48 protein-coding genes (2 of these 48 running past the window's edge) are annotated in these 57,671 nt (G+C 63.4%); 28 read left to right on the top strand and 20 right to left on the bottom strand.

The annotated features are described in order from the left end of the window. The 3 genes from L6639_RS07640 to L6639_RS07630 form a co-directional block, all read right to left on the bottom strand. Nucleotides 1-375, bottom strand: partial view of a Na+/H+ antiporter gene (locus tag L6639_RS07640; protein ID WP_237860390.1) — the 5' end (the start) only. Its footprint begins 1,236 nt before the window's first position; the window shows 375 of its 1,611 coding nt (coding positions 1-375); the start codon lies at nt 373-375; its stop codon lies off the left edge, out of view. Nucleotides 376-420: 45 nt separating this feature from the next. Further along, a complete protein-coding gene (bla, locus tag L6639_RS07635; protein ID WP_237860388.1) occupies nt 421-1,278 on the bottom strand; it encodes a class A beta-lactamase in 858 nt (285 codons plus the stop codon). Nucleotides 1,279-1,473: 195 nt separating this feature from the next. Beyond that, nucleotides 1,474-1,848: a nuclear transport factor 2 family protein gene (locus L6639_RS07630; protein WP_237860387.1), complete on the bottom strand. Its 375-nt coding sequence runs from the start codon at nt 1,846-1,848 to the stop codon at nt 1,474-1,476. 95 nt (nt 1,849-1,943) lie between these two features. Here L6639_RS07630 and L6639_RS07625 point away from each other — a divergent pair, with 95 nt between their 5' ends. Both L6639_RS07625 and L6639_RS07620 read left to right on the top strand, forming a co-directional pair. Then, nucleotides 1,944-2,372 carry a GFA family protein gene (locus L6639_RS07625; RefSeq protein WP_237861303.1) on the top strand — a complete coding sequence of 143 codons (429 nt, stop codon included), beginning with the start codon at nt 1,944-1,946 and terminating at the stop codon, nt 2,370-2,372. A gap of 198 nt (nt 2,373-2,570) precedes the next feature. After that, on the top strand, nt 2,571-4,367 hold the full coding sequence (locus L6639_RS07620) for a caspase family protein (RefSeq protein ID WP_237860385.1): 1,797 nt from the start codon (nt 2,571-2,573) through the stop codon (nt 4,365-4,367). A gap of 267 nt (nt 4,368-4,634) precedes the next feature. On the opposite strand, the gene L6639_RS07615 is transcribed toward L6639_RS07620, so the two are convergent. Together L6639_RS07615 and L6639_RS07610 are read right to left on the bottom strand one after the other, a co-directional pair. Beyond that, entirely contained in the window at nt 4,635-5,318 is a 684-nt protein-coding gene (locus L6639_RS07615; RefSeq protein WP_237860384.1) for a DUF1345 domain-containing protein, read from the bottom strand. Nucleotides 5,319-5,396: 78 nt separating this feature from the next. Then, complete coding sequence (locus L6639_RS07610; protein ID WP_237860382.1) at nt 5,397-6,320, bottom strand: polyprenyl synthetase family protein; 924 nt, start codon at nt 6,318-6,320, stop codon at nt 5,397-5,399. Between the two features lie 161 nt (nt 6,321-6,481). Here L6639_RS07610 and mtgA point away from each other — a divergent pair, with 161 nt between their 5' ends. The 3 genes from mtgA to L6639_RS07595 all read left to right on the top strand — a co-directional run bounded on the left by mtgA (nt 6,482) and on the right by L6639_RS07595 (nt 8,301). Then, a complete protein-coding gene (mtgA, locus tag L6639_RS07605; protein WP_237860380.1) occupies nt 6,482-7,156 on the top strand; it encodes a monofunctional biosynthetic peptidoglycan transglycosylase in 675 nt (224 codons plus the stop codon). A gap of 170 nt (nt 7,157-7,326) precedes the next feature. Continuing rightward, the gene (gene rpmF / locus L6639_RS07600) at nt 7,327-7,509 is read left to right on the top strand and encodes a 50S ribosomal protein L32 (protein WP_007598106.1); all 183 of its coding nucleotides are present in this window, start codon (nt 7,327-7,329) and stop codon (nt 7,507-7,509) included. 153 nt (nt 7,510-7,662) lie between these two features. Then, a complete protein-coding gene (locus tag L6639_RS07595; RefSeq protein WP_237861302.1) occupies nt 7,663-8,301 on the top strand; it encodes a hypothetical protein in 639 nt (212 codons plus the stop codon). 6 nt (nt 8,302-8,307) lie between these two features. Here L6639_RS07595 and L6639_RS07590 read toward each other — a convergent pair whose 3' ends face one another. After that, nucleotides 8,308-8,568, bottom strand: a complete 261-nt coding sequence (locus tag L6639_RS07590; RefSeq protein WP_237861301.1) for a hypothetical protein — start codon at nt 8,566-8,568, stop codon at nt 8,308-8,310. Between the two features lie 219 nt (nt 8,569-8,787). Here L6639_RS07590 and L6639_RS07585 point away from each other — a divergent pair, with 219 nt between their 5' ends. Continuing rightward, nucleotides 8,788-10,482 (top strand): bifunctional diguanylate cyclase/phosphodiesterase, encoded by a 1,695-nt coding sequence (locus tag L6639_RS07585; protein WP_237860378.1) that lies wholly within the window; start codon nt 8,788-8,790, stop codon nt 10,480-10,482. Between the two features lie 127 nt (nt 10,483-10,609). Here the strand turns inward: L6639_RS07585 and L6639_RS07580 are convergent, their stop codons facing one another. From L6639_RS07580 to L6639_RS07565, 4 genes are all read right to left on the bottom strand, one after another. Continuing rightward, on the bottom strand, nt 10,610-13,477 hold the full coding sequence (locus tag L6639_RS07580; RefSeq protein ID WP_237860377.1) for a PAS-domain containing protein: 2,868 nt from the start codon (nt 13,475-13,477) through the stop codon (nt 10,610-10,612). 178 nt (nt 13,478-13,655) lie between these two features. Next, complete coding sequence (locus L6639_RS07575; protein ID WP_237860375.1) at nt 13,656-14,531, bottom strand: acyl-CoA acyltransferase; 876 nt, start codon at nt 14,529-14,531, stop codon at nt 13,656-13,658. 36 nt (nt 14,532-14,567) lie between these two features. Beyond that, nucleotides 14,568-15,548 (bottom strand): amino acid--[acyl-carrier-protein] ligase, encoded by a 981-nt coding sequence (locus tag L6639_RS07570; protein ID WP_237860373.1) that lies wholly within the window; start codon nt 15,546-15,548, stop codon nt 14,568-14,570. 39 nt (nt 15,549-15,587) lie between these two features. Further along, nucleotides 15,588-16,805 (bottom strand): acyl-CoA dehydrogenase family protein, encoded by a 1,218-nt coding sequence (locus L6639_RS07565; RefSeq protein WP_237860371.1) that lies wholly within the window; start codon nt 16,803-16,805, stop codon nt 15,588-15,590. Nucleotides 16,806-17,164: 359 nt separating this feature from the next. Between L6639_RS07565 and L6639_RS07560 the strand changes: the two genes are divergently transcribed. From L6639_RS07560 to mtnA, 3 genes are all read left to right on the top strand, one after another. Continuing rightward, nucleotides 17,165-17,437 carry a phosphopantetheine-binding protein gene (locus tag L6639_RS07560; RefSeq protein ID WP_237860369.1) on the top strand — a complete coding sequence of 91 codons (273 nt, stop codon included), beginning with the start codon at nt 17,165-17,167 and terminating at the stop codon, nt 17,435-17,437. Nucleotides 17,438-17,598: 161 nt separating this feature from the next. Then, nucleotides 17,599-18,474 carry an S-methyl-5'-thioadenosine phosphorylase gene (locus tag L6639_RS07555; RefSeq protein WP_237860366.1) on the top strand — a complete coding sequence of 292 codons (876 nt, stop codon included), beginning with the start codon at nt 17,599-17,601 and terminating at the stop codon, nt 18,472-18,474. 30 nt (nt 18,475-18,504) lie between these two features. Beyond that, entirely contained in the window at nt 18,505-19,614 is a 1,110-nt protein-coding gene (mtnA, locus tag L6639_RS07550; protein WP_237860363.1) for an S-methyl-5-thioribose-1-phosphate isomerase, read from the top strand. 120 nt (nt 19,615-19,734) lie between these two features. Here mtnA and L6639_RS07545 read toward each other — a convergent pair whose 3' ends face one another. Then, nucleotides 19,735-20,370 carry an HAD-IA family hydrolase gene (locus L6639_RS07545; RefSeq protein ID WP_237860361.1) on the bottom strand — a complete coding sequence of 212 codons (636 nt, stop codon included), beginning with the start codon at nt 20,368-20,370 and terminating at the stop codon, nt 19,735-19,737. Nucleotides 20,371-20,455: 85 nt separating this feature from the next. Between L6639_RS07545 and L6639_RS07540 the strand changes: the two genes are divergently transcribed. Both L6639_RS07540 and L6639_RS07535 read left to right on the top strand, forming a co-directional pair. Then, entirely contained in the window at nt 20,456-21,214 is a 759-nt protein-coding gene (locus L6639_RS07540) for a S1 family peptidase (RefSeq protein ID WP_237860359.1), read from the top strand. A gap of 122 nt (nt 21,215-21,336) precedes the next feature. After that, entirely contained in the window at nt 21,337-22,839 is a 1,503-nt protein-coding gene (locus L6639_RS07535) for a flavin-containing monooxygenase (protein ID WP_237860357.1), read from the top strand. A gap of 210 nt (nt 22,840-23,049) precedes the next feature. Here L6639_RS07535 and L6639_RS07530 read toward each other — a convergent pair whose 3' ends face one another. Together L6639_RS07530 and L6639_RS07525 are read right to left on the bottom strand one after the other, a co-directional pair. After that, nucleotides 23,050-23,976 carry a response regulator gene (locus L6639_RS07530; RefSeq protein ID WP_237860355.1) on the bottom strand — a complete coding sequence of 309 codons (927 nt, stop codon included), beginning with the start codon at nt 23,974-23,976 and terminating at the stop codon, nt 23,050-23,052. Beyond that, nucleotides 23,960-27,331 (bottom strand): hybrid sensor histidine kinase/response regulator, encoded by a 3,372-nt coding sequence (locus L6639_RS07525; protein WP_237860353.1) that lies wholly within the window; start codon nt 27,329-27,331, stop codon nt 23,960-23,962. The genes L6639_RS07530 and L6639_RS07525 overlap by 17 nt, the downstream gene beginning before the upstream one ends. A gap of 167 nt (nt 27,332-27,498) precedes the next feature. Here L6639_RS07525 and urtA point away from each other — a divergent pair, with 167 nt between their 5' ends. From urtA to L6639_RS07480, 9 genes are all read left to right on the top strand, one after another. Continuing rightward, on the top strand, nt 27,499-28,758 hold the full coding sequence (gene urtA / locus L6639_RS07520; RefSeq protein ID WP_237860351.1) for an urea ABC transporter substrate-binding protein: 1,260 nt from the start codon (nt 27,499-27,501) through the stop codon (nt 28,756-28,758). A 148-nt stretch (nt 28,759-28,906) separates the two neighbouring features. Next, entirely contained in the window at nt 28,907-29,833 is a 927-nt protein-coding gene (gene urtB, locus L6639_RS07515) for an urea ABC transporter permease subunit UrtB (protein ID WP_237860348.1), read from the top strand. A gap of 18 nt (nt 29,834-29,851) precedes the next feature. Beyond that, on the top strand, nt 29,852-30,994 hold the full coding sequence (gene urtC, locus L6639_RS07510) for an urea ABC transporter permease subunit UrtC (RefSeq protein ID WP_237860345.1): 1,143 nt from the start codon (nt 29,852-29,854) through the stop codon (nt 30,992-30,994). A 65-nt stretch (nt 30,995-31,059) separates the two neighbouring features. Beyond that, nucleotides 31,060-31,815 (top strand): urea ABC transporter ATP-binding protein UrtD, encoded by a 756-nt coding sequence (urtD, locus tag L6639_RS07505; RefSeq protein ID WP_237860344.1) that lies wholly within the window; start codon nt 31,060-31,062, stop codon nt 31,813-31,815. A gap of 12 nt (nt 31,816-31,827) precedes the next feature. Continuing rightward, the gene (gene urtE, locus L6639_RS07500) at nt 31,828-32,517 is read left to right on the top strand and encodes an urea ABC transporter ATP-binding subunit UrtE (protein WP_237860342.1); all 690 of its coding nucleotides are present in this window, start codon (nt 31,828-31,830) and stop codon (nt 32,515-32,517) included. Between the two features lie 27 nt (nt 32,518-32,544). Further along, nucleotides 32,545-33,774, top strand: coding sequence for a formamidase (gene fmdA, locus L6639_RS07495; protein WP_237860340.1), 1,230 nt, complete (start codon nt 32,545-32,547; stop codon nt 33,772-33,774). 87 nt (nt 33,775-33,861) lie between these two features. Beyond that, entirely contained in the window at nt 33,862-34,239 is a 378-nt protein-coding gene (locus L6639_RS07490; protein WP_237860338.1) for an FmdB family zinc ribbon protein, read from the top strand. A gap of 99 nt (nt 34,240-34,338) precedes the next feature. Beyond that, nucleotides 34,339-35,379 carry an aliphatic amidase gene (locus tag L6639_RS07485; protein WP_237860336.1) on the top strand — a complete coding sequence of 347 codons (1,041 nt, stop codon included), beginning with the start codon at nt 34,339-34,341 and terminating at the stop codon, nt 35,377-35,379. Between the two features lie 242 nt (nt 35,380-35,621). Continuing rightward, nucleotides 35,622-38,747: an autotransporter outer membrane beta-barrel domain-containing protein gene (locus L6639_RS07480; protein WP_377818593.1), complete on the top strand. Its 3,126-nt coding sequence runs from the start codon at nt 35,622-35,624 to the stop codon at nt 38,745-38,747. Nucleotides 38,748-38,751: 4 nt separating this feature from the next. Here the strand turns inward: L6639_RS07480 and L6639_RS07475 are convergent, their stop codons facing one another. The 5 genes from L6639_RS07475 to L6639_RS07455 form a co-directional block, all read right to left on the bottom strand. Next, nucleotides 38,752-39,582 (bottom strand): MlaD family protein, encoded by an 831-nt coding sequence (locus L6639_RS07475; protein ID WP_237860334.1) that lies wholly within the window; start codon nt 39,580-39,582, stop codon nt 38,752-38,754. Between the two features lie 141 nt (nt 39,583-39,723). Further along, complete coding sequence (locus tag L6639_RS07470) at nt 39,724-41,943, bottom strand: acetate--CoA ligase family protein (RefSeq protein ID WP_237860331.1); 2,220 nt, start codon at nt 41,941-41,943, stop codon at nt 39,724-39,726. Between the two features lie 133 nt (nt 41,944-42,076). Further along, the gene (locus L6639_RS07465; RefSeq protein ID WP_237860328.1) at nt 42,077-43,069 is read right to left on the bottom strand and encodes a glycosyltransferase family 2 protein; all 993 of its coding nucleotides are present in this window, start codon (nt 43,067-43,069) and stop codon (nt 42,077-42,079) included. Between the two features lie 156 nt (nt 43,070-43,225). After that, nucleotides 43,226-43,795 carry a class GN sortase gene (locus L6639_RS07460; RefSeq protein WP_237860324.1) on the bottom strand — a complete coding sequence of 190 codons (570 nt, stop codon included), beginning with the start codon at nt 43,793-43,795 and terminating at the stop codon, nt 43,226-43,228. A 100-nt stretch (nt 43,796-43,895) separates the two neighbouring features. Continuing rightward, nucleotides 43,896-46,181, bottom strand: a complete 2,286-nt coding sequence (locus L6639_RS07455) for a marine proteobacterial sortase target protein (protein ID WP_237860321.1) — start codon at nt 46,179-46,181, stop codon at nt 43,896-43,898. A 187-nt stretch (nt 46,182-46,368) separates the two neighbouring features. On the opposite strand from L6639_RS07455, the gene L6639_RS07450 reads away from it, so the two are divergent. Continuing rightward, nucleotides 46,369-47,139, top strand: a complete 771-nt coding sequence (locus L6639_RS07450; protein ID WP_237860318.1) for a helix-turn-helix domain-containing protein — start codon at nt 46,369-46,371, stop codon at nt 47,137-47,139. 57 nt (nt 47,140-47,196) lie between these two features. After that, nucleotides 47,197-48,735 (top strand): hypothetical protein, encoded by a 1,539-nt coding sequence (locus L6639_RS07445; protein WP_237860314.1) that lies wholly within the window; start codon nt 47,197-47,199, stop codon nt 48,733-48,735. A gap of 97 nt (nt 48,736-48,832) precedes the next feature. Here L6639_RS07445 and L6639_RS07440 read toward each other — a convergent pair whose 3' ends face one another. Then, entirely contained in the window at nt 48,833-50,053 is a 1,221-nt protein-coding gene (locus tag L6639_RS07440) for an ABC transporter substrate-binding protein (protein WP_237860311.1), read from the bottom strand. Nucleotides 50,054-50,140: 87 nt separating this feature from the next. Further along, nucleotides 50,141-51,691: an acyl-CoA synthetase gene (locus L6639_RS07435; protein WP_237860308.1), complete on the bottom strand. Its 1,551-nt coding sequence runs from the start codon at nt 51,689-51,691 to the stop codon at nt 50,141-50,143. Between the two features lie 265 nt (nt 51,692-51,956). Here L6639_RS07435 and L6639_RS07430 point away from each other — a divergent pair, with 265 nt between their 5' ends. From L6639_RS07430 to L6639_RS07405, 6 genes are all read left to right on the top strand, one after another. Then, a complete protein-coding gene (locus tag L6639_RS07430; RefSeq protein WP_237860305.1) occupies nt 51,957-53,093 on the top strand; it encodes an acyl-CoA dehydrogenase family protein in 1,137 nt (378 codons plus the stop codon). A gap of 118 nt (nt 53,094-53,211) precedes the next feature. Then, nucleotides 53,212-54,378 (top strand): acyl-CoA dehydrogenase family protein, encoded by a 1,167-nt coding sequence (locus L6639_RS07425; RefSeq protein ID WP_237860302.1) that lies wholly within the window; start codon nt 53,212-53,214, stop codon nt 54,376-54,378. After that, nucleotides 54,375-55,031, top strand: a complete 657-nt coding sequence (locus L6639_RS07420) for a glutathione S-transferase family protein (RefSeq protein WP_237860300.1) — start codon at nt 54,375-54,377, stop codon at nt 55,029-55,031. Before L6639_RS07425 ends, L6639_RS07420 begins: the two co-directional genes overlap by 4 nt. Nucleotides 55,032-55,206: 175 nt before the next feature. Further along, nucleotides 55,207-56,010 carry an AraC family transcriptional regulator gene (locus L6639_RS07415; protein WP_237860298.1) on the top strand — a complete coding sequence of 268 codons (804 nt, stop codon included), beginning with the start codon at nt 55,207-55,209 and terminating at the stop codon, nt 56,008-56,010. 198 nt (nt 56,011-56,208) lie between these two features. Next, entirely contained in the window at nt 56,209-57,075 is an 867-nt protein-coding gene (locus L6639_RS07410) for a beta-keto acid cleavage family enzyme (RefSeq protein ID WP_237860296.1), read from the top strand. Between the two features lie 114 nt (nt 57,076-57,189). Further along, nucleotides 57,190-57,671: the 5' end (the start) of an acyl-CoA carboxylase subunit beta gene (locus L6639_RS07405; RefSeq protein ID WP_237860294.1), read on the top strand. It continues 1,135 nt past the right edge of the window; the window shows 482 of its 1,617 coding nt (coding positions 1-482); its start codon is at nt 57,190-57,192; its stop codon lies beyond the right edge, outside the window.

Genomic DNA, 57,671 nt, shown 5'->3' with positions numbered 1-57,671 from the left:
GGGCGGCGCAACGATGGCGCCCAGCAGGAAGCCGATGCTCCAGGGCAGGCCGATCACGTAATGGGTGGCGGCTGCAACAAGCGCCGCAGTGAAGATCACCGCCCCGACCGCGAGCAGCACAATGGGGCGCAGATTGGTCCTGAACTCGCGCCAGCTCATCGCCACGCTCGCCGAGTAGATCAGCGGCGGCAGCACCATCAGCAGCACCAGTTCCGGCGGCAGTTCCACCGGCGGCATGCCCGGCACGAAAGCAAGCCCGACGCCCGACAGCATCAACAGGATGGCAGGCGCCAGGTTGAAGCGCCGTGCCACCAGCGCGGTGCCGGCCAGCACCGCGAGCAGGATGAGAAAGGTCTGGAATTTCGCTGCGATCATGACCTGTCTTGGCCGGAAGCGGCCAGCAGGTCAATGCAGGGTGGTCTACGCTAGTCGTTCGGCCACTCTGCGCCCGATGCTGGCGAACACCGCCTCGAGCTGGGCCGCATTTGGTGTGCCGCCCTGGGTGTAGGCCGCGATCAGGATCGGCGCATCGCCTTTCGGCCAGGCGACGGCGATATCGCCCGATGCGTCCTTGCCATTGTTGCCGGTCTTGTCGCCGATCTTCCAGGCTGCCGGCAGGCCGCCGCGCAGGCGGTTCGCGCCGGTCTTGCAACCGACCAGCCACTCGGTGAGCTGGGCGCGTGAAGCGGGCGACAGTGCCTCGCCCGTGACCAGCCGTTTGAGATTGCCCGCCATCGCCGCCGGCGTCGTGGTGTCCCTGACATCGCCGGGCGGCGAGCGGTTGAGCTCGGGCTCGTTGTGGTCGAGCCGCGAGGTGGTGTCGCCGATCGAGCGCCAGAAAGCCGTGAGCGCGGCTGGTCCGCCGATGCGCGCGAGCAGCAGATTGGCGCAGGTGTTGTCGCTGAGCTCGACGGCCGCCTTGCACATGTCGGCGACCGACATCGCGCCGGCCGAGAGGTTCTGTTTTGCGACCGGTGCGTAGTCCAGGAGATCGGCCTTGCCGTAAGGGATCACGGTGGCGAGCTTCTCCTCGCCGCGATCGACCCGCGCCAGCACGCAGGCGGCGAGCGAGGCCTTGAATGTCGAGCACATCACGAAGCGCTCGTCTGCCCGCCAGGCGAGCTTGGCGCCGGTCGCGAGGTTCTCCGCATAGACCCCGATCTTTCCGCCGCTCTCGCGCTCATAGGATTCGAGTTCGGGCGGCGCGTCGGCGGCAAAGGCGGGCGCAGCGGCCATCCAGCACAGCGAGGCGAGCAGGGAACGGCGATCGAGAAGCATGTGAGACTTTCGGGGCAGGTGGGGAGAGGAGCGACTTAGCGTATGTGCTATCCGCGCCGTCATTGCGAGCGTAGCGAAGCAATCCAGAGCGTCTCCGCGGAGGGATTCTGGATTGCTTCGCTACGCTCGCAATGACGTGTGGCGAGAGTTGGGCTCGTAATGACGGCGGCTTCTATCCGACGGCCGGCGAACGCCTCACTCCTTCAGATCATACCTGTACGATTTCGATACGATCTGCCAGCCGTCGGCGAGCTTCATCGCCACCAGATAGTCCGTGAAGAACCGTGGCGGCAGCTGGCATTTGACCTTGATGAAGGCGGTCTTGTCGTCCGAGCGGTCGATGGTGATGATGAAGTCCTCGCGCGGCTTGCCTTCCGCCTTGGCGGAGGGGCGCTTGCGCACCCAGGCGAGCCAATCAGGCACGGTCAGGATCTTCAGCTCGCCCTTTTCCACCCAGCGCAGATCGGCTGAGGGGTGGAAGACATCGCCGAGCTTGTCGGCATCCCCCTCGTAAAGCGCGTCGAAATAGGATTGCACGACCGTTTCGACGCTCGACCGATTTGGGCTCATGGGTCATCCCCTTGAATGATGGTTGGGCACGAATTTAGTCGTACACGTCAAATTGCGCTATGGCTGTCTTCTGCCATTTGCACGAGGGCGCCATCGTGACGGGATCGCAATATCGGAACGCTCGGATCCTTGCTGGCGAATGCTATTGCCGCGCGGTGCGCTACGAGGTGGCGGATGCGTTCTCCTACGCGCTGATTTGTCACTGCTCGAACTGCCGCCGCACCACCGGTTCCGCCTTCAAGCCGTTCGCCGGCATCGAATACGGCCAGCTCCGCCTGGTCAGGGGCGAGGACATCAGGATCATCTACGGCGACGACACCACCCATGACGCGCACTGCGCCCGCTGCGGCTCGTTGCTTTATTCTCGCGTCCGCGAAGGAAAATGGGCCCATGTCGCCATGGGAACCCTGGTCGATACCCCCTCGATCCGTCCGAGTGCCCATATTTTCGTGGGCTCCAAGGCGCCGTGGCACGAGATCACGGACAATCTGCCGCAGTATCGGGGGCACGTCGGGGATGGCTAAAGCGTTTTCGAGCGAAGTGGATACCGGCTTATGCGGATATGGCGGCGAACCGCCAACGCACTGGCGCGACTAACGAAAGGGGCGCCTCGGCCGGTTGCTCGCGCCGGCTTGGTGACCTCCATCACAAGCGCAGGCGGCGGATCTTGCTAAGTCTGTCTCGGGGGTGTGAGCTACCCCGAATTTTTTGGAAGTGGTGTCATGCGCAATTTGTTCAGGCTTTGCCCATTGCTCCTTGCCGCCGTGCTGCTGTTCGGCGCCGATCCTGCCTTTGCCGGAAAGCGTGTCGCGCTGGTGCTGGCCAACTCGGCCTATCAGAACGCGCCCTCGCTCGCCAATCCCGTCAACGACGGTGCGGTGATGGCCAAGACGCTGAAGGATGCCGGCTTCGATGTCGTCGATTCCCGCCACGACCTGACTGCGCTCGATACGCGGCGCGTGCTGCGCGACTTCGCCGATGCGACCCGTAATGCCGACATCGCCGTGGTCTACTATGCCGGCCATGGCATCGAGGTCGACGGCTCCAACTATCTGATTCCTGTCGATGCCAAGCTTGAGCGCGACACCGACGTCTATGACGAGGCGCTCTCGCTCGATCGCGTGCTGGTCGCGGTCGAGCCGGCGAAGCAGCTTCGTTTGGTGATCCTCGATGCCTGCCGCGACAATCCGTTTGGCAAGACCATGAAGCGCACCCTGGCCTCGCGCGGCATCGGCCGAGGTCTGGCCCAGGTCGAGCCGGCCAGCACCAACACGCTGATCGCCTATTCGGCCAAGGCCGGCTTCACCGCACAGGATGGCGACGGTGCCAACAGCCCCTTCACCATCGCCTTGTCGAAGCATCTGACGACGCCGGGCCTCGACGTCCGCCGCGCCTTCGGCTTCGTGCGCGACGATGTGCTCAAGGCGACCGGCAACAAGCAGGAGCCGTTCGTCTACGGCTCGCTCGGCGGCGAGGACGTGCCGCTGGTGCCGGTCAAGGCCGCGCCGGCAGCCGCATCCGCGCCCGCGATCAATCCGCAGGCCGACATGCGCCGCGACTATGAGCTTGCGCTCCAGGTCGGTAACAAGCCGGCATGGGAGGCCTTCCTGGCCCAGCACCCGGACGGCTTCTACGCGAACCTTGCCAAGCTTCAGATCGACAAGATCCAGGCCGAGCAGGTTCATGCTGCCGCAATCGAGAAGGCGAAGCAGGCCGAGGCCGAGCGTGACCGTCTCGCCGCGATTGGCGCGCAGACGGACGCGCAAGCCAAGGCGGCGGCTGACGCGAAGGCGGCCGAGCAGGCCCAGCTCGTTGCGCAGAAGGCGAAGGAGCAGGCGCAGCAGCAGGCCGCGGCCGCCGAGCAGCAGCGCGTCAATCTCGCCGCCGCGACGCCGGGCGCTGCGCCGGCGAGCACCGCAGGCCCTGCCGGGACCAATGTCGCTTCGCTGACGCCTGCCGATCTCAGCCGCTCGGTGCAGACCGAACTCGGCCGCGTCGGCTGTTTCTCCGGACAGGCTGACGGCGTCTGGAATCCGTCCTCGCAGCGGTCGCTGTCGCAGTTCAACCGCTATGCCGGCACCAAGCTCGACGTGAAGGTGGCGAGCACCGATGCGCTCGATACGGTCAAGTCAAAGCAGTCGCGCGTCTGCCCGCTGGTCTGCGATCACGGCTTCAAGGCCGATGGCGAGAAATGCACCAAGATCGTCTGCGACGATGGCTATGTGCTGAATGACGACAATCAATGCGAGAAGCAGCGCGCCGCCAAGCCGGGCAAACCTGCAACTGACAAGCCTGCAACCGCAAAGCGCGACGACAGCGATGATCGTCCCGCACGGCAGCGTCGTCAGTCCGGCGGTGCCGGCGGCGTCGCTGCGGCTGGCGCCGGTCGCGCTACGGGCGGTGGCGGTCAGATCTTTTGCAACGATCTGCTCTGCCGTCCGGTCAGGCCCGGCTGCCATCTCGTCTATCGCGGCGGCGGCGGCCCTCACAATGATGCCAATGCCGAGGTCTGTAACTGATCTGCCGCAAGACGTTCGTGACGGCTAAAGCGCGATGCGATTGGGATGAATCGATGCGCGCCAAGAACTCGAGTCAGCTCTCCCGCAGGGAGAGGTCGGATCGCATCGTAAGATGCGATCCGGGTGAGGGGTTACAGTCTCACTGTGCGCCGCGGCCCCTCACCCGGATTGCACAGGCGCGCAATTGCGCGCCTGTGCAATCCGACCTCTCCCCGTTGGGGAGAGGTGAAACACGGGACCGCCGACCAAACCTAATTTCATCGCGCTTTAGTTCGCGATCGCGCTCGCTGCGATGTTCACCGTCAGCGCCAGCAGGGCCGTGTTGTAGATGAAAGACACGATGCCATGCGCCGTGGCGGTGCGCCGGATGGTCTTGTCGGTGATGCCGACGTCGGAGACCTGCGCAGTCATGCCGATCACGAACGAGAAATAGACGAAGTCCCAATAGTCGGCGTGGTCTTCCTTGTCGCCGCTCGGAAACTGCAATCCGCCCACCGGAGCGCGATAATAGTCATGCGCGTAGTGCAGCGCGAAGGTGGTGTGTACGGCCGCCCAGGACAGCACAATCGTGGTGATTGCGATGGTCAGCTCTGTGGCGCCGCGATGGACGCCGAGCTCGGCGACGATCGCAGCGATGCTCGCGAACGCGCCGATCGCCGTCACCAGCAGGATGACGAAGCGGCCGTCGTCCTGCATCGCGGCGCCGCGGCGGATGTGCTGGTGGTCGTTGCACAGCATCATCGTGTAGACCAGCACGAGATAGACCGCGATCAGCGCATCCCAGCCGAACAGCAGCCGCGTCACCAGCCGGTACGAACCGGGAATGAGCAGGCAGACGAGGACGCCGACGGCAAGCGAGATGAAGGTCCGCGGTCGCGCGTAGATCAGCCGCATCGGCCGCGACATCTGCCGGAAGCGGGCGAGGACGGGATCTTCTTTGTCAGTGGCCATGATCGGTGATGGCTCTCTCGCTACCGCCGCAGCGGCGGTCTGCTCCCTCGCCCCGCTTGCGGGGAGAGGCGAAGATCGTCAGTTCTTCCGCTCGGCGACGAAGTGCGCGGCGGCTTGCAGCACGGTGGCGCGGTCGCCGAAGATCGAGATGGCGCTGTCGGCGCGGGCCAGCAGATCGCGCACGCGCTGCTTGGCGCCGTCGATGCCGAGCTGGGTCACGAAGGTGGTCTTGCCGAGCGCGGCATCGGCGCCGGCCGGCTTGCCGAGCGCGGCCGCATCGCCTTCGACGTCGAGCAGATCGTCGGCGATCTGGAAGGCTTCACCGAGTGCGCGGCCGTAATCGTCGAGCGCCTGATATTCCTGCACCGAAGCCTGGCCGAGCAGCGCGCCGGCGATGCAGCCATAGCGGAGCAGCGCGCCGGTCTTCATCTGCTGAATACGGGCGACGTCGATCGGCTCGTTGCCGCCAAAGCGGCCTTCGCCGGCGAGGTCGAGAATCTGGCCGCCGACCATGCCGCCGATGCCCGCGCAACGCGCCAGCGCGCGCGTCAGCAGCAGTCGCACATTGGCGTCGCGATGCACCTCGTCGCGGGTGATGATGTCGAAGGCGATCGTCAGCAAGCCGTCGCCGGCGAGGATCGCGGTCGCGTCATCGGTCTGCTTGTGCAGGGTGGGCCGGCCGCGGCGCAGGTCCGAATTGTCCATCGCCGGCAGATCGTCATGGATCAGCGAATAGCAATGGATGCATTCCAGCGCTGCGCCCACGAGCAACGCGGCCTCGCGGGGAACGCCGAACACGGCCGCACTTTCGACCACCAGGAACGGCCGCAGGCGCTTGCCGCCGTTGAGGCTCGAATAGCGCATGGCGTCCATCAGCCGCTTGGGGCGGGCGATCTCATCGTGCAGGATGTCGTCCGACAGCAAACGCCCGAGCAAGGCTTCGGTGTCATCAGCGGTCTTGTCCAGACGCTTGGCGAAATCGGACGGGGACGTGCCGGTCATCAAGAAAGGCTCCAGAACTAAAAATTCGGCGGACAATCCTTTATGCGCCCGTTCCAGTCAATCGTTTGGAAGGCCTAAAAAGTGCTGGAAAAGGCCCGAATTATCACAGACTTAATGCCGGGATCCGTGACCGCGTTTCATTTCCCGCCGGAAAGGCCGAATTGCGCATCGTCAAAATCCTGCTGGTAGCGCTCGCGATCGTGGCTCTCGCGCCCTATGTGGTCGCGCCGTTCTACCGCACCGGTCACCCGGTTTCGACGCTGATGGCCTGGCGCTCGCTGACGGGCGCGCCGATGCATCGCGAATGGATCGATCTGGCCGAGATGTCGCCTTACCTGCCGCGCTCGGTGGTGGCGGCCGAGGATGCCCATTTCTGCAAGCATCACGGCATCGATTGGGGCGCGCTGCGCGAGGCGATCAACGATGCGCAGGAGGACGGCACCGCCTTCCGCGGCGCCTCCACGATCACCCAGCAGGTGGCGAAAAACCTGTTCCTCTGGCAGGGGCGGGATTTCGTCCGCAAGGCGCTGGAGTTTCCGCTGGCGCTCTGGATCGATTTCGTCCTGCCCAAGCACCGGATCCTGGAAATTTACCTGAACATCGCCGAGCTCGGGCCCCAGGGCCAGTTCGGGGCGGAGACCGGCAGCGCCTATGCTTTCGGCAAGTCGGCCGCAAACCTCTCCCCCCGGGAGGCGGCCCTTCTGGCCTCGATCCTGCCGAATCCGGTCAAACGCAGCGCCAGGGCCCCGGGGCCGGGCGTCAGGCGGCTGGCCGGGACCTATGTGGCCAGGGCGCAGGCGTCTTCGCTTTTGACCTGCTGGCGGGAAAATCGCTGATTTCGGGCCCTTTTCGGGCGTATTTTCCGCTCCTGAACCCTAGCTTTACGGCCAGCCTTCCTCTATAAGCCCGGCCTTGATCGGCATTCAGCTCGCCTCGTATTGCGGGTGCTGAGCCGTCCCCTCGCGGACGATGCCCGGATGAACACCAATCCCTAGAGGATATTGAAATGGCCGTTCCGAGACGTAAAACTTCGCCGTCGCGCCGTGGCATGCGCCGCTCGGCAGACGCCATCAAGAAGCCGACCTATGTGGAAGACAAGGACTCCGGTGAGCTCCGTCGTCCGCACCATCTCGACCTCAAGACCGGCATGTACAAGGGCCGTCAGGTCCTGAAGAAGAAAGAGTCCTAAGGACTCTTCTCAGGCAGGGTTATCCTCAATCAGGATGACGTGACCCGCCTGATTTCGGCCGAACCATGAGATATGACAGTGACGGCGGCGGAGCGGATGCTTCGCCGCCGCGTTGTCCTGCCCGGACATCTTGATCGAGAAGGCGCATTGCCGATGGTCGGTTTCCCGCTGCTTCTGATTCCGCTTGCGGTCTACAACATCATCGCCTTCCTGATGCCCAGCGTGTCCTTCTCGGACGTGCTGTTCAAAGTGCCGATGATCACGGGCGTGGCCTGGCCGGTCACGCTGTCCGATCTGCTGCTGGCGCTCGGCGTGCTGCTGCTGCTACTCGAAGTGGTCAAGGGCGCGCGGCCCGGCGCGAAATTCCTCATGGATCATCTGCTGTCGCTGATCATCTTCGGCGCCGCCGCGGCCGAATTCGTGATGTGGCCGAAATTCGGCAACTCGACCTTTTTTCTTCTGGTGCTGCTTTCGATGGCCGATTTCCTCGGCGGTATAGCGCAACGCACACGCCGCCGCATTGCCTATGTTGCCACGGAGACGGTGACAGTGCCGCGCAAGGCCAAGCGTCAGGCCGAGGCGCCGCCGCCAGCATCAACGTTCGAGCCGAAGCTCGATCCCGCGCCGGCACCGCGGCCTGAGCCACCCGCACCCTCGGCGCAATCGGTGGCCGAATCCGTCTTGATGGATCATCCCGCGCCGAAGCCTGTGATCGCGCCATCGCCGGAAATACCCTCACCGCATTTGCAGCCGGGCAACGGCACGCCGTCCTCGCCCGAAGAACCGCGCTGAGCGGCGCTACGCCACCTGACGCGTTCGTGAGCTGACGCTGGGAAGCAGGAGCTTGCTGCCATAGGCCGTGCGGGCGTCCTCGGACGAACCGCGGCGCAGCCGGCTTGCTTGGGGCAGGTGCTCGGCATTGGCGATCAGCTGGGTGACAAAACTCGGATCGGGGCGCGTCAGCTTCACCTTGCGGACAAGCTGTAAAACCGGCGTGAGTGGGACCAGCGCGGTACTCGCTTCCCGCGTTGTTTCTTCGATCTGATCCCAATTCACCATCGCAACACCGCTGATCCGGTTGAACTGGCCCGTTTTGGGACGCAGGCGCCGGTGCATATGATGGTCTCGCAAGGGCTATGCCGGCCGAGCCTATTCCGTTCCGTTGGCGTCGGAAACGTGGTTTCCAAATTGTTTATGAACTTTGCCTAGGGTCGGAGACGAATCTGGCCGTATCCTGTGCCGGCTCAGGACTCCCCGCTGTCCCGAAACGAGGCGCTTTTGACCCCCGCATTGCCGCAAGCCTCCGAAATCCTCGCCGCCCTCGGCCAGGCCGTGTTCGTCTGGGATCTCGCCAGCGACGCGATCGTCTGGGGTGAGCAGGTCGGCGCCATCTTCCCCGGCATTCCCGCCGAGCGGCTTGCGACCGGCGCCGAGTTCGCCAAGCTGATCGAGCCTGCGCAAGGCTTGCGGACCGCCGCGCTGGCGCAAACGTCCGCCGTGCACGGCGCCGACGGCACGCCCTACCGGGTCGAATATGGCGTGCGCATGAGCGCTTCCGATCCGGTGGTCTGGATCGAGGAGACCGGCCGCTGGTTCGCCGGCGCCGACGGTCGCCCGACGCGCGCGATCGGCTCCGTCCGTATCAACAACGAGCGGCATGCCCGCGACGAGGAATTGGCGAGGCTTGCCCGGCTCGATCCACTGACGGGCGAGCTCAACCGTTCGCATCTGATCGCGGCGCTGGCCGAAGCAATCGAGGAGACGAGCCGTTTCCGCTCGACCGCAGCCTTCATGCTGGTCGGTATCGATCATCTTGCCCGCGTCAACGACGCCTTCGGCTTCGATGTGGCCGATGCCGTGATTCTCGATGTCGCCCGGCGGATCCGCACGCGCCTGCGCGGCGGCGACGTGCTCGGCCGCTTCTCGGGCAACAAGTTCGGCCTGATCCTGAAGAACTGCACCGTCGACGACATGAACGTCGCCGCCGAGCGCTTCCTCGTCGGCGTCCGCGACGAGGTGGTGCCGACCAAGTCCGGCCCGGTCTCGGTCACCGTCTCGATCGGCGCCGTCAGCCTGCCGCGCTATGCCCGCAACACCGACGAGGCGATCAATCGCGCCCATGAGACGCTCGACGCCGCCAAGCGTCGCCGCGCCGGTGCGTTCGCGGCCTGGCGCCCGGATGCGACCCGCGATGCGCAGCGCCGCGTCAACATCCGCGTCACCGATGAGATCGTCACCGCGCTGAACGAGCGCCGCATCAAGCTCGCTTACGAGCCGGTCGTGTCGGCCGCCACGCGCGAGGGCGCATTCCACGAATGCCTGGTGCGGATGGACCAGGGCGACGGCCAGGTGCTGCTCGCACCCGACATCGTGCCGGTCGCCGAGCGGCTCGGCCTGATCCGCCTGGTCGACCACCGCGTGCTCGAGCTCGTGGTCGCCGAGCTTGCGGCCGCGCCCGATGTCAGGCTCAGCCTGAACATCTCGCCCGATACCACGATGGATCCCGACTGGTGGGCCGGAATCGAATCGCTGATGCGCGCGCATCCCGGCGTTGCCGAGCGGCTGATCGTGGAGATCACCGAGACGGTTGCGATCCAGGATATCGACGACGTCCGCGCCTTCGTCAGCCGGCTCAAGAATTTCGGCAGCCGCATCGCCATCGACGATTTCGGCGCCGGCTACACCTCGTTCCGCAACTTACGCAAGCTCGGCGTGGATATCGTGAAGATCGATGGCGCCTTCGTGCAGAACATCATCCATTCCGCCGACGACCGCGCCTTCGTGCAGACCCTGATCGACCTTGCCCGCCGCCTCGACATCAAGACCGTGGCCGAATGGGTGCAGGACGAGGAGGCCGCCGCCATGTTGCGCGACTGGGGTTGCGATTACATCCAGGGCCGCCTGATCGGCCTCGCCTCAGCCGACCGTCCCTGGAGCGCGCCGCCGGACAGCGCGCTGCCCGCGGCCAGCTGAGGTCTCGCAGGGTCGGCAAAGGCGCCCTTGCGCCGTGCCCACGATCTCAGAGATTTTCTCCTGTGAAATCAACACCCGTTCTACTGTGCATGGGGTTGTTTTCGCGAAGGTTCGCGAGGGAGGGGGCTCACGCCACGCGGCGAACCGCGTTCAGCGTCTCGATGGTCAGCGCCACCTCGGCCGCCGGGCACGGCTTGCCGAAATAATAGCCCTGCACCGCGGTGCAGCCGCATTCGCGGACGAAGTCGAGCTGTTCGATCGTCTCGACGCCTTCCGCCGTGGTCTCGACACCGAGCACGGAGCCGAGGCTCGCGATGGTGCGGACGATGGCGACGCTCTCCGGGCTTTCGCCGAGCGTGCCGACGAAGGAGCGGTCGATCTTGATGCGGTCGAACGGAAACTTGCGCAAATAGCTGAGCGAGGAATAGCCGACACCGAAATCATCCAGGCTGACGCGTACGCCGAGCGCGCGGAGCTGGTGCAGCATCTCGATCGTGGCTTCGCTGTCGTCGAGCAGCGCCGTCTCGGTGACCTCGAGCTCCAGTCGCTGCGGCGGCAGGCCGGCTTCCGCAAGCGCGCTCGTCACCATCGACACCAATCCGCGCGAGTGGAATTGCACGGGGGAGAGGTTCACCGCGACCGTGACGTCAGGCCATGAGGCGGCTGTGGCGCAGGCGGTGCGCAGCACCCATTCGCCGATCGGAACGATCAGGCCGTTCTCCTCGGCGATCGGAATGAACTCAGCCGGCGAGATGAAGCCGCGCGAGGGATGTTTCCAGCGCAGCAGCGCCTCGAAGCCGGTGAGCTCGGTGGTGTCGAGCCGCACCTGCGGCTGGAACACCAGGTGGAATTGGTTGCCCTCCAGCGCGCCGCGCAGATCGTGCTCGAGCGCGTGCCGGCTGCGCGCCTCTTCCTCCATCCGGGGTTCGAACAGCTGAAAGGCGCCGCGTCCCTTGGCCTTGGCCTGGTACAGCGCGAGATCGGCGCATTTCATCAGCTCGTCGGCATCGAGGCCGTGATCGGGCGCAATCGCGATGCCGACGGAGGCGCCGACATGGATCGACTGGCTTTCCAGTGGCGGCGGGTGGCCGATGATCTCGACCAGACGCCGTGCCAGCCGCTCCGCCGATTGCGGCTGCGGCCCGCGCTGGAGTACGGCGAACTCGTCGCCGCCGAGGCGGGCGACGGTGTCGTGCTCGCCGACATTCTCCTTCAGCCGCGCCGCGACCCAGCGCAGCAGCCGGTCGCCGGCGGCGTGGCCAAGCCGGTCGTTGACGGTCTTGAAATTGTCGAGGTCGAAGCACAGCACCGCCATGGACCCGCCGGCGATCGCGACCTGGTTCAGCCCTTCGCCCATCTTCTCGCGGAACAGCGTGCGGTTCGGCAGATCCGTCAGGGAGTCGTGCCGTGCCATGTGCGCGACGCGCGCCTGGGCCTTGTGGCGCTCGGTGACGTCCTCATAGGTGACGACCCAGCCACCGTGCTCCATCCGCTTGTGGTTGAGCTTGATGATGCGGCCGTCGCTCAGATGGCGGTGCAGCGTGTGCTCGCCCTCGCGCAGCCGCTCGACATAGTCGGCGTAGAGCTTGGCGGCGGTCGTGTTCGGATGGATGCCGAGATCGCAGCTGTGCTCCATGATCTCGCGCATCGAGATGCCCGGCTTCACGATGTCGGGCGACAGGCCGTACATCTCGATATAGCGGCGGTTGCAGACGATCACGTGCAGGCTCGCATCGAGCATGCACAGGCCCTGGCTCATGTTGTTCAGCGCGGCGTCGAAGCGACGATATTGCTCGCTGAGTTCCTCGACCGCGTGTTCGCGCTCGGTGATGTCCTCATAGGTGGCGACGAAGCCGCCCTCGGGCAACGCGCAATAGCGCACCGAGATGATCGTGTCGTTGGTCATGCGCCGGCGCATCGGCGAGGAATCGTTGTTTTCGATCCGGGCGCGCGCGGCCTCCAGGATCTGCTGCGGGCTGTATTCGGATGCGAAGGCGCCGTTCGCGATCGACCGTTCGATCAGCTCGGAGAGATGCGTGCCCGGCTTGCTCTCCTCCGGCGACAACCGGTAGATCTTCTGATAGGTGGAGTTGCAGACGCGCAGGCGCATGTCGCTGTCGTAGAATGCGAGCCCATGCGCCATGTTCTCGAGCGCGGCATCGAGCATGAGGTTTTGCTGTTTCAGCATCTCCTCATATTGCAGCCGCTCGTTAACATCCTCATGCAGCGTCACCCAACCGCCGTCGGGCATGAACCGCGACACGGCCTGTATCTTCCGGCCGTCGTGGCGCGTGACCAAGACGGTCTTTGGGTTGCGGGTCAGGACATCGTTGATCCGTGCATCGCGGAATTCGTCTCCCGACATGCCCGTTCGGTTTCCGCGCGCGAGCCAAAGGTCGATCGCCTCGGTGTGCGTGATACCTGGTTTCAGGACGTTGGGGTCGAGGTCGTAGAGTTGCAGGAAACGTTCGTTGCAGACGACGAGGCGGCTATCGGCGTCAAACATGATGAGGCCGTGAGACATGTTCGCGAGCGCGTGCTCGCTGCGCTCGGTCTGAAGGCGCAACTCGGCTTCGAGGCGGGCGAGGCGGCTGACATCGTCGCAGATCGTCATCCAGCCGCCGCCGGGGAGCGGCTTCAGTTCGAGCGTGATGACAAGGCCGCTTGCCAGCGTCTGCCGGGTCTGGAACGGCTCGCCAGCCGCGATCAAGGCGATCCGCGAAGCATAGAGCGCGTCGAGCTCATCCGCCGGGATATTGCCGCGCGCCACGCTGTGGGCGAGGACATCGCGGTAACTCGTTCCGAGCCGGACGATGTCGGGCGACATGTCGAACAGCTCGATATACCGGCGATTGACCAGCAAGATCCGGTTGTCGGCATCGTAGACGCAGACGCCCTGTTCCATGCCGTCGAGCGCAAGCTGGCTCAGCGACAGCAGGCCCTGTTGGCCTTGCTCGCGGCGTGCACCGAGCTCGTTGTCGCGGGTCGAAATCATGGGATCAGCGGGATCTCGGTGGCAATAGACTTAACGCAACGTAATTCAGCCTCTGACCGTAACGAAGAGGCGGGAAAATTCCCTTAAGCGCCGTAGTTTACGGAGGGTGACTACTGATGCAGAGAGTGAGGATCTCAGACCGCACGACAAATCGTGGTGTCGCAAGCGCGTAGTGCGCCTACGGCCCGTACAGCACGAGTTCCGTGTCGGTGAGATCGGCCAGCCGCGGGCGATGCGGGCCCTTGAAATATTTGCGGCCACGGCGCTCGGTATAAATACCGACGAGGCCGGGGATGGGCTCGTTGGAATCGACGATCACCGAGACCTTGCCGAGCCGCAGCAGCAGCCGGCCGATGCGGCCGGCGCAGGCTGCGTATTCGGCGGCGCTGCGGCAATAGATCAGCTGCATCACCGGCGGTGCGATGAAACCGCGGCGGATGCGCACCGGTTGCAGGATGAATGGGAACACGCCCTTCGGCGTGCGGCAGACCAAGCTGAGGCAATTGTAGCGCGCATGCCGTGTCAACAGCTCGGTCTCGGTTTCGGAGAGCCCCTCGATCGCCTTGGTATGCTGGGAGATGACCTCGATCTTGCTCCAGCGCGGCGCGCGCGACAGTGCGGGCACCGAGATGAAGATGCCGCGGCAATAGGCGCGAAAGCCCTGCGTCTCGACGATCGGCCAGGTCCACGGCGCCGGGCTGATGTTGAGATAGGTGACGTGCTTGTGCCGCTGCGCGATCTTCGTCAGCAGCGGCGCGTAATTGCGATAGGCCGGCTCGACATACCAGCTCGACAGGTTGCAATGGATGGCGGTCTCATCGCCATCCTTGCGCGCGGTGTAGATCAGCAGCAGCACGCCGACCGGTTCGCCGTCATTGTCGAGCATGTAGCCGAAGCGCGGATAGCCGTCCGGCACCGGCCGGAAGGCCTGCCGGCGCAGGCCCTGGATCCAGTAATTGCGCGAGCGGCCGACGAAGCCGCGCGTCAGCAAGTCCGCGATGCCTTCGACATCGGACTCGGTGATTTCGCGACATCGGACCTTGGTATGGATCACGCTCGTCTTGCCCGTAGAAATGATCAGCCTCTTGCCTTATCGCCAGCCTTCGCCGTGAGCATTCGCCGCGATTTCCGGCTGCAGGCCCAGCATCTCCCGCACCTTGGCGGGCCAGGCGGAAAGATCGGTGCCGTGGGTGTGAAACATGGCGACGGCCAGGCGATCCATGCCGAAGGCGACGCAGCCGGTGTGGGCGGGCTCGCCATTGGCGTCCTGGATCCCCCAGGTCGTGCCGAAATGTTCGCGGTGATAGTTGAAGCTCATGCAGGCAGTCGGCTGCTCTTCCGACCGCAGCGGGATCAGGAGCTCGAACTTGAGCTGCTGCTGCTTCTGGCTCACAGCCTTCATCTGGCCGACGCGGCCGAAGAAGGGATCGCTGGCATAGTCGACACGGAAGGAGAGGCCGAGATCGGTCGCGATCTTCTGCGCGCGCACCATCCAGCGCTCGCGAAAATCGGCGACATCATCGGGCGTGCCGATGCAGACATATTCGCGCATCCGGAACGATTGCAGCCGATCGAGATGCTTTGACGGCTCGCGGCGGAAGCAATCGGCTGCGACGTCGAAGCGCAGGCCACCCTTCGGCAGCTGGCCGCGGCTCGCCGCGATCGGGTAGACGGGATAGCAAGCGGCGGGCGACAGCACGAGGTCCGCGGGCGAGAGCGACGAAGTCCAATCGCCGCCGGTATCGAAGCGGCTCACCGCAGCGTTGATCTCGCGTTCGGTGCCGTGCAGGCCGCAGACGCAACCGAGCAGGTTCGGAAAGCTCTTGAGGTAGCCGGACTTTTCCAGCTGGGCGCGGCTCATCACCGGCGGAAAGCGCATCACCTCGGTGCCGGCTTCGCGATGGCTGGTGATCAGCGCGGCGAGCTTCTCGACGATGCCCTCATAGAGCGCAGTGCGCGCATAGACGCCGTCCGAGCCCATGCGGTGGAACAGCTTGTCGGCGAGATGATCGAGCGGATCGACGATCTGAGGCGCGGTCTCGGGCGAATCGGGGAGGACGGCAATGTTCATGGGATGGTGTCCTGCTATCTGAAAATTGTTCTTGTTGATTTAGTCGCGAAGGCTTGTCGGAATGCCGCTCATCAAGGTAGCGGTGGCGGCGTTGGCCAGGATACGGTCGTTGTTGATCATGATCGGCGACGACAGCACGTCGCGCAGATGGCGGCCCATGGTGAACTCGCCGTCGTTGCGGTAGCCGGCGAGGCCCGCAGTGCGCATCGCATGCATCACGGTCTCGACCGCGAGCTCGGAGGCCTGCACCTTCAACAACGTGATCGAAGACTGGAAGTCGAGTGAGCTGAGCGCGCGCTCGTCATGCTCGGCGCGAGCAAAAGCGTCGAGGTTGGCAGCGATCAAGGCCCGCAGCTTGGCCAGAGACATCTTTGCAGCGGTGAAGTGCGCTGCGGCCGGCGGCATTTGGCCACCGGAGTTGCGAGCGGCCTTGCGGACGAAGGCCTGCGCACGCGTGACCGAGGCGGCTGCAATGCCGGCCCAGGTTGACGACCAGCACAAATGCGCAAACGGCGTCATGGTCTGTGCGTGAATCTTGTCATAAGCTTCCGGGAAGACGCGATCGGCGGGGCAGTCGACCTTGAGCTCGAAACCGGTCGAGCAGGTGCCGCGCATGCCCAGCGTTTCCCAGCCCTGCGTCTGCTTCAGCGAATAATCGTCCTTGGCTAACGCCAGCAGCACCTGGTCGGAGGCGGCGGCCTCGGTGGCACGGCGGGCGATGGTGACGAGGCCGTCGGCCTGAGCGCCGTAGGAGATCACGGTGGCGTCGCGTACCAGCGAGACGGTGTCGCCGGCGTGGTCGACCGCGGCCGCGCTGGCGCGAATGTTGCCGCCGTTCTGGCCTTCGGTGGTGGAAGAGGCGAGCAGCCACTGGTCGCGGGCGACCCGGCGCATCATGGTTTCCATCCAGGGGATACCGTGGCCGTGCCTGATGATGCAGGCGACCTTGGTCTGATGCATGGCGTAGATCATCGCAGTCGAGGCGCAGGCGCGCCCGAGCGTGTAGCAGATGTCGGTGACGTCGTGGATCGAGGCGCCGAAGCCGCCGAACTCGACCGGGATCATGACGCCGAGCAGCCTTTGCTCACGCGCGGCTTCGAAAGCCTTGTGGGGGAAGCTGGCGTCGCGATCGACGCCGTCGGCCTCAGCCGCGGCCACGCTGGCGGTGCGCGCCGCGCGCTCGATCAAGGAGGGGCCGTGCTCGAGAGGGCTCGGCTGCGCTTCATCGAAAGTCTGGACTGCTTCACGCACGTTCATACTCGTCCGCCTCCGCTTCGTCGTTCGGGATCGCCGGCATCATTCGCGATGCCGTTGAAGGAGATCCCCCGACCATCTTTGCTTGTGAGACGAGGCTACGGATTTAATTCAAATTCGTCGATGAAATAGAGGGTAAACGAACTGCAATTCGGGACGAACAGTTAAGGTCCGGTTGTTTGCAACGTCTGATTTTCGATGATCACGTTAGGGTTCTGGAAGAAGGGCGAATTCCAGACAATCTGAGTCATCGTTTACTAAGAAACGCGAAGTAATGGTCACGCCCATTGTGAGATCGGCCCGTCGCGCCCATCGTACCGGGCGACGGCTCGATCGATTTTGGACAGACGGGAATTTTAACCATGCAGGCCTTCGACACCGACGTGCGTAACCGCATTATCAAGCTGGTGAAGGGCATTCTCGAGCAGAACTCGCTCAGCGCTGACGTCACGCCGTCGACGAAGCTCGTCGATGCCGGCCTGACCTCGATGGATATGGTCAATCTGATGCTGGGCGTCGAAGCGGAGTTCGATTTCACCATTCCGCAGACCGAGATCACGCCGGAGAACTTCCAGTCCGTCGAGACACTGGAACGCATGGTCGCGGCGCAGTTGCAGCCCGCAAACGCGGCTTGATCATACCCCGGGGTCGTCTGGCGTTTGCCACGACGACACCGAGTGAGGGGCAAGCGCCTCACGACACCGGCATCCGCCTCCCCACTACCCCCCGTTCCAAATCCGCCGCAAAACTGGCATAGCTTAACCATGTCGCACGTGGCGGACAGGGGTGAGCAGGCATGACGCAGGCGGTATTGGGCATCATCGGCGGCTCCGGCATCTACGATCTGCCGGGTCTCGAGGGCGCGCACGAAGAGGTGATCAGGAGTCCCTGGGGAGAGCAGTCGGCTCCGGTGCGGCGCGGGACCATCGCCGGCCTGCCGATCGTATTTCTTCCGCGGCACGACAAGGGTCACCGTCTCTCGCCTTCCGACATTAACTACCGCGCCAACATCGACGTGTTGAAGCGCGCCGGTGTCACCGATCTGATCTCACTCTCGGCGTGCGGTTCCTTCAAGGAGGAGATGCCGCCCGGCACCTTCGTTCTGGTCGACCAGTTTGTCGACCGTACCCACAAGCGCGAGAGCTCGTTCTTCGGCAAGGGTTGCGTTGCGCATGTCTCGATGGCGCATCCGGTATCGCCGCGGCTGCGGATTCATCTCGCCGCGGCGGCCGAGGCCGAGGGCATCGCGGTCGCGCGCGGCGGCACTTATGTCTGCATGGAGGGGCCGCAATTCTCCACTTATGCGGAGAGCATGACTTACAAGACGCTGGGCTATTCCGTGATCGGCATGACCAACATGCCTGAAGCAAAGCTCGCTCGCGAGGCCGAGATTTGTTACGCGACCGTGGCGATGGTGACGGATTTCGATTGCTGGCATCCCGATCACGACGCCGTCACCGTGCAGGACATCATCCGCGTGCTGACGTCCAACGCCGACAAGGCCAAGGCGCTGGTGGCGCGGCTGGCCAAGGAGTTTCCGCGCGAGCATGAGCCGTGTCCAATCGGATCGGACCGCGCGCTCGACACCGCGCTGATCACCGCGCCCGAGGCACGCGATCCCGAGCTTTTGAAGAAGCTCGATGCGGTGGCCGGGCGCATCCTGCGCGGTTAAGACGCAAGAATAACGAAAGGGCAGAACGCCATGAAGGTCGACGGCAAGCATTTCCGCAGTATCTGGCGTGAGCGCGACGGCTGGTCGGTCGGTGCAATCGATCAGCGGCGGTTGCCGCATGAGTTCGTCGTTGCGCGCTTAGTATCGTGCGAGGACGCGGCGGTCGCGATCAGCGACATGTTGGTGCGCGGCGCGCCGCTGATCGGCGCTACCGCCGCTTACGGCATGGCGTTGGCGATGCGCGAGGACGCCTCCGACGCGGGCTTGAAACGGGCCTATGAGACGCTAGTCGTGGCACGACCGACAGCGATCAACCTGAAATGGGCGCTGGACGAGATGCGCGCGACGCTCGCGCCGATCGATCCGCTCGAACGTGCGGAAGCGGCCTATGCGCGCGCCGATGAGATCGTCGAACAGGACGTCGAGATCAATCGTGGCATCGCCGGCAACGGCCTGAAGCTGATCGAAGCGATCGTGGCCAAGAAGAAGCCGGGCGAGACCGTCAACGTGCTGACCCATTGCAATGCCGGTTGGCTTGCCACCGTCGACTGGGGCACGGCGACCGCGCCGATCTATCTCGCGCATGAGCGCGGCATCAAGATCCATGTCTGGGTCGACGAGACCCGCCCGCGCAACCAGGGCGCCTCGCTGACGGCGTGGGAGCTCGGCCATCACGGCGTTCCGCACACCGTAATTCCCGACAACACCGGCGGCCATCTGATGCAGCACGGCATGGTCGATCTCGCTATCGTCGGCACCGACCGCGTCGCTGCCAATGGCGACGTCTGCAACAAGATCGGCACCTATCTGAAGGCGCTCGCGGCGCAAGACAACAACGTTCCGTTCTATGTCGCGCTGCCGTCACCGACGATCGATTTTGCGGTCGACGACGGCATCAGGGACATTCCGATCGAGCAGCGCAGTGGCACGGAGGTCACCGACATGACCGGCCGTACCGCCGACGGTCGGCTGGAGACCGTGCGCATCGTGCCAGAAGGATCGCCTGTCGCGAACTACGCCTTCGACGTGACCCCGGCGCGGCTCGTGACGGGCCTGATCACCGAGCGTGGCGTGTTGAGGCCCGATCGCGCCTCGCTGGCGGCGGCATTTCCGGAACGCATCGCCGTCGCCGCAGAGTAGGCACTATTCAGGCGATGTCTCGCCGCACCCGTCATTGCGAGCGCAGCGAAGCAATCCAGAATCTTTCCGCGGAGATAGTCTGGATTGCTTCGCTGCGCTCGCAATGACGAGGTTGATAGACTACCCGAGCTTCATCCCCGTCGCGGCCTCGAGCTCCGCGATCGCCTGCGCGCCACTAGCCACCTTGATCGTGGTCATGCCCATCTCGCGCGCGGGCTTCAGGTTGACGCCGAGATCGTCGAGATAGACGCATCTCTTTGGGTCGACCTTCAGCGTCTCGACCATCAGCTGGTAGATGCGCGGATCAGGCTTGCGCAGTCCGATCTTGGCGGATTCGATGACATGATCGAACAGCACCATCACCTCCGCGACGTAGAGCGAACGCCCGGTCATGCTGCCGATGGCATTGGCCGGAAGGTTGTTGGTGATGCAGCCGGTCTTGAACTTGGCCTTGATGGACTTTAGCGCCTTGACCATCTCGGGGCGCAGATCGCCCTGGAGCAGCGGCAGCACGTCGCGGCCGCGCACTTCGGCGCCGAGCGCCCGTGATTCTGCGGCAAACAATTGATCGAATGTCTCGATGTCGACCTCGGCGCGCTCGAACTTGGCCCAGGCATTTTCCAAATGGTTGGCGGCGTTGGTGCGCCGGATAATGTCGGCGGGCAGTCCACGCTCCGTCTCGAACCGCGAAAACGCCTCGAATGGCGAGCTCGTCAGCACGCCGCCAAAATCAAAGATCACCGCCTCGATCGCCACTATCCTGCCCTCGTCAATTGCTTTCCAAGACGGCTAGCATGCGCTATCGGCAAGGACCAGTCCTGCCGATGTCAGAGCCTGTTCCATGAAGAAGCTTGCCACTCTCGCCATAGCCACGCTGCTGCTTACGACGCCAGCTCATGCGATCGTCGGCGGCGGCACACCGCAGACGGACGGCGTTGCGCGCGCGGTCGTCACCATCGTCGGCTCGCGCGGTAATTTTTGTACCGGCACCTTGATCGCCCCTCAGCTTGTGCTGACGGTCGCGCACTGCGTGCAGCCCGGCGCGGATTACAAGATCGTCGAACGTGGCGCGGACGGTCAGCCGCAACTGCTGAACGTGCGGACCGTTGCAATCCATCCGAGCTTCAACATGCAGGCGATGTTGGCGCATCGCGCCACCGCCGACGTGGCATTGCTACAGCTGGAAATTCCACTCAAGGGAAAATCGACGGTGCCGGTCGGCATGCCGAATATTCCAATACAGGTCGGCAGCCGCTTCACCATCGCCGGTATCGGCGTCACCGTGCGCGGCGATGGCAAGAGCGGCGGCACGATTCGCGTCGCCGGCCTTGTTGTTACCGGCCAGCCCGGCACGTTCCAGATCCGTCTGGTCGATCCCGTAACCAACGGTGTTCGCGACGGAATCGGCGCCTGCACCGGCGATTCCGGTGGTCCCATGTTCGAGGACAAGCCGAACGGTGCCGTGCTCGTCGGCGTCATCAGCTGGTCGACAGGGCCGAATAATGCCGCGGGCTGCGGCGGATTGACCGGCGTCACGCCGCTGACGCTCTATCGCGACTGGATCCTGCAGACAGCGCGGAGCTGGGGCGCGGCGTTGTAGTTTGATCGCGACTTGATCTATGTCATTTTGCAAGGGAAGCGCGATGGGCGACGATGCCCATCGCTGAGGAAACGCGTCGCCGATCAAGGGCGGCCAGAAAAAGACAAGGCATAGAAGCAACAATGAATGTCGCTGTTCGCAATCACGCCACGACCAAGCAGGCCTCAGAACATTTCGACGTGCTGATCGTCGGCGCCGGCATCTCCGGCATCGGCAGCGCCTATCACATCGAAAAGCAGTTGCCTGGCACGAGCTACGTCATCCTGGAAACGCAGGCGACGTTCGGCGGCACCTGGTCTACGCATCGTTATCCCGGCATTCGCTCGGACAGCGATCTCCACACCTTCGGCTACAGCTTCAAGCCCTGGGTCGGGCCGCCGATCGCGACCGCCGATGAAATCCTCGCCTATATGAACGAGGTGATCGACGACAACGATATCGCCCGCCACATCCGCTACGGGCACAAGATCATCTCGGCGAGCTGGTCGAGCGAGCAGAATCTCTGGACCATCGAGGCGGCGACGACCGACACCGGCGAGACGAAGTTCTTCACCGCCAACTTCCTCTGGATGTGCCAGGGCTATTATCGCCATTCGGAAGGCTACACGCCGGAATGGAAGGGTATGGACCGCTTCAAGGGCCGCATCGTCCATCCGCAGACCTGGCCTGACGATATCGACCTTAAAGATAAGAAGGTCGTCGTGATCGGTTCTGGCGCGACGGCTGCGACGCTGGTGCCGAACATCGCGGACGAATGCGCGCATGTCACCATGCTGCAGCGCTCGCCGACCTATTTCCGCCTGGGGCGCAACGCGATCGAGATCGCCGAGGAGCTGCGTCGGCTCCAGATCGATGAAGCCTGGATCCACGAGATCGTCCGCCGCAAGATCCTGTTCGAGCAGGATGCGTTCACAAAGCTCTGCCTGGCGAAGCCCGAGCAGGTGAAGAAGGAGCTGATCGGCCAGATCAGCGCGGTGCTCGGTCCGGACTACGACGTCGAGACGCATTTCACACCGAGCTACCGCCCGTGGCGGCAGCGCATTGCCTTCGTGCCCGATGCCGATTTGTTCAAGGGCATCGCCAGCGGCAAGGCCTCGGTAGTGACCGACGAGATCGAGTGCTTCGTTGAGAACGGCATCCAGCTCAAGTCCGGGAAGCTGCTCGAGGCTGACGTCATCGTCACTGCGACGGGCTTCAATCTCTCCGCGCTCGGCGACATCGCCTTCGAGATCGACGGCAAGCCGCTCGCCTTCGGCGATACCGTCACCTATCGCGGCATGATGTTCACAGGCGTGCCTAACATGGTCTGGGTGTTCGGCTATTTCCGCGCGAGCTGGACCTTGCGCGTCGATCTCGTCGCCGATTTCGTTTGCCGCCTGCTCGGTCACATGAAGGCGAAGGGGGCGAAGAAGGTCGAGGTCAAGCTGCGGCCCGAAGATCACAACATGCCGATCCTGCCTTGGATTGATCCTGAGAATTTCAATCCCGGCTACATCATGCGCAACATGAACCTGCTGCCCAAGCGCGGCGACAAGCCGGAATGGCAGCATAGCCAGGATTACTGGACCGAGAAGGACGAGATCCCGAAGACGGATCTGGATGACAAGGCGTTTGTGTATGGGTGACGAGAGACGTGTGGAGCGATAGCGCTCGCTCCACACTCCACTGTCGTCCCGGCGAAAGCCGGGACCCATAATCCCAGGGAGTAGTTTGGCGAAGATTCGTGGTCCGGTACGGCTACCGCTCAAACCGAGAATCACGCGGTGCGGGTCCCGGCCTTCGCCGGGATGACACATGTTGTCAGGCGATAGCGTTCCAACTCAATCTCACCACGGCTACGAATTCCTCCGCGTCGCATTCGTCGCGATCGCCGCGGCTGCCGTCCGGTTCTCCACGCCCAGCTTGGCGTAAATCTGCTCCAGATGCTTGTCGACGGTACGCGGGCTCAATCCCAAAATTTGCGCGATGTCGCGGTTGGTCTTGCCCTTGCTGAGCCAGGCCAGCACCTCACCCTCGCGCGTGGTGAGGCCGAGCTCGCTCGAAAACTCTGGCGGCAGCGCAGTGCCGGCTTCCTTGGACAGCCGCAGCAGAAACTCGTTCGGCGCCGTCTCGCCCATGTAGTAGAAGCGGAGCTGCGGATTGTCGGGCAGGGACGCGGCCTGCGACTTCGCGCTGCCCTTGCCTTTCGCCTGTTCCAGCCATTGCAGCAGCGACGGCGGCAGGACGAAGTCATCGGTCTGCACGCCGTGGTGGTCGGCCAGCAGCTTTTGCGCCTGCGGCGTTGCCCAGAGAATGTGGCCCTGGCGGTTGACCGCGAACAGGAAGCGGCCGGACACGTCGAGCGCGGCGCGCGCGCTCTGGGTCAGGCGCGCATTGCCGAGATGGACGCGGATGCGCGCCAGCATCTCCTCGATCACGATCGGTTTGGTCACGTAGTCGACGCCGCCGGCTTCCAGTCCGCGCACGATGTGCTCGGTTTCGGCAAGGCCGGTCATGAAGATCACGGGGACATTGGCAAGGCCGGCGTCGCGCTTGAGCCGCCGGCAGGTCTCAAACCCGTCCATGCCGGGCATCACGGCGTCGAGCAGCACGATGTCGGGCGTGATCTGGTCGACGATGCGCATCGCGCTGGCGCCGTCGAGCGCCACCATCACCGTCATCCCGGCGCCGTCGAGCGCATCGGTCAGCAGCCTCAGCGTCTCCGGCGAGTCGTCGACAACGAGCGCGACGTCGCGCTTTTTCGGCTCAATGCTCATAAGCATGCAGGGTTTTCAATGTTGTCATGTATTGGTCGAGGTCGAAGCGATCGACCAGTGATCTCATTTCAGCGACGAAGTCGGCATGCTCCGGGTGCTCGCTGCCGATCTCGTCCAGCTTGAGCTGGATAGCTTTGACGTAGCCGATCTGGCCGAGCCCGATCAGCGCCTCGATGTGCCTGACCGGCGGCCGCGAGCCGCTCTCCGGCCGCCACAGCGGTACGACGGTCTCATCGGAGCCGTATTGCCATTCGATCCTGAGCAACTGCCGGATGGTCTCCAGCAATCGCGGAATGTCGATCGGCTTCATCAGATAGCCATCGTGGAACGGCTGTGCGAGCGGTGCGCCGTGCGCCTCCAGCGCGCTTGCCGACACCATCAGGATGCGGGCCTGGTGATGGCCTGCTGCGCGCAGCTGTTCCGCCACCGTCCAGCCGTCCATGGCAGGCATGGAGATGTCGAGCAGGAACAGGTCGGGCCGGCAATGCTGCGCCAGCGCGAGGCAGCCGGGACCGTCGGCGGCGCTCAGCAGGATGAAGCCGAGCGGCGTCAGCACCTCGCGCAGGAGATCGCGATGAACAGGATCGTCGTCGGTGATGAGGATGGTCTTGCGCGCGCCGTGATAGCCCGAGACCGGCGCCTCCACCGGCGCAATGCGCCTGGGATTGGTGACCTCCGACAGCAGCATCTTCACCTTGAACGTGCTGCCGCGGCCGACGGTGCTGGCGACCTTGATGTCGCCGCCCATCACGCCGGCGAGCAGCCGGCTGATGGTGAGACCCAGTCCGGTGCCGGTCTGCGGCTGCGAGACGCCCAGCGCGCCACGCTCGAACGGCGCGAAGATGCGTTCGAGATCGTCGCCCTGGATACCGGGACCGGTATCGATCACCTCGAATTCGGCGACCGGGCTGCGGTAGTGCACGACGAACTGGACGCTGCCGGTCTGGGTGAATTTGATGGCGTTGGAGAGGAGGTTGATCAGCACCTGGCGCAGCCGCTTCTCGTCAGCATAGACCACTGTCGGCAGTGTCGCCGGACGCCGGAACAGGAAGTCGATGCCCTTGGCGCCGGCCTGGAGACGAAACATGCCGACGAGCTGATCGAGGAATTCGCTCAAGCGGACTTCGTCGCGGGAAAGGTAAAGTCTGCCGGCCTCGATCTTGGAAATATCCAGAATGCCGTCGATCAGGCCGGAGAGATGGTCGGCGCTGCGGCGGACCACGCGGACCTGGTCGCGCGGCTTGGTATTCAGTGTCGCGTCCTGCTCGAGGAGTTGCGCATAGCCGCTGATCGCGTTCAGCGGCGAGCGCAACTCGTGGCTCAGTCCCACCACATACCGGCTCTTGGCGAGGTTGGCGGATTCGGCGACCTCCTTGGCGCGCTGGAGCTCGGCGTCGGTGCGCTTGTGCGCGTCGATTTCCTGGATGAGGAGCGCGGTCTGCCGCCGCGTCTCGGCCTCCGCCGCGCGGCGGCTCTGCTGCGCCAGCACGAACAGCCAGGCGACCACGCCGATGATGATGCTGAGCGAGAAGAACACCTTCCACAACACGTTGGAGACGAGTGCGTTCTCGCCATGCACGCTCGCCGACGTCTGGAGATAGATCAGCCCGAGCACCAGTGCGACGAGGCCGGCGGAGACCACGAACACGCCGATATAGTGGCCGAACTGGGAGTTGATGCGCTGATAGATCGGCTGCGGCAGGATCTTGCTGAGCGCCTCGGAGAACTGCACCTGCGCGCGTCCGTGCGGCTTGCAGAGATCGTGGCAGCGGGCATCGAGCGAGCAGCACAGCGAGCAGATCGGGCCAGCATAGGCCGGACATGAGGTGGTATCCTCAGGCTCAAAGCTGTGCTCGCAAATACAGCACTGGATCGCCTCGATATTGGCCCAGCTCCGTTTCGGCTTGCGCGCGATGTAGAATTTTCCGTCCGTCAGCCAGGCGATCACGGGCGCGGTGACGAAGGCCACCGTCAGCGCGACGAAGGCAGCGAGCGCCTTCATGGTCGGGCCGAACAGGCCGTAGAACGCCGCGATCGAGACGATGATCGCGAGCGTCATCGCGCCGACGCCGACAGGATTGATGTCGTAGAGATGCGCGCGCTTGAACTCCATCTGCGGCGGACGCAGGCCAAGCGGCTTGTTGATGACGAGATCCGACACCAGCGCGCCGACCCAGGCAATCGCAACGTTGGAGTAGAGCGCGAGCGTCTGCTCCAGCGCCTTGTAGACGCCGATCTCCATCAGCAGAAGCGCGACCATCACGTTGAACACCAGCCAGACCACGCGTCCGGGATGGCTGTGCGTCAGCCGTGAGAAGAAGTTCGACCAGGCGATCGAGCCGGCATAGGCATTGGTGACGTTGATCTTGATCTGCGACAGCACCACGAAGAAGCCGGTCAGCGCCAGTGCAAGGTCCGGATCTGAGAGGACGTAGCGAAATGCCACGAGATACATATGCGCGGGCTCGGCGGCCTCCTCGGGCGGCACGCCGTGGCTGAGCGCAAAGAAGGCGAGGAACGAGCCCGCAAGCAGTTTCAGCGCGCCGAGCACGATCCAGCCAGGCCCCGCGCTCATCAACGCGATCCACCACGACGCCTTGGAGGTACGACGGTCGCGCGGCAGAAATCGCAGGAAGTCGACCTGCTCGCCGATCTGCGCCACCAGCGAGAATACGACGGAAGACGCAACGCCGAACAGCAACAGATCGAAATGGCCGCCGAGATCGCCATGCTCGCCGGCGAATTTGTGCCATTCAGTGAAAGAATGCGGGCTCGCCCAGGCGATCGCGGCAAAGGGCAGGATGTGCAACACGACCCAGAGCGGCTGCGTCCAGAGCTGGAAGCGGCTGATCAGCGTGATGCCGTAGGTCACCAGCGGGATGATCGCAATGGCGCTGATGAGGTAGCCGATCGGGCGGGGGATCCCGAGGCACATCTCCAGCGCGGTGGCCAGGATCACGGCCTCGATGGCAAAGAAGATGAAGGTGAAGGAGGCGTAGATCAGCGAGGTGACGGTCGAGCCGATATAGCCGAAGCCGGCGCCGCGCGTGAGCAGGTCAATGTCGATGCCGCATTTGGCGGCATAATAGGCAATCGGAACGCCGCAGCAGAAGATGATGACGGAGACGACGAGAATTGCAGATGCGGCGTTGGTCACGCCGTAGTTGAGGGTTATGGTGCCGCCGATCGCCTCCAGCACCAGGAAGGAAATCGCGCCGATGGCGGTGTTGGCAACGCGCGCGGCGGACCAGCGTCGCGCGCTCTTGGCGGTGAAGCGCAGCGCGTAGTCTTCCAGCGTCTGGTTGGCGACCCATTGATTGTACTGGCGCCTGACGCGGTCTATTCGCTGCCGCCCTGCCACTTAACTCCACTCCCGAACCCGCCGGATCCCTCGCAAATCCCGTACCAGAAGCCTACGTCGGCATTTTGCGGTGCAATATACGCGATCTTGCGTATCCTTGCGGTGCACAAATTCGAGCCATCCTCACGACACCAATCGCGTGTCCTCGAACAAACAGTGGGGTGCTCATGTCAGACGAAACCAACAAGGGCTTGTTGTCGCCGCTCCGGCGCAAACTATTGATGGGAATGGCGGCCGTCCCGGCCATCACGATGCTGCCGCGGACGTCGTTTGCGCAGGCCCCGGCGACTTCGGCGGTCAACACCACCGGTCTCGCGGTTACCGATACTGAGGTCACGGTCGGCATCCTACATTCGGCTACCGGCACGATGGCGATTTCCGAAACCGGCTCGATCGAGGCCGAAAAGCTCGCCATCGAGCAGATCAACGCCGCCGGCGGCGTTCTGGGGCGCAAGATCAAGTTCATCCAGGAAGACGGCGCCAGCGACTGGCCGACCTTCGCGGAGAAGGCGAAGAAGCTGCTCGTCAACGACAAGGTCGCGGCGATCATGGGCTGTTGGACCTCGGCCTCGCGCAAGGCGGTGCTGCCGGTGGTCGAGCAGTACAACGGCATGCTCTACTATCCGACCTTCTATGAAGGTCTCGAGCAGTCCAAGAACGTAATCTACACCGGCCAGGAAGCGACCCAGCAGATCCTCGCCGGCCTGAACTGGATCGCCAAGGAAAAGGGCGCGAAGACCTTCTTCTTCATCGGTTCCGACTACATCTGGCCGCGCACATCGAACAAGATCGCGCGCAAGCACGTCGAGAACGTGCTCAAGGGCAAGGTCGTCGGCGAGGAGTACTATCCGCTCGGCAACACCCAGTTCAACTCGGTCATCAACAAGATCAAGCTGACCAAGCCCGACGTGATCTTCACCGACGTCGTCGGCGGCTCCAACGTCGCGTTCTACAAGCAGCTCAAGGCAGCCGGCATCGACCTCGCCAAGCAGGCGCTGCTGACGATCTCGGTGACCGAAGACGAAATCGACGGCATCGGCGGCGAGAACATCGCTGGCGCTTACGCCTGCATGAAGTACTTCCAGTCGCTCGACAATCCGAACAACAAGGCCTTCGTGCCCGCGTTCAAGAAGATGTGGGGCGAAAAGACCGTGATCGGAGACGTCACCCAGGCTGCCTATCTCGGCCCCTGGCTGTGGAAGTTGACGGTCGAGAAGGCCGGCTCCTTCGACGTCGACAAGATCGCGGCGGCTTCACCCGGCGTCGAGTTCAAGGGCGCGCCGGAAGGCTATGTGCGCATCCACGAGAATCATCACCTCTGGTCGAAAACCCGCGTGGGCCGCGCCAAGCTCGATGGCCAGTTTGAGCTGATTTACGAGACCGCCGATCTCGTCGAGCCGGATCCGTTCCCCAAGGGCTACCAATAAGAGAGCTACCAGTAACAAGCGCGGCGACCGCCGCAGTTTCCCTCGAACTCAAGCCGCTCCCTGGCGTGGATTGCAAGTCCATGCCCAAGACCCCCGCGTCGCGAATTTGCTCGCGACGCGGGACCCTAGTCCCTGACGGAGGACATCGATGTTCGGCGACTACTCGCTTGGTGATCTTGGCTCCATCTTCGTCATGCAGGGCTTTGCAGGGCTGATCCTGTTCTCTGTCTACGTGCTGATGGCGCTCGGTCTTGCGATCATCTTCGGCCAGATGGGCGTCATCAACATGGCCCATGGCGAGTTCATGATCCTGGGGGCCTACGTCACCTGGATGACCTCCAATCTGTTCCAGACCTACATGCCTGGTCTGTTCGGCGGCTATTTCTTCCTCGCCATGATCCTCGCCTTCCTCGCCTCAGGCGCGCTGGGAATGCTGGTGGAATGGGTGCTGATACGACATCTCTACAAGCGGCCGCTCGACACGCTGCTGGCGACCTGGGGCCTCAGCCTGATGCTGCAGCAGGCCTATCGCTCCGTATTCGGCGCGCGCGAGGTCGGCGTCGAGCTGCCGCAATGGATGCTCGGCTCGCTGCAGGTGACCTCCAGCATCGAAGTCCCCATCAACGGCGTCTTCGTGATGTGCCTGACGGTGCTGATCACCATCGCCGTCGCCTATGTCATGTACAAGTCGCGCTGGGGCCGCCAGGTGCGCGCCGTGGTGCAGAACCGCATCATGGCCGGCGCGGTCGGCATCAACACCGAAAAGGTCGACCGCTACACCTTCGGTCTCGGTTGCGGCATCGCCGGCGTCGCCGGCAGCGCCTTCACGATGATCGGCTCGACCGGACCGACCTCGGGCCAGCTCTACATCGTCGACACATTCCTGGTGGTCGTGTTCGGCGGCGCCGCGAGCCTGGTCGGTACCATTGCCTCGGCCTTCTCGATCTCGCAGACGCAATCCACCCTCGAGTTCTTCATGTCGGGCTCGATGGCCAAGGTGCTGACGCTGCTCGCCGTTGTCGGAATCCTGATGCTGCGGCCGCAGGGGCTGTTCGCCCTCAAGGTCCGCAAGTGAGAATGTGGGGCTGATGCAATGACCGACAACAGGTTCTTCAATCGATCTGAGCTGATCGGAATTCTGGTGCTCGCGGTGTTCCTGGTCGTGGTGCTGCCGCTCACGCTCGACGTCTTCAGGCTCAACCTGGTCGCAAAGTATCTGACCTACGCCTTCGTCGCGCTCGGTCTCGTCATCTGCTGGGGCTATGGCGGCATCCTGAGCCTCGGCCAGGGCGTCTTCTTCGGCCTCGGCGGCTACTGCATGGCGATGTTCCTCAAGCTCGAAGCATCGAGCGTGGAGAACACCAAGATCCAGTCGACGCCGGGCATCCCTGATTTCATGGACTGGAATCAGATCACGGCGCTGCCGCTGTTCTGGAAGCCCTTTCACAGCCTCACCTTGACCATCGCCGCCATCATTCTGGTGCCCGGCATTTTTGCCCTGATCATCGGCACCGCGATGTTCAAGCGCCGCGTCGGCGGCACATACTTCGCGATCATCACCCAGGCGGTCGCGGCCATCCTCACCATCCTGATCGTGGGCCAGCAGGGCTACACCGGCGGCATCAACGGCATGACCGACCTGCGCACGCTGAAGGGTTGGGACATCAGGCCCGACCACGCCAAGATCGTACTGTATTTCTTCGAGGTCGGTTGCCTGTTCGTCTGCATCATGATCGCGCAGTTCGTCCGGCACTCCAAGCTCGGACGCATCCTGGTCGCGATGCGCGAGAAGGAGGACCGCGTCAGATTCTCCGGCTACAGCGTCGCGAACTTCAAGATCTTCGCCTTCTGCATCGCCGCCGTCTTCGCCGCGATCGGCGGCGCCATGTTCGCCCTCAATGTCGGCTTCATGTCGCCGTCCTTCGTCGGCATCGTGCCCTCGATCGAAATGGTGATCTACACCGCTGTCGGTGGCCGGTTGTCGATCCTGGGTGCGATCTACGGCACGCTGCTGGTCAATTTCGCCAAGACCAGCCTGTCGGAAACCTTCCCCGAATTGTGGCTGTTCGGTCTCGGCGGCCTGTTCATCGCCGTGGTGCTCGCCTTCCCGAATGGCCTTGCCGGGATCTGGGGCGACTATGTGCAGCCGCGCATCGATCGTCTGATCGCCTCGCGCAAACCGAAACCTGAGGGCTGGACCGACAGCTCGGTCGCCGACAGCGCCCCCGCGGAGTGAGGAGATAGATCATGCTCGTCGGTCATCACGATGCCGATGCCACGCTGGCAGTGAGGAGATAGATCATGCTCGTCGGTCATCAGCCCAAGGAATTCCTGCTCGCGGTCGAGGCCCTCACCGTGTCGTTCGACGGCTTCAAGGCGGTCAACGATCTCTCTTTCTACGTCGACGAAAACGAGATCCGCGTCATCATCGGCCCCAACGGTGCCGGCAAGACCACCGTGCTCGATCTGATCTGCGGCAAGACCAAAGCGACCTCAGGCTCGATCCAGTTCCGCGGCAAGGAGCTGACGCGGATGAAGGAGAACGAGATCGTCAAGACCGGGGTGGGGCGCAAATTCCAGAACCCGTCAATTTACGACGATCTCACCGTGTTCGAGAATCTGGAGATCTCCTATCCGCGCGGACGTTCGGTGTTCGGCGCACTGACCTTCACCCGCGACGCCGCCGTGCGCGACCGCGTGCACGAAGTTGCGGAAATGATCTTCCTGAAGGACAAGCTGAACAAGAGCGCCGATCTGCTCAGCCACGGCCAGAAGCAGTGGCTCGAGATCGGCATGCTGCTGATCCAGGATCCGGATCTGCTGATGCTGGACGAGCCGGTGGCCGGCATGAGCGTGTCCGAGCGCGCCAAGACGGCCGAGCTGCTCAATCGCATCATCAAGAACCGATCGGTGCTGGTGATCGAGCACGACATGAAGTTCGTCGAGGACATCGCGCACAAGGTCACCGTGCTGCACCAGGGCCAGATCCTCTCGGAGGGGACGATGGAGAAAGTGCAGAACGATCCCAAGGTCATCGAAGTCTATCTCGGCCATTAAGGAGGCGTGACGATGCTGGCAATTTCCGATCTTCACGTCGCCTACGGCCAGAGCGAGGTGCTGCATGGGCTCAACGTCAAGGTCGCGCCCAACGAGATCGTTGCGATCATGGGCCGCAACGGCATGGGCAAGACCACGCTGATGAAGTCGCTGATGGGCATCCTGCCGGCCAAGAGCGGCTCAGTGACAATGGACGGCGCCGAGCTTGGGGGCCTGCCGAGCTACGAGCGCGTCGCCAAGGGCCTCGCCTATGTGCCGCAGGGCCGCATGATCTTCTCCACCATGACGGTGAAGGAGAACATCGAGACCGGTCTCGTGGTCTCCGGCGGCTCCGAGGTGCCGAGCGACATCTATGAGCTGTTTCCGGTGCTGCTGGAGATGGAGGGTCGCCGCGGCGGCAATCTCTCGGGCGGACAACAGCAGCAGCTTGCGATCGCCCGCGCGCTCGCCACCAAGCCGAAGGTGCTGCTGCTGGACGAGCCGACCGAGGGCATCCAGCCGTCGATCATCAAGGACATGGCGCGGACGCTCAAGCGCATCCGCGACGAGAAGGGCCTGTCGATCGTCGTGTCCGAGCAGGTCCTGAGCTTCGCGCTTGATATCGCCGACCGCGTGCTGGTGATCGAGAACGGCGCGATTGTCCGTGACGATCCGCGCGACAGCGTCGATGCCGCGCAGGTCTCGAAATATCTGTCCGTCTAACCAACCGTAGCAAAGGGGAGCATCTCGATGCCAGAGACACTGATCAAGGTCGATCTCACCAAGTCGGCTTACGAAAATGACATGGTGCACAATCGCTGGCACCCCGATATCCCGATCGTGGCCTGGGTCAATCCCGGCGACGACTTCATCATCGAGACCTATGACTGGACCGGCGGCTTCATCAAGAACAACGATTCCGCTGACGACGTGCGCGACATCGATCTGTCGATCGTGCACTTCCTCTCCGGCCCGATCGGCGTCAAGGGCGCCGAGCCCGGCGATCTCCTTGTGGTGGACCTGCTCGATGTCGGTCCGATGAAGGAGAGCCTCTGGGGCTTCAACGGCTTCTTCTCCAAGCAGAATGGCGGCGGTTTCCTCACGGATCATTTTCCGCTGGCGCAGAAGTCGATCTGGGACATCAAGGGGCTCTATACTTCGTCGCGCCATGTGCCCGGCGTCAATTTCGCAGGCCTGATCCATCCCGGCCTGATCGGCTGTCTGCCCGATCCGAAGATGCTGGAGACCTGGAACAAGCGCGAGGCCGAGTTGATCTCGACCAACCCGACCCGCGTGCCCGGTCTCGCCAATCCGCCGTTCGCCACGACCGCTCACGGCGGACGTGCCAAGGGCGATGTGAAAGCCAAGATCGGAGCGGAGGGCGCGCGCACGGTGCCGCCGCGCGAGCATGGCGGCAATTGCGACATCAAGGATCTCTCGCGCGGTTCGAAGATCTACTTCCCGGTCTATGTGCCCGGTGCGGGTCTGTCGATGGGCGATTTGCATTTCAGCCAAGGCGACGGCGAGATCACCTTCTGCGGCGCCATCGAGATGGCCGGCTGGCTGCATCTGAAGGTCGAGGTGATCAAGGACGGAATGTCGAAATACGGCATCAAGAATCCGATCTTCAAGCCGTCACCGATCACGCCGAACTACAAGGACTATCTGATCTTCGAAGGTATCTCGGTCGACGAGGCTGGCAAGCAGCATTATCTCGACGTCCACATCGCTTATCGCCAGGCCTGCCTGAACGCGATCGAGTATCTCAAGAAGTTCGGCTACTCCGGTGCGCAGGCCTATTCGATCCTCGGCACCGCGCCGTGTCAGGGCCACATCTCCGGCGTGGTCGACGTGCCCAATGCTTGCGCCACGCTATGGCTGCCGACCGAGATCTTCGACTTCGACGTGATGCCGTCGGCGGCCGGGCCCATCAAGCATATCACCGGCGATATCCAGATGCCGATCTCGCCGGACAAGTAACCGGTGCGCTCCCTCTCCCCGTTCTTACGGGGAGAGGGTTGGGGTGAAGGGGCTGTCTCCGCACGACGGAACGCAAAGGGGCACAAGATGCCGGTCTATGAATATCTCTGTGACGATTGCGGGCCATTTAGGGATCTCCGCCCGATGGCAGAGTGCGACGATCCGCAAAGCTGTCCGCATTGCGAGACGATGGCGCCACGCGTTATCCTGACCGCGCCGAATTTCTTCTGCATGCCGGCGGACAAGCGCAAAGCGCATGCCGTCAACGAACGCAGCTCGCACGCGCCGCAGACGCTGGCGCAATACAAAACCTCGCACGGTCCCGGTTGCGGTTGCTGCTCATCAGGCAAGACCGTGAAGGACAAGAGCGGGACGGACCGGAAGAAGCCCGCGCGGCTGATGACCCAGAGCAAGAGCGGCGCCAAGGGGTTTCCGACGGCGCGGCCCTGGATGATCAGCCACTAACGCATGATCCGGAAAAGCGTGCAGCGGTTTTCCGGCAAGATCATGCGCAAATAACGCACGCGACGACCTCAAACCAACAAAAAGACAGGAGCGCCCAACATGCTTCACGGCGATATTTCCAGCAGCAACGACACTGTCGGCGTCGCAGTCGTCAATTACAAGATGCCTCGCCTGCACACCAAGGCCGAAGTGCTCGACAACGCCCGCAAGATCGCCGACATGATCGTCGGCATGAAGGTCGGTCTGCCCGGCATGGATCTTGTGATCTTCCCGGAATATTCGACCCAAGGCATCATGTACGATTCCAAGGAGATGTACGAGACGGCGTCCGTGGTGCCGGGCGAGGAGACCGAGATCTTCGCGGAAGCCTGTCGCAAGGCGAAGGTGTGGGGCGTGTTCTCGCTGACCGGCGAGCGCCACGAGGAGCATCCGCACAAGGCGCCCTACAACACGCTTATCCTCATGAACGACAAGGGTGAGATCGTGCAGAAGTACCGCAAGATTATGCCCTGGGTGCCGATCGAGGGCTGGTATCCCGGCAATTGTACCTATGTCTCCGAAGGTCCGAAGGGCCTCAAGGTCAGCCTGATCATTTGCGACGACGGCAATTATCCGGAGATCTGGCGCGACTGCGCCATGAAGGGCGCGGAGCTGATCGTGCGCTGCCAGGGCTACATGTATCCGGCCAAGGAGCAGCAGGTGATGATCTCCAAGGCCATGGCCTGGGCCAACAATGTCTATGTCGCGGTCGCCAACGCCGCAGGCTTTGACGGCGTCTACTCATACTTCGGCCATTCCGCGATCATCGGCTTCGATGGCCGCACACTCGGCGAGTGCGGTGAAGAGGATTACGGCATCCAATACGCCCAGCTTTCGAAAAACCTGATCCGCGATGCGCGCCGCAATGGCCAGTCGCAGAACCATCTCTACAAGCTGGTCCACCGCGGCTACACCGGCATGATCAACTCCGGCGACAGCCCGCGCGGCGTCGCGGCCTGCCCCTATGATTTCTACAAGAACTGGATTGCCGATCCCGAAGGCACGCGGGACATGGTCGAGGCCATGACCCGCGCGACGCCAGGCACCGCCGAATGCCCCATCGACGGCATCCCGAATGAGGCCGCGGCGAGCAATTACTAGGGACCGCGGGCTGCGGCGACAAGTCGTGTCGACAGCCGTCAACATCCGGGCTGCGCCGCTCAAGCAGACTCTTTGCGCGGGATTCGATCGAGCTTCCGAAAACCGTGGCGCGGTTGCAACACAACCGTCAGATTCCGCCTCGGTTGTGCGCCAAACCGACGCATTTGGTCTGGCCGTAGTATTGCGGAACCTCCCCATGGCCTACGTTTCCCCGCGGAAATGTTGTTGCTGGGGAGTGCGACGTGAGGGGCGCGGGGGTATCGGGGCGGCAGGGTCGGCTGCGCCGGGTCGGCGCTAGGTCGTCCATTGGCGCATCGGTAATCTTGGCGCTCGCGTTCAGCCTCTTCGCGTCGACGACATCGGCGCGGGCGGACTGCGCGCCTGACCCGGCGGCCAGCGGTCAGACGGTCACCTGTAGCGGCACCGATACCAACGGCTTTGCAGCCGGCGGCGGTGTCACCAATCTGACCGTGAATGTGCTGGCTGGCGCGACCGTGCACGATAACAGTACGGCGTCGATCAACGTCAACGATACCAACGTTGTAACCAACAACGGAACGGTATTGGCGGGCTCGAGCCTCACCGGCATCAACGGCGGCAATTTCAACACCGTGACCAACAACAGCATCATCACGACGGTGCTAGACAACAGTCTCGGCGTCTCGATGCTGGATAACAACACTATCGCCAACAACGGAACGATCGCCGCCACGGGTAACGGTGGCTCGGCGATCTGGATCCAGGACAACAACGTCGTCACCAACAGCAGCTCGCTGTCAGTCGGAGCCCGAGCCTCGGGTATTTTCGCGGGCGTAAACAACACGATCACCAATGCGGCCAGCGGCACGATCACCGGCCTCAACAATGCGTTCGGTATTTTCGTCCTTGGCGGCTCGACCGTGACCAATGCCGGCACGGTCACGGTCGGCGCATCGAGCGGACTTTCCGGCGCCATTTTCGCGATCAGTGACGGTAACACGGTCATCAATACCGCTACCGGCAGTATTTCCGTCGGTCAGCGCGCCGTGGGCATCTTCGCGCAGGGCAATACCGAAACCGTCAGCAATGCCGGCAGCATTACCGCTGCGCGTTTTGGCGCAGGCATTGTCGCTCTCGGTGACGATGCGAAGGTGACCAACAGCGGAACGATCACGACCGCCGCCGACTCGGCTGGCATGTCCGTGCAGGGCAGTCGTATGCTCATCACTCAAAGCGGGGTGATCAATGTCGGCGTCGGGGGCGTTGGCATTACTCTTTCCGTCGTGTCCTCCAGCATGACCAACACTGGTCGGATTACGGGAAGCGACGGCTCCCAAGGCATCGTGCTGTTTGGCGACGGCAGCATCTTCACTAACCGCGGCGTCATCTCGGTTGGTGCGTCGGGCACTGGCATCATAGTGTTCATGTCGGGCAATCCAATTGTTAACACCGGCACTATCTCCGTTGGAGACGCGGGTGTGGGCATCAGCGTGACAAGCGGGGGAAGCGTCTTCAACTCGGGAACGATCAATGCCGCGACTGGCTTCGCGGCAATCGAATTCTGCGGCTGCCAGCCGAACACACTCACCCTCGGCCCCGGCAGCGTCATAAACGGCCTGGCGCTCGCCGCCGGCACTGACACATTTCAGCTCGGTGGCACCGGCAAGGATACGTTCAACCTCGACCTGATTGGTGCCGGCCTCCAGTACGACGGCTTTTCGACCTTCAACAAGGTCGACGGCTCGACCTGGACGTTGACCGGCACCGGCAATCAGGACTGGAACGTACTCGGCGGCACGCTGATGCTCGCCGGCACCATCAACGGCAATGTGAGCATTGCGGCCGGTGGTACGTTCGGTGGTGTCGGCACGGTCAGCACGATCAGCGTCAATGGCGGCACGCTGGCGCCGGGCAATCCGACTGGGACGCTCTCGGTGTCCGGCGATCTCACGTTCACGTCGGCCTCGCGCTACATGGTGCAAGCCTCCGGCACGAGCAATGGCATCGCGGTCGTGACCGGAACGGCGATGCTCGGCGGCGCAACGGTCGTCGTCGTGCCGACCGGCTCGATCGCGAAGCATTACACGATCCTGAACGCAGGCACGCTGTCCGACGCATTCAATCCGGTCGTTGCGGGCCTGTCGTCGAACCTGCATGCGACGCTGAGCAACGACCCCCACAACGTCTTCCTGGATCTCTCGCTGAGCTACGGCTCGGGCCTTAACGTCAATCAACAGGCCGTCGCCAATGTCCTGACGCACTACTTCGACAGCACCGGCAGCCTTCCCCTGGCGCTGGCGAATCTCTCACCGACGGATCTGACGCAGGCCTCCGGCGAGTCAGGGACGGGTTCTCAGCAAACCACGTTCAATGCGATGAACCAGTTCATCGGCCTGTTGACCGATGTCTTCAGCGCCGGCCGCAGCGGCACACCTGGCGCGACACCGTATGCCAACGAGACGAGCGCGACTGCTTATGCCGCGGCCGGCAAGCGTCCGAGTGATGCCTTTGCCTCGATTTACCGCAAGGCGCCGCCGCCGACTTTCCAGCAACGCTGGGATGTCTGGGCGGCCGGCTTCGGCGGCTCGCAGACCACTGATGGTCGTGTCGCACTCGGCTCCAACAACACCAACAGCAATCTCTACGGCACCGCGGTCGGCTTTGATTATCGCTTCTCACCCTCGACGGTTGCGGGCTTCGCGCTCGCCGGCGGTGGCACCGGCTTTGGTGTCAACGGGCTCGGCTGGGGCCGCTCGGATCTGTTCCAGGCCGGTGCCTTCGTTCGCCACAATGCCGGGCCCGCTTACATCACGGCCGCACTCGCCTATGGCTGGCAGGATGTGACGACCAACCGCATCGTCACCGCTGCCGGCACCGACCAGTTGCGCGCGCAGTTCAATGCTAACGCCGTTTCGGGCCGCATCGAGGGCGGCTATCGACAGGCAACGCCGTGGATTGGGCTCACGCCCTATGCTGCACTCCAGGCCACGATGTTCAGCCTGCCGAGCTATCAGGAATTCGCCGTGGTCGGCAACAACACGTTTGCGCTCAACTACGCCGCCAAGGACGTGACCAGCACACGCACCGAGCTCGGCCTGCGCGCAGACAAATCCTTTGCGACTGCCGCAGCCGTGGTGACGCTGCGCGGCCGCGCCGCCTGGGCACATGATTTCAATCCGGATCGCACGGTCGGTGCGGTGTTCCAGACGCTGCCGGGTTCGGCCTTCGTCGTGAACGGCGCCGCGCAGGCTCGCGACTCCGCGCTGACGACGGCGTCGGTGCAAATGAGCTGGATGAACGGCTGGTCCGCGTCGGCAGCCTTCGAGGGCGAGTTTTCGAACGTCACGCGCTCCTATGCCGGCAAGGGCGTCGTGCGCTACACTTGGTGAGGTCCTATCGCTTCGGCTGCGTCGGCTTGCGCGGTGGGCGCGGGGCGACGGCGGGAGCAGGCGTTCCGCTCATCTTGTTGGCGGCTTCGCTGACATCGAGCAGCGAGCGACGGGTGTCTTCGAGGAAGCTTGCCGATTTCTTCTTCATGGTGTCGGCGAGCTCGTGCAGCCCCTTCACCTTTTCGAACAGCTCGTCGGCCTTGCCGTCGACGAAACCCGGCACGGCGCCCTCGATCTTCGAAACCGCCTTGTCGAAGCCTGCAAATGCATTGTCGACCTTGAGCATCACGGCGTCGATCTCCTCGCCCTTGTCGCTGAGATCGGCGGTGTAGTTTTCGAACGTACGCAAGCCGTCCTTGATCGCGGGCGCGTTGCTGACGATCGTGCGGTCGACGCTGTGCAGCGTGTCGACGATGGATTCAGCATCGCTGAGATCGGCGGTCAGCACGGGGATGCCGTCCGAGTCCAGCGGCACCGGTGGCGCAGACGGCGCGCCGCCGATCAGCGAGACCGCGGCAACGCCGGTGAGGCCCTGGAACTCGATGCCGGCCACAGTGTCCTTGCGGATCGGCGCGGTGTTGTCGAGCGACACCAGCGCCACGACCTTGCGCGGGCTCTGCAGCTGGATCGACAGGATCTGGCCGGCGGGTACGCCGTCGAAATTGACCGGCCCGCCGCGGCGCAGGCCGCTCGCGGAACCGCCTTCGAAGACGACGCGCAATTGGCTGCGGCTCTGGCTGGCGCGCCATTTCTGCACGCCGAGCAGACCGCCGAACGCGACGGCGATCACCGTCAACGTCGCCGTTCCGATCACAAGATTGCTCGCGCGTGCCATACGGGTGCGATGTTACGACCAAAGCGGGAAAGTTGGAAGGAGCCCGAACGGCCGCAATGCTAACGCGGGCGGGTTAACGACTTGTCCGCCCTGGCTCGAATGGCGAAGGCGGAAGCGTCACACCCGCCGTTTCGCGCGACATCAATGTCCAGCCGCGCGTTTGGCCGCGGCGTTGTTCAATACGATCAGCGCGTCGACAGCCACGCCCGTTTTGGCATTGATCAGGAACGGGTTGACGTCGATCGAGGCGATCCGGTCGCCGGCATCCGCGATCAGATTGGACAGGCCGACCAGCGCCTTGACGGCCGAGGTCTCGTGCAACGCCGGCTTGCCGCGATAGCCGCGCATCTTGATGCCGGCTTTGGTCCGGCCGATCAAAAGCCGCGCCTCGGCCTCGTCGAGCGGTGCGCCGGCGAGCGCCACGTCCTTCATCAGCTCGATATCGATGCCGCCGGTGCCGAACAGCACGACGGGCCCCATCTCGGCATCGAGCGAGGCGCCGACCACGAGCTCGAGGTCGGCCTTGACCTGCTGCGCGATCAGGATGCCGTCGAGCTTTGGCTTGCCTTTCAGCTTGTTCACCCGCGCGGTGATGTCGGCAAACGCCTTCTTCACCTCGGCTGCGCTGTTGAGGTTCAGCACCACGCCGCCGATATCGGATTTGTGCAGGATCTCGGCGCTGACGACCTTGGCGACAACCGGAAATCCGATCTGCTTGGCGATGTCAGCGGCTTCCGCGGCCGTCTGTGCGATTCCCTCCTTCGAGATCGGGATGCCATAGGCCTTCAGCAGCTTCTTTGAAGCGACCTCGTCGAGCGCGGCGCCGCGCGCGGACTTCAACGCCTTCTCCAGCACGGCGCGTGCTGCCGGCTTGGAGCTCGAGACGATGTCGGGCACTTCTTTCCGCAAGCTGGCATAGGCGAGCAGCGATTTGATCGCGGTCACCGCACGGTCCATGCCCTGCATCACCGCCAGATGCGGCAACGATTTGCGCAAGCCCTTGGTGAACTCCGTAAAGCCGATCGACATCGCGCTGATATAGATCACGGGCTTTGCGGCCCGGCTCGCCATCTCGTTGACGATGCGCAAGTTCCGCTCGCGCTGCTCGTGCGGTGCCTTTGGAAACTCGGCGTCGATGATGACGATGTCGATATCAGGATCGTCGATCATCAGCTTGATCGACTTCATGTAGACGGAGGGATCAACGACCGCGGCAAAGCCGGCGTCGAGCGGATTGCCCACGATCGAACCAGGTCCAAGCATCTTGCCCAGCTCGCTGCTGACATGCGGGCTCAACGGTGCGAAGTTCAGGCCTTGTGCATAGAAGGCATCGATCAGCATGCCCCGCTTGCCGCCTGACAGCGTCACCGCGGCGAGCCGGTTGCCCTTGGGCACGGCGGCGTGAACGAAGCATTCGGTGGTCTCGATCAACTCGTCGAGCCCGGCGACGCGGATCACGCCTTCGCGGGTTGCAATCGCGTCGAATGTCTCGATCGAGCCCGCGAGTGCGCCGGTATGTGCCATCGCGGCGGCGCGGCCACCCTCCGACGATCCGAGCTTGAGCGCGATCACCGGCTTGCTGGCGGCACGCGCGGCCTTGCAGGCGTCGCGAAACGCCTTGGTGTTGCGTACGCCCTCGAGATAGACCACGATCACCTTGACGCTCGGATCTTCGGCGAAATAGCGCATCAAGTCCGGCGTCTCGAGCCCGGTTTCGTTCCCTGTCGTCACCATATAGCCGACACCGACGCCGCGATCTTCCAGCGCTTGCCTGATCGCCATGACGATGGCGCCCGATTGCCCGGCGATCGCCACCGCGCCTTGTTCCATGGTGACGATACGGTCGTCGATATTGGTGAAGAGCTTTTCTGCGGCGCTTAAATTGCCGAGGCAGTTCGGGCCGGTCACGGCCAATCCCGTCTCGCGCACCGCCTGTTGCAGCTCAGTGGCGAGCTTCTGGCTCTCCTCATCCTGCAATTCGCTGAAACCCGAGGTCACGATGGTCGCGGACCGCGCGCCGGCAGCGGCAGCGTCGCGGATCACCTGCACGGCAAAGCGACCGGGCACCAGCACAAGGACGTGGTCGGGCTTTTCGGGCAGGCTGGCAAAATCCTTGTAGCAGGGTACGCCCCAGATGCTCTCGCGCTTGGCGTTGACAGGATAGAGCCCGCCCTCGAAACCATATTTGACCAGATTGTTCCAGATGCGCTCGGCGTAATTGCCGGGCTTGTCGGTCGCACCCACCAGCACGATGTTGTGTGGATGGAGCATGGCGTGGATGCCCTTGACGACGTCGCTGGCATCGGGCGGTGGCGACCATGGGCGGGCAGGGACCGACGCGGCTGAGACCTGAGCTTCCATGGTGTGACCTCACCTGTTGTTCTTCTTGATAGCGCGTCGCCCGATCGTATGGTGAGTTGACTGGAGTGGCAACCGGCGGCGCTGCATGCCGCCAGACGGAATGCGCAGCGGATCGCGCGCAGCCGTGCCGTCCTCAGTAGCGCAGCACGCCCAATTTGTAGCTGTAGTGATAGGCAATCTGCCGCAGCAGATAAGGTGCAATGGCGCGCCTTATCTGCATCTGCGTCGGATCAAATCCGAGGACGCGACGCCGCAGGATGCCCATTTCCCTGACGCCGATCGCGTAGGTTGCCGCCGTCTTCTGTGCGTCATGGATCCGGAAGCAGGAAAGAAACCGCGGCAGGCGTACGAACTTGAAACCGGCCGCCTGTGCCCGCAGGATGAAGTCCCAGTCCATCGCGAAATGGAAGTTTTCGTCAATTGGACCGATCTTGTCCCACACGCGCTTGCGCCAGAACATCGTCTCCTGCGGAATGTAGTCGGCATATTGTAGCGTCTTGCCATCGTGGCGAGGCAGCACCGCGCGTCCAACCTCAAGTCCATCACGATCGATGAAGATGCGGTTGCCATAGACGATGTCGACATCGGGATGCGACATGAAATAGTTGACGACATGAGCGAGCGTCCCGGGCAGCAGCATGTCGTCGCTATTGAGATAGGCCATGATCTCGCAGTCGACGCCGGCAAAACCGAGATTGATCGCGTTGGATTGGCCTTTGTCCGGCTCGCTCTTCCAGCTGATGCTGTTGCCGCGGCTCTTCAGGAGATCAATCGTGCCGTCGATCGAGGCGCCATCCTGCACGTGATAATAGAGGTTCGGGTAGGCTTGGCCCACGATGCTGTCGATCGTGGCGCCGATATACTCCGCATGGTTGTAGCTCGGAGTGACCATTGCGATCCGCGGCGCGTTCGCAGGGATCGCAGGCGAGGACTTGAACGCGTTCAGGTTGAGTAAACGCGGTAGGTATTGTTCGAAGGTCCACATTGGCGGACGCCGCCAGAGGCCGCGGAGTGAGGCCCGTCTCTGACCGGCGGCAACGAGACCCAGGTTCCGCTCCAGCAACGCGACGCGGTTTTCGAGCTGTTCCAGTCGCTGGTCGAGCCGCTGCCTGAACTCTTCGTCCATCTACCCCGTCTTCCCGCCCGGCTCCGCCGTAAAGATCCGCAGGCCTTCTTATAGGTCTACGGACGGCCGCGCCAGTTCAGCGGCTCATGACGTCGTAAGGACATCGGTACGGTTTGCGAGCGCGAAATCAATCCCAAGCCTTGGGCTTGCGAACGGCTATTCACGATCGCGCATCAAGGTCGCATGCAGCAGGTAACGCTCGGGGCCGGAGGTGACGGCGTCGAAAGGCCAGCAAGTCGCAAGGACAAGCTCCGAACCTTGAGTCTCGGGATCGATGCCCGATGCGTCGAAATGGACGACCGTCGAGGAATCCGCACGATAGCGAAAGCGCTTGCCGTCACTGCGTGTGACATCGATCACATCGCCGATGGCGACATTCCGCAGGAAGCGGAAATGCGTATCGCGATGTGCCGCATAGACGGCAATCCCGCGCTCGCCGGCGTCAACCGTCCGGTGGATGTGGCCGGGTCCAAAGGCAAGCGCCTGGCCGCTTGTGCCTTCCAGTACGATCGCGCTGGCGCCGATCCGCTTCACCTCGATCCGCGCCACCGGCCAGGTGTCGGCCCAAGACCATGGCTTGACCGGTTGGCCGGTTGCAATGCCCCGGTCGAACGCACGCTCCAGCAGCACCTGCGCGAGCCACGCCTTGGCGTGGATGTAGGCGCCGTCACCGAACAGGATCGTTCCGACCAGCGCCAGGACTAGAGGCGAGATGAGGCGGGGCATGGTTTCCACCAATGACGGGAAGAAAAAAGGCGCGCGCGACCGTTGGTTCGGGACGGGCAGCCGCGCGCGCCAAGCAAGAGGAGTTCGGGGTGCTCCTCTCTCAAGCGGCGTCAGTGAGCAAGGTCCGACGCCGGTTGAACACGAACAGGATCAGGGCGAGCACGATCAGGATCAGGCCTGCGATCATCTTCAGTTCAGCAGAGGTCGCAGTCTTGGGCAGGCGGATCGTATCCGCGGTGACAGGTGCTGGCCGCCTTGCCGCGGGCTGGCTCGCATCGGCGCGGCGCTCGCGCAGCTGTGCCGGTGTCTGCTGCGGCCGTTCGCCGAATACCTTCGCGAAATCCCAGCCCGCCGGCAGGTTGATCGGAAGCTCGGTGAGCTTGAGCGGCGCGCCTTCGGGACGGCTCGGCGTCTTGTCGACAGCGATGAGACTGGTCAGCCGCGTGACAATCTGGTGGTCGAGCGCCAGTGCAAGGACCGTCTTGTCCGTGTCCTCCGGGGTCATCTCGTGCAGCGTCCGCGCCACTTCCGCATCGCTGATCTTGCGCCTGGCCCAAAGCTTCGACAGACCTTTGCCTTCAGCGGCACTCTTCAACGGCAGCGTCACCGACCACGGGCGATCGCCGACATGACCCTTGATCTCAAGTGAGCCCGCGAGTCTGTCGAGCTTCGCGGCAAGCACCAGTGGCTCGTCGCGATAGACGTCCGGAATGATTGCCGGCGTGACGTCGGCCTTGATGTCAGCTTTGGCATCGGAAAACTTCACGGTGAGACCGGTCACGGCCGGGTTCTCCAGCTTGGCAAGCAGGCCGCGCATACGTTCCTCGACCTGATCGACGGAGCCGATATGGGTGAAGGCGCCGCGGCCGAGCTCGGAGGCGCGCGTCATCAGATAGGTGTTGGGCGCGGAGCCGATGCCGACCATGAAAATGCGCGAGCGGCCGCGCATCGCCGTGATGGTCTCGAACAATTGCTGCTCGTTGCCGATCGCGCCGTCGGTGAGGAATACGACCTGGCGGACCATGTTGGTGTCGGCAAGCTTGTCCGTCAGTGCCGCGCGCATCGCCGGCACCATCTCGGTGCCGCCGCGGGCCTGCAATGCGCTGACGAAAGAGGTCGCTTCACCGACATGCGCGGCGTCGGCCGGCACCGAGGTCGAGAACAGCACGTCCATGGTGTCATCGAAGCGGATCACGTTGAAGCGATCGTTCGGCTGTAGGCGGCCGAGGGCATAAAGCAGACTCGCCTTGGCCTGCTCGATCGAGGTGCCACCCATCGAACCGGAATTGTCGATCACGAACACCACTTCGCGCGGCAACGGCTTCTGGGCGGTCTGTTCGGCGGCCGGCGGTGTGACGAAGGCCAGCAGGTAGTCGGCATCGCCGACATGCTCGCGGAACAGCCCGACTGACGGTGCCTTTTCAGCGGCTGGCTTCCAGGTGAGCTCGAAGTCGCGGTCGGCCGGGACGGTGCCGTCAGCAAGCGTGACGACGCGCGTCATGTTGTCCGGGCTTTCGATCTTCACGTTGTGAAAATGGCTCTTCACCTCGCCGAGGGCGAAGCCGGCCTTCAAATGCACTGTGATGCTGGTCGGATTGACCGGCGCGCTTCTCGCCGGATCAAGGGCCGGCGACGAGATGCGCTCACGGTCGGGCACCGGGTCTGAATGGGTCGCGCCCCAGCCGGAGCCGTCATTGCGGAAATCGACGCTCTGCACGATCGGCGCCGGATTGTAGCGGGGTCCGACCACGAGCGGAACGCGCAACGAATATTCGTTGCCGGCCTGATGCACGGGCTGCTGATATTCGATCTGCACCAGCACGGTTTCGCCGGGTCCGATATTGGCGACCGAGTTGGTGAAGATGTTGGGCCTCTCCTGCTCGGTGAGCGCGGCCTTCTGCCCGGAGCGGCGCGCCTGCTCGTAGATCACGCGGGCCTGCTGCCGCTCCCTAATGTCGCCGATAATGACGCGGTCGCCGACCACCATCTTCAGCGTGTCGACGGCGCCATCAGCGCCCAGTGGATAGACATAGGTCGCCTCGGCCCAGTCCTTGGTCGGGTTGCGGAAGGCCTGGGTGACGCGCGTACGCAGTGTCGGGCCCGAGACCGTGATGTCGACGTCGATCCCGAGCCGGATAGCTTCGGTCGTGGCTCCGTTCTCCTTCAGGAGCAGGGTGCCGGATTTGGCATCGCCGGGCTGAAGCAGGCTGGCCTGCTCCGTCGTCGCCGACCAGGAGGTCTCGAAGCTCACCAGCAGGGCCACGAAACTGACCAGGAGCACGGCAATGCTTTGCGCCAGAAGGAACAGCCCGACCTTGATCAGCCTGCCGAGCCAAGGGTGTTCGTCAGGGTGTTCGTCACTGTCGACCGTGTCGTAATTGTCCATTTGACCTGCTCCCGAAGCATGTTTGATGACGCCAAGCATCGGTCGGGAGGGCCTGATTTCGCGAGCAGAATGATCGGTAATGTTCCGCCGCGGCCGGTCGGGGCCAGCCGCCAGTTTGGCGGCGATGTCCGGTTTTGTGCTGACTTGTCCGCCCTGCTAGACTGGCCTCCGTGGAGCAGAGTTAACGATGCAGACGCAAGACAAGCTCTCTGACAAGCAGCTTTCGGACGAGCAAAGCCGTGAGGTCGCGGAGATGATCCGCGAGGAAATCGCCAGGCGCCGGATCTCGCGGCAGGCGCTGGCCGAGCAGGCCAAGCTCAGCCTGTCGACGCTGGAGAAGGCGCTCGGCGGCCGGCGCCCGTTCACGCTGGCGACCACGGTCCGGCTGGAGCAGGCACTGGGCGTGTCCTTGCGCAAGAGCACCTCTACGCCGGCGCCTGCGGCTGGCAACGACGTCGCACCCGACGGCCTCGGCTCCTATTCGCATCGCGCGGTGACCTGGCTCGAGGGCGTCTACATCACCCTGCGGCCGTCCTTTGGCGACAAGGATGCGATTTTCGCCTATCGCACCGAAATCGTCTGGGAGCCGAAAGTGTCCTCGCTGGTCTTCCGCGAGGGCGAGCGAACCGATGCTGCCTACGAGCACACCGGCGAGGTTGCAGTGCCGCATCAATCCGGTTTCATCTATCTCGTCATCAACAAGCACGGGCAGCATCGCGTCATCACGGTCTCGCGGCCGACCGTAACAGGTGCGATGTACGGCATCATTTCGACGCTGCGGGCCGGTGCCGGCGCACAGCTGATGCCGGTCGCGGCGCCGATCGCCTATGTCCCGATTGCCAATGTCAAGGAGCCGACGCTCGGACGGATCATGCCCGATCATGCCAATCATGCGCTGTATCTGAGCCACCTGCGCCGCACGGTGGAGGAGCCATTTGCGCTCTTCCTGTCGGTCTAGCCGGTCCTTCGAACGAAATGGTCCGGTATTTGCCGTGCATCCGTCTATAAGGCGATCATGCTGGACGTGACCACAATATCCGACGGCGCATGCCCTCTGTTCTCGATCATCATCCCGCTCGAATTTCACCGCGGGCAGTGGGAGCAGTCCTGGCTTGGCTGGACGTCGCAGACGGCGGACAGGTCTCTCTACGAGATCATTCTCGTCGTGCCACCGGACTTCACCGGGCACGCGGAGCTGAAAGCACTTGCCGCAGGCCAGGCCCGCCTCGAATTCGCGGATTCCGTGCACGATATCGGGCTCTGCGCGGCCGGCGCGGCCAGGGCTCGCGGCCGCTATTTATTCTTCACGGAATCGCATTGCTGGCCCGAACCCGATGTGATCGCGCTCTGCATCCGCGCGATCGATGATCATCCCGACTGGGCCGGATTTTCCTGCCGTTCGGTCCCGGTCTGCCACAATCGCCTGTCCGAGGCGGAGGCTGCGATGTACCAGGCCGACATCGAATTCGGCATGAAGCAGCATCCCTGGCGCAAGGTGCTCGACCAGTGCTTCGTGACGCAGCATGACGTCTACCGGGAATGCGGCGGCCTGCGCGAAGAGCTCGGTCATTTCGCCGAATGGGTGCTCGCCGCCGGATACCATGCGCGAGGATACGCCATCGGCTATCTCGAGGAAGCCCGCTTCCACCACTATTATATCGGCCGGATCGGCGAGCTGAAGACGTTCACGCTCGATTTCGTCCAGGGCGAGAGCCGGTTTCTCAGCGAGGATCGGCACGATCCGGGCAGCGATCTGCTCGAAGCCCCCTTTGAATGGAAAGACCGGGACAATTTCGATCGTCCGCTTGCGTTCAATGCATTGAACGCGATGGTGCGTTACAGCCTGCCGCGTCTGAGTTGGAAATGGCCCGACGAGGAACTGCGCGCACTGTGGCGCTGGAGCGGGCCGGCGCTGTTCGGCGATCGCCGTGTGCGCGTCGCGGCTTTCTTAGCCGCCGCGTATGCGCGCCTGGTGCTGACCGCGCTGACAGCGGTCGGCTCGCGCGATGCCATTGCGCGCTGGATGAAGCGTTACATCGCTTCGCTGATCCACCTTCAGCGGCTCGTGTGTATCAGTCGTGTTCGCGGACATACCAGATCGGCGAAGAAACTGCTTGGCGATCAGGTCCTCGCGCAGCTCGGATTTCACGAGCTGGAATCAGCTGCCGGCCATGCGTTTCGCTGGAGCGAGCCGCAGGCAGCCGTTCGAATCAAGGGCGCGCCGGGACGCAACACGGTCTGCGTCCGAAGTCCCGCCCTGCGCGAGCCGCTCGACAAGATCGGGGTGCAATTCTATCTCGATGGCGCACCTCTCGATCGTGCCGCGATCGAGAGCAGCCTTGATCGTTACATGTTGAGTCTGGACCTGCCGCAAACCGGCATTGCCATCCTGGCTTGGGCCTGCCCCGAGTTCAGAGGTATCGGCGATGTGCGTCGTCTCGGCCTGCCTGTCGTTGACATCGAGGTTAATCCAGGCGCGCGCGGCAGTGCTCAAGAAGATAGCGGCCTCTCGGCCGCTATCTCGCACACGACGGTCGCTTCCGACCGAGACTAAAGCGCGATGAGATTGGGTTGAATCGTCATCGCGCTTTAGCCCTTTGTTTGAGCATGATCGTTTCGGAAAACCGCTTCACCCTTTTCCGGATCATGCTCTAGCCGCCGACCTCCGCGCTGATGATGTCGCCGAACAGCTCCCACTGACCACTCTTGAACCGCCACATCTTCAGCTGTTCGATCGGCGCAAAATCGTTGGCCGACGTGTTGATCTTGATCCCTGGGATCAGCGTATCCGGGACAAAGTCTTTCAGGCTCGCGGCCTGCTTCATCACATTCTCGCGGGTGAGATTGTCGCCGGCCTGTTTCAGCACCTGCACCATGGTCTGCGCCGCTGCGTAGCCGTACACCAGGTTGGTGTCCGAGATGTTGGCGCCGGGCATGTATTTATCGATGAAGGCCAGGAATTTCTTCATGCCTTCGTTATCTTTCCACTGAGGATCGGACGCATCCATCAGATAGCCGGCCGAGAGCACGCCTTCGGAAGCCTCGAAGCCCGCCGGCTTCATCACCGCGCCGATCGACACCGAGACGTCGGTCATCAGGTGCATCGGCTTCCAGCTGAGCTCGGCCATCTTCTTAATGGCCTGGGCAGCAAATTTGGGAGTCGAGATGTTGACGAAGACGTCGGCGCCGGTGTCCTTGAGCTTGACGATATGGGCGTCGATCGAGGGCTCCGAGGTCTCATAGCTCTCTTCCGCCACGATCAGCTTCGAGGCCTTTTCGCCGAACACGTCCTTGATGCCGGCAAGGTAATCTTTGCCGAAATCGTCGTTGGCATAGAAGATCGCAACCTTCGCGTCCGGCTTCTCCTTCAGAATGTACTTGGCGAAGATCCGCGCCTCGACCCTGTAGCTGGGCTGGAAGCCCATCGTCCAGGGAAAGTTGTGCGGGTCGTTCCACTTGCTGGCGCCGGTGGCGAGGAACAGCTGCGGCACCTTCTTGGAGTTTTGATATTTCTGGACGGCGGTCTGGGTCGGCGTGCCCAGCGCGTTGAACACCAGGAAGACCTCATCGCTCTCGATCAGCTTGCGGATCTGCTCCACCGTCTTCGGCGGGGAATAGCCGTCATCGTAGGAGATGAAGTTGATCTTGCGGCCGTTGATGCCGCCCTGGTCGTTGATCATCTTGAAATAGGCTTCCTCGGTCTTGCCGATCACGCCGTAGGCGGATGCAGGTCCAGAATAGGCCTCGACATTGCCGATCTTGATCTCGGTGTCGGTGACGCCGGTGTCGTACGCCTTCTGGGCGAAAGCGCCCTGGGTCGAGAGCAGCGTCAATGCGGTGGCTGCGGCGAGCATTGAGAGTTTCTTGTTCATGAAAATTCCTTGGTGTTTCTTTGGCGATTTTTCTGGGTTGGAGCAGGCACGTCGAAAAAGCAAAAGCGCCCGCGAGGGGCGCTTTGGTCAGGCGCTGGCGACTTTCTTGTCGACCTCGGAGGCCGCCGAGAATTCCTTGCGCAGGGTCGGCTTGTGAATCTTGCCGGTGGCGTTGCGTGGCAGCGCGTCGACGAAACGGACTTGGCGCGGGCATTTGAAACGCGCGAGATTAGCGGCGCAATGCGCGAAGACGTCGGCCTCCGTTAGCTGTTGGCCTTGCTTCACGGCAACGATCGCAAGGCCCACTTCGCCCCATTGCGGATCGGGAATGCCGATGACACCCGCCTCGGCAATCGCAGCGAGCTGATGCAGAACGTTCTCCACCTCGGCCGGATAGACGTTTTCGCCACCGGAGATATACATGTCCTTCCAGCGGTCGACGATGTAGTAGAAGCCTTCCTCATCGACGCGCGTCGCATCGCCGGTGTGCAGCCAGCCGTCGGTGAACGACGTCTTGTTCGCCTCCGGCCTGTTCCAGTAGCCCGGCGTGATGTTCGGCCCCTTGACCCAGAGCTCACCGAGCTCGCCGACATCGGCATCGCTGCCGTCGGGGCGGACGATGCGCACTTCCGTGTGCAGCACCGGCTTGCCGGCAGAGCCGGCCTTGCGTGCCGCGTCCTCGCGGTCGAGCACCAGCACGGCCGGCGAGGTCTCGGTCATGCCGTAGCCCTGCTGGAGCGCGACACCACGTGCTTCCCAGGCCTTCAGCAGCGGCATCGGTACCGGTGAGCCGCCGACGCCGCAGGCCATCAATCGGGAGAGGTCAGTCGTCGCGAAGGCTGGATGCTGCGCCATGAACTGGTAGATCGCGGGCACGCCGAAGAACGCGTTGATGCCGCGTGCGGGATCGTCGATCAGGCCGAGCGCAGCGGCGGGATCGAACGCGCGCATGATCATCACGGTGCCGCCGGCATGCAGCACGGGATTGGTATAACAATTCAGTCCCCCGGTGTGGAACATCGGCAGCACGGTGAGCGCCACCGAGGACAGCCCGATGCAGGCGGGGCCGCCAAGATTGATGCAATTCCAGAAGGTCATGCCATGCGTGATGGTCGCACCCTTAGGATGGCCCGTTGTGCCCGACGTGTACATGATGGTCGAGATATCATCGAGCGTGACCTCCTCCGTGCGATCGAGCGGCTTTGCGGCGGCGATGCCGGCTTCGTAGGCTCCACCGGCGCCGAGCGGCAGGCTGGTCGCGACGTTGCAGAGCTTTGCCACGGTGAGTGCTGTCTCGGCCAGTTCGGTGTCGTAGATCATCACGTCAGGCGCGCAATCGCCGGCGATGAACTGAAGCTCGGGAACGGTGAGGCGGATGTTCAGCGGCACGAGGACGGCGCCGAGGCGTCCGCAGGCGAACTGCACGTCCAGGATATCGGTGGTGTTCGGCGCCAGCACGGCGACGCGGTCGCCGCGCGAGACCTTCAGCGAGTGACGCAAGAACGAAGCCAGGCGCGAGATGCGACCGTCGAACTCCGAATAGGTGAAGCGGCGCTCACTCGCCAGGTCGATGGCCGCGACCTTGTTAGGTGCGCGGCGGGCATGATGAGCGATCCAGTCGTAGTAACGAACGGCCAACTCTCTCTCCCTTGGCGATCTCGTGCCGCCCGAACCTTATTGCTGTGCACCATGCCCGGCATGGCCCCGGGAGGCCAGCCGGAGTTTGTGCAGCAGTCTTTTTTTGATTTGGAGTTGGCCTGCGAGGGGTGAAAATCGTCTTGCGTTGAGTTGCTAGATCACGGCTGCTCCGAGCCGTCTCGGCGAAGCCAGCCACTCCGCGCAAGTGAGCTGCCAATGTTCCAGCCATGGTGGAACGGCAGGAGTGGTCGAAAGCGAAAACGCAATGAAGAGCCCGTTCTATACCGCCGAGCACGACGCTTTCCGCGAAATGATGCGCCGCTTCGTCGACAAGGAGATCACCCCGTTCGCGCATGAATGGGACGAAGCCGGCGAATTTCCCCGCGCGCTTTATCGCAAGGCGGCCGAGATCGGCCTGCTGGGGCTCGGATTTCCCGAGGAATATGGCGGGATCGCCGCCGACCAGTTCATGAAGATCGTGGCGAGCCAGGAGCTGGCGCGGGCAGGCGCCGGCGGCGTCAGCGCCAGCCTGATGAGCCACACCATCGGCTCGCCGCCGATCGCCCGCGCGGCGCGGCCGGAGGTCAAGGCACGCGTGCTGCCGCAGGTGCTGGCAGGGGAGAAGATTTCCGCGCTCGCGATCACCGAGCCGGGCGGTGGGTCCGATGTCGCGAACCTCCGAACCAGGGCGCTGCGCGACGGCAATCACTACGTCGTGAGCGGCGAGAAGACCTTCATCACCTCGGGCATACGCGCCGATTATCTGACCCTTGCAGTGCGTACCGGCGGCGAGGGCGCCGGCGGTGTCAGCCTGCTCCTGATCGAGGGCGACACGCCGGGCCTGTCGCGGACAAAGCTCAAGAAGATGGGCTGGTGGGCCTCCGACACCGCGACGCTGCATTTCGATGACTGCCGCGTGCCGGCCGAGAACCTGATCGGCGAGGAAGGGCAGGGCTTCAAGATCATCATGCAGAACTTCAACAGTGAGCGGATGGGCATGGCAGCGGGCTGCACCGCGTTCGCGCGCGTCTGTCTCGATGAAGCCGTCGCCTATGCCAAGGAACGCAAGACGTTTGGCAAGCCGCTCGCGCAGCACCAGGTCATCAGGCACAAGATCGTCGACATGGCGCAGAGGGTCGCGGCCTCTCAGGCGATGCTGGAAATGCTGGCCTGGCGGCTCGGGCAGGGCGAGAGCCCGGTGGCTGAAATCTGCATGATGAAGAACCAGGCGACCCAGACCATGGCGTTCTGCGCGTCGGAAGCCGTGCAGATCTTTGGCGGCGCCGGCTTCATGCGCGGCATCAAGGCCGAGCGCATCTATCGCGAGGTCAAGGTCAACGCCATCGGCGGCGGCACTGAGGAGATCATGAAGGATCTTGCCAGCCGGCAGATGGGGTTATGATTCTCACCGTCATTCCGGGGCGACGCGACGCGTCGAACCCGGAATCTCGATATTGTAGGACTCATCTCTGGATTCCGGGTTCGCGCGTTGCGCGCCCCGGAATGACAAAAGGGACAAAATGCTATTTACCGCCGACCACGACGACATCCGCCGCTCGCTGCAGAAATTCATCGCCAACGAGATCAATCCTCACGTCGATGACTGGGAGAAGGCCGACATCTTCCCGGCGCATGAGCTGTTCAAGAAGATGGGCAGCCTCGGCTTCCTTGGACTGAACAAGCCGGTCGAGTTCGGCGGCTCCGGCCTCGATTACTCCTATGCGCTGATGATGGCGGAGGAGCTTGGCGCGATCACCTGCGGCGGCGTGCCGATGGCGATCGGGGTGCAGACCGACATGGCGACGCCGGCGCTGGCACGGTTCGGCTCGGACGAGGTGCGGCGCGAATTCCTCAGCCCCTCGATCTCAGGCGACTATGTCGCCTGCATCGGCGTCTCCGAACCCGGCGCAGGCTCGGACGTCGCCTCGATCAAGACCAGCGCGCGCTCTGACGGCGACGACTATCTCATCACCGGTGGCAAGCTGTGGATCACCAACGGCACCCAGGCCGACTGGATCTGCCTGCTCGCCAACACCGGCGACGGCCCCGTTCACCGGAACAAATCGCTGATCTGCGTGCCCATGAAGAGCAAGGGCGTCACGGTCGCCCGCAAGCTCGACAAGATGGGCATGCGTTCGTCCGACACCGCGCAGATCTTCTTCGACAATGTCCGCGTGCCGAAGCGCAACCGCATCGGCGAGGAAAACAAGGGCTTTACCTACCAGATGATCCAGTTCCAGGAGGAGCGGCTCTGGGGCGCGGCGGCCTGCCTCAAAGCGCATGAATACATCATCAACGAGACCATCGAATACACCCGCAACCGCAAGGCGTTTGGGAAGTCGATCCTCGACAACCAGGTCGTGCACTTCAAGCTTGCGGAGATGCAGACCGAGGTCGAGCTGCTGCGTGCGCTGATCTATCGCGCCGCGGAGCAGCTTGTCGCCGGCGAGGATGTCACGCGGCTTGCGACCATGGCCAAGCTGAAGGCCGGCCGTCTCGGCCGCGAGCTCACCGACGCCTGCTTGCAATATTGGGGCGGAATGGGCTTTACCAACGAGACGCCGGTCAGCCGCGCCTACCGCGACAGCCGCCTGACCTCGATCGGCGGCGGCGCCGACGAGGTCATGCTGATGGTCCTGTGCAAGATGATGGGGACGCTGCCCGGCAGCAAAGGGAATGCTTCATGATCACGCTCTATCATTGCGACGCCGCGCGCTCGTTCCGTCCGCTCTGGATGCTGGAGGAGATGGGGCTGCCGTATGAATTGAAGATGCTGCCGTTCCCTCCGCGGGTCTTCGCCAAGGAATATCTCGCGCTCAATCCGCTCGGCACGATTCCCTTCATGGTCGACGGCGAGACCAAGATGACGGAGTCATCCGGCATCTGCCACTATCTCGGCGTCAAATATGGCCCGACGCCGCTGATGGTCGGCCCGGAGGATCCCACCTATGGCGCCTTCCTGAACTGGATGTATTTCAGCGACGCGACGTTAACCTTCCCGCAAACGCTGGTGCTCCGCTACACCCAGCTCGAGCCGGAGGAGCGCCGCAATCCGCAGGTCGCCACCGACTACGCAAAGTGGTTCCTGGGGCGGCTGCGCGCCGTCGAGGCCGCGACCGCCAATACTGATGCCTTGTGCGCGGGCCGCTTTACCGCCGCTGACATTGTCATCGGTTACGCACTTCGCCTTGCCGACAATATTGGCCTTGCCAAGGATTTCGGGCCGAATGTCGCAGCTTATTGGGCTCGCCTGCAGCAGCGCGACGGCTTCAAGCGCGCGGTTGCTGCGGAGCAGAAGGCCGGCACCGAACAGAATGTTGCGTCGCGCTTAAGGGCGTAAACATTCCGCAGGATGGACTGCGGTCTCATCGCGGTTCCGGGTGCGACTGATCGTCGTCCCGGAATGGTAATCTTTTGCACGCGATGACAGCGCTACCTCGTCGTGACAGGGCCCAAATTTCCGCTAAGGTGAACTCCGTCCGCAGTGGCCATAGAGCCGCGCGAGGAGGACCCCCATGGAAGATAAAGGTCGCGAATCCGACCATTTGATGCTGATCACGCCGGAGCGGGTCTTCTACGCCGGCTTGCTCGGCAGGCCCCGCAAGCGAACCCCAGGTTGCTGCCACGTCTATGTCGCGGTGAAAGGCAGCCTGCATATGACCATCGACGATGTGCTCGCCACGGCTGAGCTGTTCGTCACGCTACCAAACCAGCGGCACTCCATCGCCAGCGACTATCGCACTGCAATCAGCGTGACTCTCGAACCGGAAAGCATGCCCGACGGCGTGATCGAGGCCTTGGCCGAGCGCCTGACCGGCCCGGACAGGGCTATCTATGCCCGCAAGATCCTCGCTGCTTACGCGCTGCTGCGCCAGCGTCGCTATAACGACATCACCACCGCCGAATTCGACGAGATGTGTTTTGGCGAAGCGCTGCCGCGCCGCGCGCTTGACCCGCGGGTCATGCGTGCGGTCGCCCGCATCGGGCGCTTTTCGGGCGAGCCGGTGACGGCAGATACATGCGCGGCGGAAGCAGGTCTCTCCGCCTCGCGCTTCCTGCATCTGTTTAAGGAGGAGACCGGCATCTCGTTCCGCTCGTTCCGCGCCTGGAAGCGCGCTCGGCACCTGCTGCACTTCGCCAACCAGGACCTCAACCTCGCCCACCTCGCGCAGGACATCGGCTATCCCGACTCCACGCATTTCAGCCACTCGATCCGCCGCTTCTACGGCTTGAAGCCACGCGCGATCTTCGTCGGGTCGCGGGATCTTGCGATCTATCGCAGCACCGAGACGGTGCGGGAGCTCGCGGAGGCGAGCTAGCGCCGGTGTCGTAGGGTGGGCAAAGGCGCTCTTGCGCCGTGCCCACCACCTCTCGGCAATTTGGCAAAGATCGTGGGCACGCTTCGCTTTGTCCACCCTACGATAGCTCGTCTTTAGCTAGCTTCTCCGCGCAAGAAGCCGCATGCCGCGCATCACATGATCGCAGCGTTGAAATCAACGTTACGAGACATCTGTGGCATGAGCGACAAGGCCGTCATCACCTGCGCCCTGAACGGCGTGCTCACCGACCCCAAGCAGCACAATGTGCCGGTGACGCCCGAGCAGATGGCGCGCGAGGCCAAGGCTGCGTTCGATGCGGGCGCGTCCATCATGCACATCCATCTGCGCCAGCAGGCGCCGAACAAGGGGCATCTGCCGTCCTGGGACGTCAGCGTCAGCAGGGAGATCCAGCAGGCGATCCGCGAGGCCTGCCCCGGCGTCATCATCAACCACACCTCCGGCGTGTCAGGGCCCAACTATTCCGGCGCGCTCGACTGCATTCGCGAGACCAGGCCGGAGATCGCCGCCTGCAATGCAGGTTCGCTGAATTACCTGAAGGTCAAGGCCGACAACACCTGGGCCTGGCCGCCGATGATGTTCGACAACGCGGTCGAGAAGGTGAAGGACTATCTCGACGTCATGAACGCGGTCGGCACCATCCCCGAGTTCGAATGTTTCGACGTCGGCATCGTCCGTTGCGTTGGCATGTACCACCAGGTCGGCATGTACAAAGGGCCGCTCGAATACAACTTCGTGATGGGCGTCGCCTCCGGCATGCCTGCCGATCCCGAACTGCTGCCGATCCTGCTCAAGCTGAAGCGCCCCGAGGCGCACTGGCAGGTCACGGCCATCGGCCGCGAAGAAATCTGGCCGCTGCACCAGCGCTGCGCCGAGCTCGGGGGCCACTTGCGCACCGGCCTGGAGGACGCCTTCTATCTCGCCGACGGCAAAAAGGTCACGTCGAACGGCCAGCTGATCGAAGCCATCGCCACCTGCGCCCGCCGCGCCGGCCGCGACATCGCGAGCCCGGCCGAAGCGCGGAAGATCTTTGGGACGAGCAGGTAATTGTAGCCTCAGCCGTCACTGCGAGCGAAGCGAAGCAATCCAGACTGCCTCCGCAGATACATTCCTGGATTGCTTCGTCGCTTCGCTCCTCGCAATGACGGGTAGGATAGAATCATGTCCATTCTCGAAAATACCATTTCCCCAGGCAACGCCGGCTACCACGCCAACCGCGACGGCATGCTTGGCCTGATCGACCGCATGCGGGCGCTGGAAGAGCGTACGCGTGCAGCGTCGGCCGGAGCGAAAGATCGGTTCCACAAGCGGGGCCAGCTGCTGCCGCGCGAGCGCGTCGCGCTGGTGCTCGATCCCGGCACGCCCTTCATCGAGCTGTCGACGCTCGCCGGGTACATGTTCGACGTGCCGGACGCGAGCAAGAGCGTGCCTGGCGGTGGCGTCATCGCCGGCATCGGCTTTGTCTCGGGTATCCGCTGCATGGTCAGCGCCAGCGATTCCGGCATCGATGCCGGCGCGCTGCAGCCCTACGGCCTCGACAAGACGCTGCGGGTCCAGGAGCTCGCGCTGGAAAACAAGCTGCCTTACGTCCAGCTGGTCGAAAGCGCCGGCGCCAATCTCTTGCGCTACCGCGTCGAGGATTT

The sequence above is a fragment of the Bradyrhizobium zhengyangense genome (genome assembly GCF_022012555.1).
GTDB lineage: Bacteria > Pseudomonadota > Alphaproteobacteria > Rhizobiales > Xanthobacteraceae > Bradyrhizobium > Bradyrhizobium zhengyangense.
This window is presented reverse-complemented; position numbering and strand designations above follow the sequence as displayed.

Bases quoted from the DNA above. Each gene is read 5' to 3' on its own strand.
- bla (WP_237860388.1), bottom strand. From the start codon at position 1,278: ATGCTTCTCGATCGCCGTTCCCTGCTCGCCTCGCTGTGCTGGATGGCC.
- L6639_RS07630 (WP_237860387.1), bottom strand. From the start codon at position 1,848: ATGAGCCCAAATCGGTCGAGCGTCGAAACGGTCGTGCAATCCTATTTC.
- L6639_RS07620 (WP_237860385.1), top strand. From the start codon at position 2,571: ATGCGCAATTTGTTCAGGCTTTGCCCATTGCTCCTTGCCGCCGTGCTG.
- L6639_RS07615 (WP_237860384.1), bottom strand. From the start codon at position 5,318: ATGGCCACTGACAAAGAAGATCCCGTCCTCGCCCGCTTCCGGCAGATG.
- L6639_RS07610 (WP_237860382.1), bottom strand. From the start codon at position 6,320: ATGACCGGCACGTCCCCGTCCGATTTCGCCAAGCGTCTGGACAAGACC.
- rpmF (WP_007598106.1), top strand. From the start codon at position 7,327: ATGGCCGTTCCGAGACGTAAAACTTCGCCGTCGCGCCGTGGCATGCGC.
- L6639_RS07595 (WP_237861302.1), top strand. From the start codon at position 7,663: ATGGTCGGTTTCCCGCTGCTTCTGATTCCGCTTGCGGTCTACAACATC.
- L6639_RS07590 (WP_237861301.1), bottom strand. From the start codon at position 8,568: ATGGTGAATTGGGATCAGATCGAAGAAACAACGCGGGAAGCGAGTACC.
- L6639_RS07580 (WP_237860377.1), bottom strand. From the start codon at position 13,477: ATGATTTCGACCCGCGACAACGAGCTCGGTGCACGCCGCGAGCAAGGC.
- L6639_RS07570 (WP_237860373.1), bottom strand. From the start codon at position 15,548: ATGAACATTGCCGTCCTCCCCGATTCGCCCGAGACCGCGCCTCAGATC.
- L6639_RS07565 (WP_237860371.1), bottom strand. From the start codon at position 16,805: ATGAACGTGCGTGAAGCAGTCCAGACTTTCGATGAAGCGCAGCCGAGC.
- L6639_RS07560 (WP_237860369.1), top strand. From the start codon at position 17,165: ATGCAGGCCTTCGACACCGACGTGCGTAACCGCATTATCAAGCTGGTG.
- L6639_RS07555 (WP_237860366.1), top strand. From the start codon at position 17,599: ATGACGCAGGCGGTATTGGGCATCATCGGCGGCTCCGGCATCTACGAT.
- mtnA (WP_237860363.1), top strand. From the start codon at position 18,505: ATGAAGGTCGACGGCAAGCATTTCCGCAGTATCTGGCGTGAGCGCGAC.
- L6639_RS07540 (WP_237860359.1), top strand. From the start codon at position 20,456: ATGAAGAAGCTTGCCACTCTCGCCATAGCCACGCTGCTGCTTACGACG.
- L6639_RS07535 (WP_237860357.1), top strand. From the start codon at position 21,337: ATGAATGTCGCTGTTCGCAATCACGCCACGACCAAGCAGGCCTCAGAA.
- L6639_RS07530 (WP_237860355.1), bottom strand. From the start codon at position 23,976: ATGCTTATGAGCATTGAGCCGAAAAAGCGCGACGTCGCGCTCGTTGTC.
- urtA (WP_237860351.1), top strand. From the start codon at position 27,499: ATGTCAGACGAAACCAACAAGGGCTTGTTGTCGCCGCTCCGGCGCAAA.
- urtB (WP_237860348.1), top strand. From the start codon at position 28,907: ATGTTCGGCGACTACTCGCTTGGTGATCTTGGCTCCATCTTCGTCATG.
- urtC (WP_237860345.1), top strand. From the start codon at position 29,852: ATGACCGACAACAGGTTCTTCAATCGATCTGAGCTGATCGGAATTCTG.
- urtD (WP_237860344.1), top strand. From the start codon at position 31,060: ATGCTCGTCGGTCATCAGCCCAAGGAATTCCTGCTCGCGGTCGAGGCC.
- urtE (WP_237860342.1), top strand. From the start codon at position 31,828: ATGCTGGCAATTTCCGATCTTCACGTCGCCTACGGCCAGAGCGAGGTG.
- fmdA (WP_237860340.1), top strand. From the start codon at position 32,545: ATGCCAGAGACACTGATCAAGGTCGATCTCACCAAGTCGGCTTACGAA.
- L6639_RS07490 (WP_237860338.1), top strand. From the start codon at position 33,862: ATGCCGGTCTATGAATATCTCTGTGACGATTGCGGGCCATTTAGGGAT.
- L6639_RS07485 (WP_237860336.1), top strand. From the start codon at position 34,339: ATGCTTCACGGCGATATTTCCAGCAGCAACGACACTGTCGGCGTCGCA.
- L6639_RS07475 (WP_237860334.1), bottom strand. From the start codon at position 39,582: ATGGCACGCGCGAGCAATCTTGTGATCGGAACGGCGACGTTGACGGTG.
- L6639_RS07470 (WP_237860331.1), bottom strand. From the start codon at position 41,943: ATGGAAGCTCAGGTCTCAGCCGCGTCGGTCCCTGCCCGCCCATGGTCG.
- L6639_RS07465 (WP_237860328.1), bottom strand. From the start codon at position 43,069: ATGGACGAAGAGTTCAGGCAGCGGCTCGACCAGCGACTGGAACAGCTC.
- L6639_RS07460 (WP_237860324.1), bottom strand. From the start codon at position 43,795: ATGCCCCGCCTCATCTCGCCTCTAGTCCTGGCGCTGGTCGGAACGATC.
- L6639_RS07455 (WP_237860321.1), bottom strand. From the start codon at position 46,181: ATGGACAATTACGACACGGTCGACAGTGACGAACACCCTGACGAACAC.
- L6639_RS07450 (WP_237860318.1), top strand. From the start codon at position 46,369: ATGCAGACGCAAGACAAGCTCTCTGACAAGCAGCTTTCGGACGAGCAA.
- L6639_RS07445 (WP_237860314.1), top strand. From the start codon at position 47,197: ATGCTGGACGTGACCACAATATCCGACGGCGCATGCCCTCTGTTCTCG.
- L6639_RS07440 (WP_237860311.1), bottom strand. From the start codon at position 50,053: ATGAACAAGAAACTCTCAATGCTCGCCGCAGCCACCGCATTGACGCTG.
- L6639_RS07430 (WP_237860305.1), top strand. From the start codon at position 51,957: ATGAAGAGCCCGTTCTATACCGCCGAGCACGACGCTTTCCGCGAAATG.
- L6639_RS07425 (WP_237860302.1), top strand. From the start codon at position 53,212: ATGCTATTTACCGCCGACCACGACGACATCCGCCGCTCGCTGCAGAAA.
- L6639_RS07420 (WP_237860300.1), top strand. From the start codon at position 54,375: ATGATCACGCTCTATCATTGCGACGCCGCGCGCTCGTTCCGTCCGCTC.
- L6639_RS07415 (WP_237860298.1), top strand. From the start codon at position 55,207: ATGGAAGATAAAGGTCGCGAATCCGACCATTTGATGCTGATCACGCCG.
- L6639_RS07410 (WP_237860296.1), top strand. From the start codon at position 56,209: ATGAGCGACAAGGCCGTCATCACCTGCGCCCTGAACGGCGTGCTCACC.